Origin of the sequence: Pseudomonas sp. H26/SER47-MNA-CIBAN-0231 (assembly GCF_040310465.1) — a bacterium.
GTDB lineage: Bacteria > Pseudomonadota > Gammaproteobacteria > Pseudomonadales > Pseudomonadaceae > Aquipseudomonas > Aquipseudomonas atacamensis.
Genome location: NZ_JBEOPW010000002.1, coordinates 400,907 through 453,509, shown reverse-complemented (window position 1 = coordinate 453,509; position 52,603 = coordinate 400,907). Strand labels below are relative to the sequence as shown.

The 52,603-nt window shown below is 57.7% G+C and carries 70 protein-coding genes and 1 tRNA gene (2 of these 71 cut by a window edge); 14 read left to right on the top strand and 57 right to left on the bottom strand.

From position 1 onward, the window contains the following. Positions 1-74, top strand: partial view of a cold-shock protein gene (locus AAEZ10_RS04970; protein WP_003179963.1) — the end only. Its footprint begins 139 nt before the window's first position; only the last 74 of its 213 coding nucleotides appear in the window; its start codon lies beyond the left edge, outside the window; its stop codon occupies positions 72-74. Positions 75-138: 64 nt separating this feature from the next. On the opposite strand, the gene AAEZ10_RS04965 is transcribed toward AAEZ10_RS04970, so the two are convergent. Then, the gene (locus AAEZ10_RS04965; RefSeq protein WP_016774047.1) at positions 139-456 is read right to left on the bottom strand and encodes an I78 family peptidase inhibitor; all 318 of its coding nucleotides are present in this window, start codon (positions 454-456) and stop codon (positions 139-141) included. 166 nt (positions 457-622) lie between these two features. Beyond that, complete coding sequence (locus tag AAEZ10_RS04960; protein ID WP_350568138.1) at positions 623-925, bottom strand: hypothetical protein; 303 nt, start codon at positions 923-925, stop codon at positions 623-625. A gap of 129 nt (positions 926-1,054) precedes the next feature. Here AAEZ10_RS04960 and AAEZ10_RS04955 point away from each other — a divergent pair, with 129 nt between their 5' ends. Beyond that, a complete protein-coding gene (locus AAEZ10_RS04955; protein WP_016774045.1) occupies positions 1,055-1,255 on the top strand; it encodes a hypothetical protein in 201 nt (66 codons plus the stop codon). A 34-nt stretch (positions 1,256-1,289) separates the two neighbouring features. On the opposite strand, the gene AAEZ10_RS04950 is transcribed toward AAEZ10_RS04955, so the two are convergent. The 8 genes from AAEZ10_RS04950 to AAEZ10_RS04915 all read right to left on the bottom strand — a co-directional run bounded on the left by AAEZ10_RS04950 (position 1,290) and on the right by AAEZ10_RS04915 (position 8,903). Next, on the bottom strand, positions 1,290-2,318 hold the full coding sequence (locus tag AAEZ10_RS04950) for a nucleoside hydrolase (RefSeq protein WP_350568135.1): 1,029 nt from the start codon (positions 2,316-2,318) through the stop codon (positions 1,290-1,292). A gap of 31 nt (positions 2,319-2,349) precedes the next feature. Then, positions 2,350-2,754 (bottom strand): D-ribose pyranase, encoded by a 405-nt coding sequence (gene rbsD, locus AAEZ10_RS04945; RefSeq protein WP_122751118.1) that lies wholly within the window; start codon positions 2,752-2,754, stop codon positions 2,350-2,352. Continuing rightward, positions 2,751-3,668: a ribokinase gene (rbsK, locus tag AAEZ10_RS04940; RefSeq protein ID WP_350568131.1), complete on the bottom strand. Its 918-nt coding sequence runs from the start codon at positions 3,666-3,668 to the stop codon at positions 2,751-2,753. Before rbsK ends, rbsD begins: the two co-directional genes overlap by 4 nt. Positions 3,669-3,692: 24 nt before the next feature. After that, on the bottom strand, positions 3,693-4,712 hold the full coding sequence (locus AAEZ10_RS04935; protein ID WP_016774041.1) for a LacI family DNA-binding transcriptional regulator: 1,020 nt from the start codon (positions 4,710-4,712) through the stop codon (positions 3,693-3,695). A gap of 3 nt (positions 4,713-4,715) precedes the next feature. Continuing rightward, complete coding sequence (locus AAEZ10_RS04930; RefSeq protein ID WP_350568127.1) at positions 4,716-5,693, bottom strand: ABC transporter permease; 978 nt, start codon at positions 5,691-5,693, stop codon at positions 4,716-4,718. After that, on the bottom strand, positions 5,690-7,243 hold the full coding sequence (locus AAEZ10_RS04925; protein ID WP_041478550.1) for a sugar ABC transporter ATP-binding protein: 1,554 nt from the start codon (positions 7,241-7,243) through the stop codon (positions 5,690-5,692). The genes AAEZ10_RS04930 and AAEZ10_RS04925 overlap by 4 nt, the downstream gene beginning before the upstream one ends. A 55-nt stretch (positions 7,244-7,298) precedes the next feature. Then, positions 7,299-8,255 carry a sugar ABC transporter substrate-binding protein gene (locus tag AAEZ10_RS04920; RefSeq protein ID WP_024012403.1) on the bottom strand — a complete coding sequence of 319 codons (957 nt, stop codon included), beginning with the start codon at positions 8,253-8,255 and terminating at the stop codon, positions 7,299-7,301. 198 nt (positions 8,256-8,453) lie between these two features. Continuing rightward, positions 8,454-8,903 carry a hypothetical protein gene (locus AAEZ10_RS04915; RefSeq protein ID WP_016774037.1) on the bottom strand — a complete coding sequence of 150 codons (450 nt, stop codon included), beginning with the start codon at positions 8,901-8,903 and terminating at the stop codon, positions 8,454-8,456. A gap of 336 nt (positions 8,904-9,239) precedes the next feature. On the opposite strand from AAEZ10_RS04915, the gene AAEZ10_RS04910 reads away from it, so the two are divergent. From AAEZ10_RS04910 to AAEZ10_RS04900, 3 genes are all read left to right on the top strand, one after another. Then, positions 9,240-10,328, top strand: a complete 1,089-nt coding sequence (locus AAEZ10_RS04910) for an asparaginase (protein WP_041478548.1) — start codon at positions 9,240-9,242, stop codon at positions 10,326-10,328. 197 nt (positions 10,329-10,525) lie between these two features. Beyond that, positions 10,526-10,795 (top strand): DUF1654 domain-containing protein, encoded by a 270-nt coding sequence (locus AAEZ10_RS04905; protein ID WP_016774035.1) that lies wholly within the window; start codon positions 10,526-10,528, stop codon positions 10,793-10,795. Between the two features lie 4 nt (positions 10,796-10,799). Then, positions 10,800-11,489 carry an endonuclease gene (locus AAEZ10_RS04900; protein ID WP_024012402.1) on the top strand — a complete coding sequence of 230 codons (690 nt, stop codon included), beginning with the start codon at positions 10,800-10,802 and terminating at the stop codon, positions 11,487-11,489. Positions 11,490-11,571: 82 nt separating this feature from the next. Here AAEZ10_RS04900 and AAEZ10_RS04895 read toward each other — a convergent pair whose 3' ends face one another. Beyond that, positions 11,572-11,937, bottom strand: a complete 366-nt coding sequence (locus AAEZ10_RS04895; RefSeq protein ID WP_024012401.1) for an SPOR domain-containing protein — start codon at positions 11,935-11,937, stop codon at positions 11,572-11,574. Positions 11,938-12,187: 250 nt separating this feature from the next. Between AAEZ10_RS04895 and csrA the strand changes: the two genes are divergently transcribed. Continuing rightward, positions 12,188-12,382, top strand: a complete 195-nt coding sequence (gene csrA, locus AAEZ10_RS04890) for a carbon storage regulator CsrA (RefSeq protein ID WP_003179932.1) — start codon at positions 12,188-12,190, stop codon at positions 12,380-12,382. 219 nt (positions 12,383-12,601) lie between these two features. On the opposite strand, the gene AAEZ10_RS04885 is transcribed toward csrA, so the two are convergent. Then, positions 12,602-13,057: a DUF2214 family protein gene (locus AAEZ10_RS04885; protein ID WP_273526767.1), complete on the bottom strand. Its 456-nt coding sequence runs from the start codon at positions 13,055-13,057 to the stop codon at positions 12,602-12,604. Positions 13,058-13,521: 464 nt separating this feature from the next. Further along, positions 13,522-13,591, bottom strand: a tRNA-OTHER gene (locus AAEZ10_RS04880). A gap of 171 nt (positions 13,592-13,762) precedes the next feature. Between AAEZ10_RS04880 and AAEZ10_RS04875 the strand changes: the two genes are divergently transcribed. Next, the gene (locus AAEZ10_RS04875) at positions 13,763-13,969 is read left to right on the top strand and encodes a hypothetical protein (RefSeq protein ID WP_122707035.1); all 207 of its coding nucleotides are present in this window, start codon (positions 13,763-13,765) and stop codon (positions 13,967-13,969) included. Positions 13,970-14,117: 148 nt separating this feature from the next. Beyond that, positions 14,118-14,381, top strand: a complete 264-nt coding sequence (locus AAEZ10_RS04870; RefSeq protein WP_350568118.1) for a hypothetical protein — start codon at positions 14,118-14,120, stop codon at positions 14,379-14,381. 435 nt (positions 14,382-14,816) lie between these two features. On the opposite strand, the gene AAEZ10_RS04865 is transcribed toward AAEZ10_RS04870, so the two are convergent. Together AAEZ10_RS04865 and AAEZ10_RS04860 are read right to left on the bottom strand one after the other, a co-directional pair. Then, the gene (locus AAEZ10_RS04865; protein ID WP_350568115.1) at positions 14,817-15,341 is read right to left on the bottom strand and encodes a lysis system i-spanin subunit Rz; all 525 of its coding nucleotides are present in this window, start codon (positions 15,339-15,341) and stop codon (positions 14,817-14,819) included. Continuing rightward, entirely contained in the window at positions 15,341-15,763 is a 423-nt protein-coding gene (locus AAEZ10_RS04860) for a cell wall hydrolase (RefSeq protein WP_122707027.1), read from the bottom strand. The genes AAEZ10_RS04865 and AAEZ10_RS04860 overlap by 1 nt, the downstream gene beginning before the upstream one ends. A gap of 161 nt (positions 15,764-15,924) precedes the next feature. Between AAEZ10_RS04860 and AAEZ10_RS04855 the strand changes: the two genes are divergently transcribed. Next, positions 15,925-16,665 (top strand): FkbM family methyltransferase, encoded by a 741-nt coding sequence (locus AAEZ10_RS04855; RefSeq protein ID WP_122707025.1) that lies wholly within the window; start codon positions 15,925-15,927, stop codon positions 16,663-16,665. Positions 16,666-16,731: 66 nt separating this feature from the next. Here the strand turns inward: AAEZ10_RS04855 and AAEZ10_RS04850 are convergent, their stop codons facing one another. The 23 genes from AAEZ10_RS04850 to AAEZ10_RS04740 all read right to left on the bottom strand — a co-directional run bounded on the left by AAEZ10_RS04850 (position 16,732) and on the right by AAEZ10_RS04740 (position 35,699). After that, complete coding sequence (locus AAEZ10_RS04850; RefSeq protein ID WP_122707023.1) at positions 16,732-17,130, bottom strand: tail fiber assembly protein; 399 nt, start codon at positions 17,128-17,130, stop codon at positions 16,732-16,734. Next, positions 17,127-18,377, bottom strand: a complete 1,251-nt coding sequence (locus AAEZ10_RS04845; protein ID WP_350568110.1) for a hypothetical protein — start codon at positions 18,375-18,377, stop codon at positions 17,127-17,129. Before AAEZ10_RS04845 ends, AAEZ10_RS04850 begins: the two co-directional genes overlap by 4 nt. Positions 18,378-18,401: 24 nt before the next feature. Continuing rightward, on the bottom strand, positions 18,402-19,064 hold the full coding sequence (locus AAEZ10_RS04840) for a hypothetical protein (protein WP_122707021.1): 663 nt from the start codon (positions 19,062-19,064) through the stop codon (positions 18,402-18,404). After that, on the bottom strand, positions 19,061-19,369 hold the full coding sequence (locus AAEZ10_RS04835) for a hypothetical protein (RefSeq protein WP_350568107.1): 309 nt from the start codon (positions 19,367-19,369) through the stop codon (positions 19,061-19,063). Before AAEZ10_RS04835 ends, AAEZ10_RS04840 begins: the two co-directional genes overlap by 4 nt. A 51-nt stretch (positions 19,370-19,420) precedes the next feature. After that, positions 19,421-22,987 (bottom strand): TipJ family phage tail tip protein, encoded by a 3,567-nt coding sequence (locus AAEZ10_RS04830; protein WP_350568104.1) that lies wholly within the window; start codon positions 22,985-22,987, stop codon positions 19,421-19,423. A 57-nt stretch (positions 22,988-23,044) separates the two neighbouring features. Further along, positions 23,045-23,605: a tail assembly protein gene (locus AAEZ10_RS04825; RefSeq protein WP_350568101.1), complete on the bottom strand. Its 561-nt coding sequence runs from the start codon at positions 23,603-23,605 to the stop codon at positions 23,045-23,047. Between the two features lie 72 nt (positions 23,606-23,677). Then, positions 23,678-24,076, bottom strand: coding sequence for a YajG family lipoprotein (locus AAEZ10_RS04820; RefSeq protein ID WP_350568098.1), 399 nt, complete (start codon positions 24,074-24,076; stop codon positions 23,678-23,680). A 106-nt stretch (positions 24,077-24,182) separates the two neighbouring features. Further along, the gene (locus tag AAEZ10_RS04815) at positions 24,183-24,551 is read right to left on the bottom strand and encodes a hypothetical protein (protein ID WP_350568095.1); all 369 of its coding nucleotides are present in this window, start codon (positions 24,549-24,551) and stop codon (positions 24,183-24,185) included. Beyond that, on the bottom strand, positions 24,552-25,328 hold the full coding sequence (locus AAEZ10_RS04810) for a hypothetical protein (protein WP_350568092.1): 777 nt from the start codon (positions 25,326-25,328) through the stop codon (positions 24,552-24,554). 113 nt (positions 25,329-25,441) lie between these two features. Then, positions 25,442-26,212, bottom strand: a complete 771-nt coding sequence (locus AAEZ10_RS04805; protein ID WP_350568089.1) for a C40 family peptidase — start codon at positions 26,210-26,212, stop codon at positions 25,442-25,444. 1 nt (position 26,213) lies between these two features. Further along, positions 26,214-26,963, bottom strand: coding sequence for a phage minor tail protein L (locus AAEZ10_RS04800; RefSeq protein ID WP_350568086.1), 750 nt, complete (start codon positions 26,961-26,963; stop codon positions 26,214-26,216). A gap of 9 nt (positions 26,964-26,972) precedes the next feature. After that, the gene (locus tag AAEZ10_RS04795) at positions 26,973-27,311 is read right to left on the bottom strand and encodes a phage tail protein (RefSeq protein WP_350568083.1); all 339 of its coding nucleotides are present in this window, start codon (positions 27,309-27,311) and stop codon (positions 26,973-26,975) included. Then, a complete protein-coding gene (locus tag AAEZ10_RS04790) occupies positions 27,311-30,361 on the bottom strand; it encodes a phage tail tape measure protein (protein WP_350568080.1) in 3,051 nt (1,016 codons plus the stop codon). The genes AAEZ10_RS04795 and AAEZ10_RS04790 overlap by 1 nt, the downstream gene beginning before the upstream one ends. A gap of 27 nt (positions 30,362-30,388) precedes the next feature. Further along, positions 30,389-30,691: a DUF1799 domain-containing protein gene (locus AAEZ10_RS04785; protein ID WP_252878053.1), complete on the bottom strand. Its 303-nt coding sequence runs from the start codon at positions 30,689-30,691 to the stop codon at positions 30,389-30,391. 17 nt (positions 30,692-30,708) lie between these two features. Next, entirely contained in the window at positions 30,709-31,089 is a 381-nt protein-coding gene (locus AAEZ10_RS04780; protein ID WP_130927916.1) for a phage tail assembly chaperone, read from the bottom strand. Positions 31,090-31,091: 2 nt separating this feature from the next. Continuing rightward, positions 31,092-31,763 (bottom strand): phage tail protein, encoded by a 672-nt coding sequence (locus AAEZ10_RS04775; protein WP_056785418.1) that lies wholly within the window; start codon positions 31,761-31,763, stop codon positions 31,092-31,094. Between the two features lie 69 nt (positions 31,764-31,832). Continuing rightward, complete coding sequence (locus AAEZ10_RS04770; RefSeq protein ID WP_130927917.1) at positions 31,833-32,252, bottom strand: phage tail terminator-like protein; 420 nt, start codon at positions 32,250-32,252, stop codon at positions 31,833-31,835. Continuing rightward, entirely contained in the window at positions 32,249-32,833 is a 585-nt protein-coding gene (locus AAEZ10_RS04765; RefSeq protein WP_350568075.1) for a hypothetical protein, read from the bottom strand. The genes AAEZ10_RS04770 and AAEZ10_RS04765 overlap by 4 nt, the downstream gene beginning before the upstream one ends. A gap of 1 nt (position 32,834) precedes the next feature. Continuing rightward, positions 32,835-33,227, bottom strand: a complete 393-nt coding sequence (locus tag AAEZ10_RS04760) for a hypothetical protein (protein WP_130927919.1) — start codon at positions 33,225-33,227, stop codon at positions 32,835-32,837. 2 nt (positions 33,228-33,229) lie between these two features. Beyond that, a complete protein-coding gene (locus tag AAEZ10_RS04755; RefSeq protein WP_130927920.1) occupies positions 33,230-33,607 on the bottom strand; it encodes a hypothetical protein in 378 nt (125 codons plus the stop codon). 10 nt (positions 33,608-33,617) lie between these two features. Next, positions 33,618-33,923, bottom strand: coding sequence for a HeH/LEM domain-containing protein (locus AAEZ10_RS04750; RefSeq protein WP_130927921.1), 306 nt, complete (start codon positions 33,921-33,923; stop codon positions 33,618-33,620). 57 nt (positions 33,924-33,980) lie between these two features. Next, positions 33,981-34,958 (bottom strand): major capsid protein, encoded by a 978-nt coding sequence (locus tag AAEZ10_RS04745; protein WP_016774007.1) that lies wholly within the window; start codon positions 34,956-34,958, stop codon positions 33,981-33,983. 3 nt (positions 34,959-34,961) lie between these two features. After that, positions 34,962-35,699 (bottom strand): hypothetical protein, encoded by a 738-nt coding sequence (locus AAEZ10_RS04740; protein ID WP_130927922.1) that lies wholly within the window; start codon positions 35,697-35,699, stop codon positions 34,962-34,964. 122 nt (positions 35,700-35,821) lie between these two features. Here AAEZ10_RS04740 and AAEZ10_RS04735 point away from each other — a divergent pair, with 122 nt between their 5' ends. Continuing rightward, positions 35,822-36,313 (top strand): hypothetical protein, encoded by a 492-nt coding sequence (locus AAEZ10_RS04735; protein WP_130927923.1) that lies wholly within the window; start codon positions 35,822-35,824, stop codon positions 36,311-36,313. Here AAEZ10_RS04735 and AAEZ10_RS04730 read toward each other — a convergent pair. The 6 genes from AAEZ10_RS04730 to AAEZ10_RS04705 are packed head-to-tail and all read right to left on the bottom strand — an operon-like array spanning position 36,285 to position 41,707. Then, complete coding sequence (locus tag AAEZ10_RS04730) at positions 36,285-36,782, bottom strand: DnaT-like ssDNA-binding protein (protein WP_130927924.1); 498 nt, start codon at positions 36,780-36,782, stop codon at positions 36,285-36,287. The genes AAEZ10_RS04735 and AAEZ10_RS04730 overlap by 29 nt on opposite strands. Positions 36,783-36,790: 8 nt before the next feature. Then, positions 36,791-37,903, bottom strand: a complete 1,113-nt coding sequence (locus AAEZ10_RS04725) for a minor capsid protein (RefSeq protein ID WP_350568068.1) — start codon at positions 37,901-37,903, stop codon at positions 36,791-36,793. Next, on the bottom strand, positions 37,872-39,281 hold the full coding sequence (locus tag AAEZ10_RS04720; RefSeq protein ID WP_350568065.1) for a DUF4055 domain-containing protein: 1,410 nt from the start codon (positions 39,279-39,281) through the stop codon (positions 37,872-37,874). Before AAEZ10_RS04720 ends, AAEZ10_RS04725 begins: the two co-directional genes overlap by 32 nt. Next, positions 39,281-40,600 (bottom strand): phage terminase large subunit family protein, encoded by a 1,320-nt coding sequence (locus AAEZ10_RS04715; RefSeq protein WP_350568062.1) that lies wholly within the window; start codon positions 40,598-40,600, stop codon positions 39,281-39,283. Before AAEZ10_RS04715 ends, AAEZ10_RS04720 begins: the two co-directional genes overlap by 1 nt. After that, positions 40,575-41,051: a DUF2280 domain-containing protein gene (locus AAEZ10_RS04710; RefSeq protein WP_350568059.1), complete on the bottom strand. Its 477-nt coding sequence runs from the start codon at positions 41,049-41,051 to the stop codon at positions 40,575-40,577. Before AAEZ10_RS04710 ends, AAEZ10_RS04715 begins: the two co-directional genes overlap by 26 nt. Positions 41,052-41,083: 32 nt before the next feature. After that, positions 41,084-41,707, bottom strand: coding sequence for a putative metallopeptidase (locus AAEZ10_RS04705; protein WP_350568056.1), 624 nt, complete (start codon positions 41,705-41,707; stop codon positions 41,084-41,086). Between the two features lie 358 nt (positions 41,708-42,065). On the opposite strand from AAEZ10_RS04705, the gene AAEZ10_RS04700 reads away from it, so the two are divergent. Next, positions 42,066-42,305, top strand: a complete 240-nt coding sequence (locus AAEZ10_RS04700; protein WP_350568053.1) for a hypothetical protein — start codon at positions 42,066-42,068, stop codon at positions 42,303-42,305. 126 nt (positions 42,306-42,431) lie between these two features. After that, positions 42,432-42,770, top strand: a complete 339-nt coding sequence (locus AAEZ10_RS04695; RefSeq protein ID WP_350568050.1) for a YceK/YidQ family lipoprotein — start codon at positions 42,432-42,434, stop codon at positions 42,768-42,770. Positions 42,771-42,808: 38 nt separating this feature from the next. Here AAEZ10_RS04695 and AAEZ10_RS04690 read toward each other — a convergent pair whose 3' ends face one another. The 3 genes from AAEZ10_RS04690 to AAEZ10_RS04680 are packed head-to-tail and all read right to left on the bottom strand — an operon-like array spanning position 42,809 to position 44,015. Beyond that, positions 42,809-43,309, bottom strand: a complete 501-nt coding sequence (locus tag AAEZ10_RS04690; RefSeq protein ID WP_350568047.1) for a DUF2514 family protein — start codon at positions 43,307-43,309, stop codon at positions 42,809-42,811. Then, positions 43,306-43,644 carry a hypothetical protein gene (locus AAEZ10_RS04685; RefSeq protein WP_350568044.1) on the bottom strand — a complete coding sequence of 113 codons (339 nt, stop codon included), beginning with the start codon at positions 43,642-43,644 and terminating at the stop codon, positions 43,306-43,308. The genes AAEZ10_RS04690 and AAEZ10_RS04685 overlap by 4 nt, the downstream gene beginning before the upstream one ends. Further along, positions 43,644-44,015, bottom strand: a complete 372-nt coding sequence (locus tag AAEZ10_RS04680; RefSeq protein WP_150594750.1) for a chemotaxis protein — start codon at positions 44,013-44,015, stop codon at positions 43,644-43,646. The genes AAEZ10_RS04685 and AAEZ10_RS04680 overlap by 1 nt, the downstream gene beginning before the upstream one ends. Positions 44,016-44,228: 213 nt before the next feature. Between AAEZ10_RS04680 and AAEZ10_RS04675 the strand changes: the two genes are divergently transcribed. After that, positions 44,229-44,969, top strand: coding sequence for a hypothetical protein (locus tag AAEZ10_RS04675; protein ID WP_350568040.1), 741 nt, complete (start codon positions 44,229-44,231; stop codon positions 44,967-44,969). 404 nt (positions 44,970-45,373) lie between these two features. Here the strand turns inward: AAEZ10_RS04675 and AAEZ10_RS04670 are convergent, their stop codons facing one another. The 10 genes from AAEZ10_RS04670 to AAEZ10_RS04625 form a co-directional block, all read right to left on the bottom strand. Further along, the gene (locus tag AAEZ10_RS04670; protein WP_350568037.1) at positions 45,374-45,919 is read right to left on the bottom strand and encodes a hypothetical protein; all 546 of its coding nucleotides are present in this window, start codon (positions 45,917-45,919) and stop codon (positions 45,374-45,376) included. Between the two features lie 333 nt (positions 45,920-46,252). After that, the gene (locus AAEZ10_RS04665) at positions 46,253-46,651 is read right to left on the bottom strand and encodes a hypothetical protein (RefSeq protein ID WP_236170483.1); all 399 of its coding nucleotides are present in this window, start codon (positions 46,649-46,651) and stop codon (positions 46,253-46,255) included. 218 nt (positions 46,652-46,869) lie between these two features. Continuing rightward, complete coding sequence (locus tag AAEZ10_RS04660) at positions 46,870-47,481, bottom strand: recombination protein NinG (RefSeq protein WP_350568034.1); 612 nt, start codon at positions 47,479-47,481, stop codon at positions 46,870-46,872. Further along, complete coding sequence (locus AAEZ10_RS04655) at positions 47,478-47,948, bottom strand: hypothetical protein (RefSeq protein WP_350568031.1); 471 nt, start codon at positions 47,946-47,948, stop codon at positions 47,478-47,480. Before AAEZ10_RS04655 ends, AAEZ10_RS04660 begins: the two co-directional genes overlap by 4 nt. After that, positions 47,945-48,376, bottom strand: coding sequence for a hypothetical protein (locus AAEZ10_RS04650; protein ID WP_350568028.1), 432 nt, complete (start codon positions 48,374-48,376; stop codon positions 47,945-47,947). The genes AAEZ10_RS04655 and AAEZ10_RS04650 overlap by 4 nt, the downstream gene beginning before the upstream one ends. Beyond that, positions 48,373-49,170, bottom strand: coding sequence for a hypothetical protein (locus tag AAEZ10_RS04645; protein WP_350568025.1), 798 nt, complete (start codon positions 49,168-49,170; stop codon positions 48,373-48,375). Before AAEZ10_RS04645 ends, AAEZ10_RS04650 begins: the two co-directional genes overlap by 4 nt. Beyond that, a complete protein-coding gene (locus AAEZ10_RS04640) occupies positions 49,157-50,128 on the bottom strand; it encodes a phage replication protein (RefSeq protein ID WP_350568022.1) in 972 nt (323 codons plus the stop codon). The genes AAEZ10_RS04645 and AAEZ10_RS04640 overlap by 14 nt, the downstream gene beginning before the upstream one ends. Position 50,129: 1 nt before the next feature. Then, positions 50,130-50,942 carry a Rha family transcriptional regulator gene (locus AAEZ10_RS04635; RefSeq protein ID WP_350568019.1) on the bottom strand — a complete coding sequence of 271 codons (813 nt, stop codon included), beginning with the start codon at positions 50,940-50,942 and terminating at the stop codon, positions 50,130-50,132. Between the two features lie 65 nt (positions 50,943-51,007). Next, on the bottom strand, positions 51,008-51,625 hold the full coding sequence (locus AAEZ10_RS04630; protein ID WP_350568016.1) for a DUF8585 domain-containing protein: 618 nt from the start codon (positions 51,623-51,625) through the stop codon (positions 51,008-51,010). 54 nt (positions 51,626-51,679) lie between these two features. Next, complete coding sequence (locus AAEZ10_RS04625) at positions 51,680-51,895, bottom strand: YdaS family helix-turn-helix protein (RefSeq protein WP_098963812.1); 216 nt, start codon at positions 51,893-51,895, stop codon at positions 51,680-51,682. Between the two features lie 87 nt (positions 51,896-51,982). Here AAEZ10_RS04625 and AAEZ10_RS04620 point away from each other — a divergent pair, with 87 nt between their 5' ends. Continuing rightward, positions 51,983-52,603, top strand: the 5' portion of a protein-coding gene (locus AAEZ10_RS04620; RefSeq protein ID WP_350568252.1) for an XRE family transcriptional regulator. It continues 111 nt past the right edge of the window; the window shows 621 of its 732 coding nt (coding positions 1-621); it begins with the start codon at positions 51,983-51,985; the stop codon falls past the right edge of the window.

Sequence of the window (52,603 nt, the reverse complement as noted above, 5' to 3'; positions counted from 1 at the left end):
AAGGCCAGACCGTCTCTTTCGTGGCTGAGAAAGGCCAAAAGGGTATGCAAGCTGCACAGGTTCGCCCAGAGTAATTTCTCGGCGCACTAAAAAAACCCCGTCCAAGTGACGGGGTTTTTTATGTCTTGAACAAAGTGTTCAGCCGCAATTGACGCGGGTAACCACCAGGTTGTTGTCGGTGTTCAGATTCAGGCGATCGGAGCGGTATTCCAGGGTGATCATGTCGTTTGGCTTGAGGAAGCGCGCATTTTGCGCCCCAGCCTTGGCACGCGCCTGATCCAGCAATTCAGGGGATGCCTTCTTGCCGATGGCGAATTGCGCTGCCGATGCTTCGCAGCGGCTGTTTCCCGATTCAGCAGCCACGGGTTCCTTTGCCGACTCGCTGGAGGTTGTGCTGCAACCAGCCAACAGCGCAGCGGCCATCAGTGCACCCAGTGTCGCGAACTTCAAAGGCATGAAGCCTCCTTGTTTTCAAATGTTTAAGCAGAGATCGTGCGACCGCCAATGCGGCGTTTGGTTTCAAGGCTCAAGCCATGCCCTGCCCCACGAGCGGAAAAATGCCGAGTGTGCCTGAGCTGCGCGCGGCGACTCAGCAAACAATCGTGACTGAATATTAACGACCTCAATAAACGTCGATGTAGTCATACGGCGGATTCGGCCAGTTGTCCTTGAGCGCGTTGAAAATCTGCATCACCCAGACTTCATCGCTGGCTGCGACGTTACCCACATAGCCCGACCCCTTCGCCCAGGTTTCCAGGCGAAACAACAGACCCTCGATATCCTGCCCACCGGTCACCGTAGACAGATAGGCAATGCCATCTTTGGTCACACGCAATTGGTTGTGCACGTCGTCACTGGCCGAGGCAAGCAATTGGCGCACTGCTTCGAGTGTCAGGCCGTCAGGGGTATTCAGATCAATCTGCACAGCGGGGTCCTTTGCAAGCCGGAAAAGACCAAGTGTCGCATAGCGCTCCGCTCATGCCTAAGTCGCAGTGCCAAATGCCGCACAAAATGGTTAACTCGAAAACAGACATCCTGACCTCTCGAGCCTCCCATGACCAGTGTAAGCATCGACGCCGCCATCAACGCCAAATGGGCCGAAGGACACAGCTCTTACAGCCCCGGCACGACGGAAGAACTGGCGCTGATCGGCATCGATCTACTGGTCAAGGAGTTGGGAATAGAAGCGGCGCAGCATTTTATCAATCAGGTATTCGAACGCTATCCGATCGGCCAGGCCGAACAGCCGCAGTGAAAACCCGCAGGCAAACTGCCTGCGGGTCGACGACTTATTTCAGACGCTTCAAGCGCTCGGTCAGCAGATCAAAGAACCCCTGGGCGTCGCCATTTTCGACCCAGAACGCATTCTTCGGTGCTTTCAAACCGTCATACCAGTCAACGATGGTCTGGCCGAATGTCGGTCCTTCACGACTATCCACCACGACGTTGACCGCCCGACCGGTAAACAACTCAGGCTTGAGCAGATACGCCACAACGGTGGCGTCATGCACCGGGCCGCCGGGAATGCCGTAGTGCTCCATATCGCCCTTGATGTATTCGTTGAGAATGTCGCCGACGATCTTGCTCGCATTGTTGTTCAGCGCGGCGATCTGCTTCAGGCGTGCATCGCTGGTCAGGATCTTGTGGGTCACGTCCAGCGGCAGATAGGTGAGTTTCACTCCGCTCTTGAGCACCACCTCGGCAGCCTGCGGATCAGCGAACAGGTTGAATTCAGCCACAGGGGTGATGTTGCCACCGTTGAAATGCGCCCCGCCCATGATCACCACTTCCTTGATGCCCTGAACGATCTCCGGTTCCTGGATCAACGCCAGAGCCAGGTTGGTCTGCGGGCCGAGCATGGCGATGGTGATGCTGTGAGGTTTGGCCGATTTAAGAGTGTCGATCAGATAATTGACCGCATTGCCTTTCGCCAAGCCTTTCTTCGGTTCGTGAACCGTGACGCCTGACAAACCTTCCTTGCCATGAATGTTCTCGGCGTAGATCGGCGTGCGCATCAGCGGCTTCGGTGCGCCAGCGTAAACCGGCACGTCTTCGCGCCCTGCCCATTCGCGAGCCAGGCGTGCGTTACGCGAAGTCTTGTCCAGGCGCACGTTGCCGGCGACAGTCGTTAACGCGCGGATATTCAATTCATCCGGCGACGCCAGCGCGAAGAGCAAAGCGACAACGTCGTCAGCGCCTGGATCGGTGTCGATGATCAAATCGATTTTTTCAGCGGCCTGAACGCCGGTCGCAGTTATCACAGACAAAAGCAGCAGACCCCGAAGCAGTTGATGGATTTTTTCAGCATAGCGTTGCATAGCGCATTCCTTGTGCAGGTGATATCGGAAATCAGAATGTAACCCCGGCGACCAGAACGATGTTGCAGTACGGCTGACATTCTCCTGTACGAATGATCGCCCTGGCTTGTCGGCTCAGTACCTTGAACTGCTCGTGAGTGAGCAGATCCCTACGGCCCAGCGCGCTCTCTTCGTTCATCGCGTCCAGATCGGCCAGCGCCGAGGGCTGCTTATCGAAGATCTCTCTGGCCAGCACATGGCTTTCCACCTGCATCTCGCTGAGTACGACTTTCAGCGTGCTGACGAAATCAGGGATGCCATGGGTCAGCGCCAGATCAATCAGCTCGACACCCGGCGGCACGGGCAAACCGGCGTCGCCGATCACGACCATGTCACCGTGGCCAAGCGAAGCGATCAGTCGCGACAGCGCGACGTTGAGTAATGGAGTCTTTTTCATGCGGGTCTGAACGCCTGTACTTCGGACATGGTTGGAATCGACGGTTGTGCACCGGCGCGGGTAACCGACAGCGCAGCGGCGATCTGACCGTAGCGGATCGCCTCGGCCTCGGATTTGCCATCGGCCAGCGCTGCGGCGAAACCGCCGACAAAGGTGTCGCCTGCGGCCGTGGTATCGACCGCCTTCACGGTCGGCGCGGGGAAGTGTTCAAAGCCCTTGCCATTGGCGAACAACGACCCCTGCGCGCCCAACGTGACGATGACTTTGCCCGCGCCCATGGCAATCAACTGAGTGGCAGCCGTTTCTGCCGACTGCAGCGAGTCGACAGCGAGCCCGCTCAATGCGGCGGCTTCGCTTTCGTTGGGAATCAGATAGTCGATGGCGGCAAACCAGTCTGCCGGCAAAGGACGGCTGGCCGGCGCCGGATTGAGGATGACGGTCTTGCCCAGTTCACGTGCACGCTTGAGCGCATGCCCGACCGTCGCATCGGGAATCTCGAGCTGACAGATCACCACGTCGGCGGCCTGTAAAACCGCATCAAAGCGGTCAATTACTGCTTCCGTCATTGCGCCGTTGGCTCCGGCGACAATCACGATGGCGTTCTGGCTGTTGTCATCCACCACAATCAGCGCCACGCCACTGGAATCCTCTACGACGCTGACAGCCTCGCAGTCGATGTGCTCGGCGAGCAAGGCATCGCGCAATCGCACACCGTAGTCGTCATTTCCCACGCAACCGATCATCGCCACCTGCGCACCCAGACGAGCAGCGGCAACTGCCTGATTGGCGCCCTTGCCGCCCGACACGGTGGCAAAGGAATGACCAATCAGCGTTTCACCGCCGCGCGGCAGCCGTGGCGCCCGGGTGACCAGGTCCATGTTCAGGCTGCCTATTACCACTACATTTGCTGGCATACATCACTACTCATCAATTCGGTTTCAGCGATATTCGGTGAACACGCCGGACAGCGGCGCGGTCGATTCGCGCAGGACGATACTTGGGGTCACGATGCGTTGATCAGTGCCCGATTCCGGCGCAGCAATTCTGCGCAACAGCACTTCGGCGGCCATCTCGCCCAGTTGCAGGATCGACTGGCCGACCGTGGTCAGCGCCGGATAGACATAACGACTCATCTGAATGTCATCGAAGCCGATCACCGACAGCTCGGCCGGCACTCGCACGTTACGTTCGGCCGCCGCACGCAGCACACCGATACCAATCATGTCGTTGCCGGCAAAAATCGCGCTCGGCGGATTGCTCTCGAGCAGCCGGGCAGCGGCGTTGTAACCGCCGGTGCTGGTGAAGTCGCTTTCCAGCATGCGCTCTTCGCGCACCTCGATTCCCGCCTCTTGCAGCGCTCGGCAATAACCGGCCTGACGCATTTGCGCCACGCTGGTACTGGCCGGACCGCCGATCGTGGCGATGTCGCGATGCCCCAACTCGAGCAGGTGACGGGTTGCCAGATAAGCGCCGTATTCGTGGTCGATGCGCACCAGATCGGCATTTACACCCTCCAAGCCCCGGTCGACGATGACCATCGGCGTCTTCACGCCCGCCAGCCCTTGCGCCAGACCACTGTCACCGCCGGCGGAGGCGACGATCAAACCGTCGATGCGCTTTTCCAGCAACACACGCAAATAGCTGCGCTGCTTGTCCGGGTTGTCGTCGGAGTTACAGAGGATCACGCAATAGCCGTTGCGCTCGCAGTAATCCTCGATTCCGCGCGCCAATTCAGCGAAGTACGGGTTGAGGCTGTTAGGCACCAGCAGGCCGATGGTCGCGGTGGTCTTGGCTTTCAGCGAGCGCGCCACGGCACTTGGCACGTAGTCGAGGCTCTTGATCGCCGCCTCGACTTTGCGCCGCACTTCCTGACTGACCGGGCGGGTGTTGTTCACCACGTGCGACACGGTCGTGTAGGAAATGCCCGCGAGCGCCGCTACATCCTTGATCGTTGCCATGGTTCAGCCCCGGCGACTGGCGCGTTGACTGCGATAGGTGTCGAGCACCACAGCGATAACGATTACCGCACCGGTGATGATGCGCTTGGTCGGCTCCGTCGCACCAATCTGCGCGAGACCGGCCGCGAGTACGGAAATGATCAACACACCAAAGAAAGTGCTGATCACCGAACCGCGCCCGCCCATCAGGCTGGTACCGCCGATAACCACCGCCGCGATCACTTGCAGTTCCAGGCCCGAACCTGCGTTCGGGTCAGCCGCTTCCAGACGCGAAATCTGAAACAGCGCAGCGATGCCTGCCAGCAGCCCCATCAGGCTGAACACCAGAATCTTGTAGGGCTTGGGATTGATCCCGGCCAGCCGAACCGCCTCTTCGTTGGTACCGATGCCGATCAGGTAGCGGCCGAAAACAGTGCGGGTCAAAACTGCCTGCGCGATGAAGATCACCAGCAAAGCGATGATGAACGACGGGGAAATGCCGAACGCGATCGGATTCGACAGCCAGGCGAACGCATCGCCAATGTAGGCAGTGCGCGACCCGGTCATCTGATACGCCACACCGCGGGCCATTTCCAGCACGCCGAGGGAGACGATGAACGACGGAATCCGCCAGGCCACGGTGATCGAGCCAGTGATGGTGCCGGCCAGAGCCGCCACCGCCATGCCGAGCAGCGCCGCTGGCAAAACGCTCCAGCCCCAGCCGAGAATCGCAACGCTGACCGTCGATGCGGCCAGCGCGAGGACCGAGCCGACGGACAAATCGATGCCGCCGATGATCAGCACAAAGGTCATGCCCACCGCCAGCACCATCAGGTCGGGAATCTGGTTGGCCAGGGTGCTGAAGGTGTTGTACGAGAGGAAATGGCTGCTCAGGACCGAGAACAGCGCAATCATCGCCAGCAAGGCACCGGCCAGGCCCAGATAAGTACCCAGGCCGAAGAAATTGCCATTACGTTTACTGGCAGGAGATGCAGTTTTCATGGGAGATCCCTAGGCGCTGCTTCATTGAGCAACGCATCACGTTTCTGGTAGCCGGCGAAAGCGGCGGCAAGCAAATCATCCTGGGTCCAGCTGTCGCGCTCGAAGGTGTCGATCAGACGTCCCGCCGAAAGCACGCCGATTCGATCGCAGATCAGCATCAACTCACGCAAGTCACTGGACACCACCACCAATGCCTTGCCCTGGCGGGTCAACTCACCGAGCAAACCGTAAATATCGAACTTGGCGCCGACATCAATCCCGCGAGTCGGCTCGTCGAACAGCAGCACCGAACAGTCGCGCTCCAGCCAACGGCCGATCACGACCTTCTGCTGATTGCCGCCGGACAGTTCCGAGACCAACTGCGTCGGGCTAGAACTGCGGATACGCATGGCTTCGATCTGACGCTGCGCCAGGGAAATTTCGTCGCCGTTGTTGACGAAACCACCACTGGAGATTTCCGGCATGTTGCCCAAGGCGATGTTGGCGCTGATCGACTGACTGAGCAGCAGCCCTTCGCCCTTGCGATCCTCGGTGATCAGCGCAATGCCGTTGCGCACGGCATCGACTGGCGAGCGAACACTCACGACTTTGGCCGGCGAGCCGAGCGCGATGGTGCCGCTGTCGGCAGCATCGGCACCGAAGATCAGCCGCAGCAATTCCGTGCGCCCTGCCCCGATCAATCCGGAAATGCCGAAGATCTCTCCGGCACGCACCTCGAAAGAGACGTCGCGGACTTTGTCAGAACGGGTCAGGCCTTTGACCGTCAACGCCGGAGCGCCGATCTTGCGCGGCCCCATGTCGATGTGTTCGCCCAGTTCGCGACCGACCATCAAGGTGACCAGTTGCTCGCTGTTGTAGTTGGCCATCGGCTCGACGCAGACCAGATTGCCGTCACGCAGCACAGCAATACGCTGCGCCACCCGCGCCAGTTCTTCGAGACGATGGGAGATATAGATGATGGAAACGCCGCGAGCCTGCAATCGGCTGATCTGCTCGAAGAGCATTTCGACTTCGCGCGCCGTGAGCATCGCGGTCGGCTCATCGAGGATCAGCACGTGGCAATCGCCAATCAGGTTGCGCGCGATTTCGACCATCTGTTGATGACCGATACCCAACTCGCCAACCAGTGTGTCCGGGTCGATCGCATCAAGGCCGACTTGCGCCATGGCTTCGATCGCCGCCTTGCGCAACTGCTTGCGGCTGATCCAGCCAGCGCTACTCGGCAGATTATCCAGAAAGAGGTTTTCCGCCACCGACAGCGTCGGCAACAGATTGAGTTCTTGCATGACCATGCGCACGCCAAGCTCTTCGGCCTGGGTACGGCTGCCCGGACGATAATCCTTGCCGTGGAATTGCATCTGGCCGGTAGTGGGTGTGACCAGACCACCAATGATCTTCGATAGGGTACTTTTGCCGGCACCATTTTCGCCGGTCAGCGCCAGTACTTCACCGCGCATCAGCGTCAGATCGATGCCGGTGAGCACCGGTTGCGCATAGGTCTTGCCGATACCGCTGACCGAGAGGACAGCGTTCGGGGCGGAAACTGACATAGAAATCTCCATGCGCTCGCCCGGACGGACGAGCGCCGTTGTGTCGTCAGATGACTTACTGGGTGACCAGCTCGACCGGTGTTTCGATCACGCCGTTGGCACCGCTGTCGACTTTCTCGCCCTTGATGATCTTCAGTGCGGTTTCGATGCCGAACACGGCCTGCTTGGCTGCAAACTGGTCAGCCGTCGCCAGCACACGACCGTCCTTGAGCATTGGCTTGATCGCATTGATGTTGTCGTAACCGACGACTTTTACCTGCCCTGCCTTGCCAGCGGCACGGACTGCGGAAACGGCGCCGACCGCCATGCTGTCGTTACCGGCCAGCAGTGCTTTGACATCGGGGTATTCACTGAGGATCGAAGCGGCAACCTTGTTGCCCTTGTCGATTTCCCAGTCACCGGATTGCAGCGAGACCACTTTGATCTGCGCGGCTTCCATCGCGTCCTTGAAACCGGCCGTGCGCGCCTGCGCGTTGGTGGTGGTGGACACGCCTTCGATGATGCCGACCTCGTCGCCCGCCTTCAGTTGCTTGGCCAGATATTCGCCGACCAGACGTGCACCCTTGCGGTTGTCCGGACCTACGAAAGGCACGTTGATGTTTTTGCTTTTGACTACGGCGGGATCGAGCTGGTTGTCGATGTTGATCACCGTGATACCGGCGTCTACGGCCTTCTTGATAACCGGCACCATGGCCTTGGAGTCAGAAGGCGCGATCACCAGTGCATTCACCTTGGCCAGGATCATCTGTTCGACGATGCGAGTCTGGCCGGCGGTGTCGGTTTCGTCTTTGATACCGTTGGAGATCAGATCGAAATCGGCGGAGTGTTCTTTCTGGTAGGCCTTGGCGCCGTCTTCCATGGTCAGGAAGAATTCATTGGCCAATGATTTCATGACCAGCGCGACTTTGGGTTTTTCTGCAGATTCGGCGAACGCCGAGGAGACAGGTAGTGCGGCGGCTGTGGCAGCCAGCATAGCGACAGCAAGAAGACGTGCGGCGAATGGCAGCTTCATGGGTTCACTCCGATCTTATGATTATTGTGAGCAACGTTTGCGCTGACGTAAGCTACGTCACAGCTCCGGGAGAAAATGCCCTTCCAAGCCGCGCAAACGTTTGCGTAGACCGAACTATGAGAATCCCGCCGGCATTTGTCAACAATCAGAAATCGTCTTTTGTTGTAGGCCGAATCGCCGAATTGGCAATTTGGCGCTTCAGGCAGTCGTATTGACCAAGCCGCCGCTGGGAGCGCTTTTCGACATCTCCTTGACCAACGCACCCGCCACCTCTGCCAGTGCGGCGCTGGTTTGCGCGATCTGGCCCTGAATCGACATCACTGCCTGGGATTTCGCTTCGGGAGTCGGATAGCTTGCGGCCTGAGCCGCAGCCAGTTGCTGCTGCTGCTCCTGAAGTTGTTTTTGCAACTCCTTCATCCGCTTGAGCAGTGTCTTGACGGTAATGCTGAGATTACTGTCGGCCTCGGTTTCACTGTTTTCCTGCACAGGACCACCACCGGTTCTGACCTGATTCTTCTCAGTCTTCTCGGTACCCAGCGCCTGCGCCGATGCCTCATTGGTCGCGTCATTCAGGGTGTTGATCGTGGCTGCTGTTTTACCGCCGATGGTGACTGCAGCGGGATTGGCAAAACCGACCGTCAATGACATATGAACTCCTAAGATTTGGTTTCCTTGAGGACGCATCGGCCTGGGAGCACATTTCTTTAGCAGGGATTTGTCACCCGCCTGGCTTTTCAGAGATTGCCTATCGGCGAGCCGAACAAGAATCCCGCTGTCGTTCGGAATCCCGGATGGGTGGGTCCTCAACGATGCTCCAGCCACCGAAAAATGTTGATTTAAATCATTGGGTTAAACATTTTCCGCCAGCACATTACGCATGGTATGAATCCTGCTCCCGTCCTTGCACCTCAAGCATTCAGATCGGCTTGGGGCGCATCTAGATGAACCTGCATCAGCACCGTCTCACGACTAGAGAGAAAAATAATGAAATCTGCTTTCAATACCTTGATTCCGGGCGCATTGGCCCTCCTCCTGCTCCTGCCTACTGCCCTTCAGGCAAAAGAAGCCGAAACCCAGACGAAACTGGCCAACGTCGTCGTCCTCGCCACAGGCGGCACCATCGCTGGCGCCGGCGCCAGTGCTGCCAACAGCGCCACTTATCAGGCAGCAAAAGTCGGTATCGAACAACTGATTGCTGGCATTCCCGAGTTGAGCAAACTGGCTAACGTGCGTGGCGAACAAGTCATGCAGATCGCTTCGGAAAGCATCACCAACGACAACCTGCTGCAATTGGGTCGTCGCGTTTCCGAACTGGCTGACAGCAAGGACGTCGACGGCATCGTTATCACCCACGGCACCGACACCCTCGAAGAAACCGCTTACTTCCTGAACCTGGTGGAGAAGACCGACAAGCCGATCATCGTCGTAGGTTCGATGCGTCCGGGCACTGCCATGTCGGCAGACGGCATGCTCAACCTGTACAACGCCGTCGCCGTGGCGAGCAGCAAAGAAGCACGCGGCAAAGGCGTGCTGGTGACCATGAACGACGAGATCCAGTCCGGTCGCGACGTCAGCAAAATGATCAACATCAAGACCGAAGCATTCAAAAGTGCCTGGGGCCCGCTGGGCATGGTGGTCGAAGGCAAATCCTACTGGTTCCGCCTGCCGGCCAAGCGTCACACCATGGATTCGGAATTCGACATCAAAAACATCAAGAGCCTGCCTGACGTAGAAATTGCCTATTCCTACGGCAACGTCAGCGATACCGCCTACAAGGCATTGGCGCAAGCCGGCGCCAAAGCCATCATCCACGCCGGCACTGGCAACGGTTCGGTATCCTCTCGCGTGGTTCCATCCCTGCAAGCGCTGCGCAAGGATGGCGTGCAGATCATTCGCTCGTCCCACGTCAACGCGGGCGGCTTTGTCCTGCGTAACGCCGAACAGCCTGACGACAAATACGACTGGGTTGTCGCTCACGACCTGAACCCGCAAAAAGCCCGCATCCTGGCGATGGTCGCGCTGACCAAGACCAACGACAGCAAAGAGCTGCAACGGATGTTCTGGGAATACTGATTGAACATCGCCTGATCACTTCTCGATCGGGCAATTGCGCATCACCTGTCAGCTTGGCAGGTGGTGCCCCGCTTACACCCTTCCAATACTTTTCCCACAAAAATCTCGACAAGCCCTACACCAAAATCGGAAACCCGCTGTCAGAGGATTTTCTTGAATTTTAAGCAGTTGCGAAATCGCTTACAGTTAAATACTGTATGCACGTACAGCTTAATAAGGATAACCTCGTGGCCACCTCTCCTGCTGCTCCTGACGCTTATGAACGCATGGGTATGCGCGTTCAGAAAATCATCAATTCCCCCACCGCACAAAAAGCCAAAGCCGCACTAATTTTCCGTCTGCCGGATGAGCCGATGGACGACTGGGAGCGCTTGCTCGAGGAAATCGACGAGAACGACAACGTTACCCTCGCTTATCGCGATGACGGTGGCGTGCAGATTTTTTGGGTTGTGCCGAAGGAAGATTGATTCAATGAGTGTCCGCTGTGTTGCTTTGCTGTTGTTGTTTTTCGCCATGGGTGCCCAGGCTGGCGCCCCACGTACATTTTCCGAAGCCAAGAAAGCCGCGTGGAAACTTTATGCGCCGCAATCCACCGAGTTTTACTGCGGCTGCAAGTACACCGGCAACAAGGTCGACCTGAAGGCTTGCGGCTATGTGCCGCGCAAGAACGCCAAGCGTGCATCGAGAATCGAGTGGGAGCACATCGTGCCGGCCTGGCAGATCGGTCACCAGCGGCAGTGCTGGCAGCAAGGCGGACGCAAAAATTGCACGCGTTACGATCCGGTTTATCAAAAGGCCGAAGCAGACTTGCATAACCTGGTGCCGAGCATCGGTGAAGTCAACGGTGACCGCAGCAACTTCAGCTACGGCTGGTTGCCAGTGCAGTCCGGTCAGTACGGTTCCTGCCTGACGCAGGTCGACTTCAAGGCGAAGAAGGTCATGCCCCGCCCTTCGATTCGCGGCATGATCGCCCGCACATATTTTTATATGAGCAAACAATACGGACTGCGCCTGTCCAAACAGGATCGGCAGTTGTACGAGGCGTGGGACAAGACCTATCCGGTGCAGGACTGGGAGCGTCAGCGCAACCAAAGCGTGGCGTGCGTGATGGGGCGCGGCAACGAGTTTGTCGGCTCGGTAAATCTGAAAGCCTGCGGCTGATTGCAGCGGAAATAAAAAGGCCTCAAGCGTTATGCTCGAGGCCTTTTTAATGTCTGTTCAGCGTGTTTTGAAGGCGCTTCGCTTATGGCGTTAGCGGATGCTCGATCACCACCGATTCGATATTTTGTTTCTTGGCTTTTACCAGCGCTGCATCGACCTGCACCTTTCGCGCCTCGGCGTCAGCTTGGGAATTGAACGGACCGATCAGAATTCGTGTTTTACCGCTGCCGTCCTTGACGACCGTCGGAACGAAAGCATGCTCGATCAACCAGCCGCTCAGATCACTGACGGCCTGAGGAGTCTCGCCACGCACTTCCAGATCCCACTGAGGCGCAGCCGCCGCCGGCGCTGCCGCTACCTTCGTCTCAGGCTTCGGCGCATCTACATTCTTGCCTTCACCGCAGCCTGCCAATGCCAGTGCCGCTACCAGCCAAACCAATTTGCGCACAACGCTTCCCTCGGAATTCGTAAAGCGGCGATCTTATCATTCAAAAATACTTCGCGAGCCCCGCAAAATGGGCACAAAACAACGAGAATGATGATTGCAGCCTCTGTATAGTTACGCCCTGGGAATTAATGCCGCTTCTGCGCGTCAGAAAGAGGCACCCAAACCGTGAGACTTCGCACTAATCTATAGATACCACCGACCTCTGCACTGTCTGAATCAGGTGCCCTACAAAGCAATCAAGGAGAAGACCATGCTGATACTCACCCGCAAAGTCGGTGAAAGCATAAACATTGGTGATGACATCACGATCACCATCCTCGGAGTCAGCGGCCAACAAGTCCGCATCGGTATCAACGCTCCGAAAAACGTGGCAGTGCACCGTGAAGAAATTTACCAACGCATCCAGGCCGGCCTGACCGCTCCGGACAAGCCGCAAACGCCCTGAGCCACTTTGCATTACGTAGCCAGTCCTATTGCCGTCGCGCAAGACTGGCTAAAGATTCACGCGCCGTTTAGCCATCCGCATTTCACCCCGCTGGGCACGGCGCCTGAAGCATGCTGACGCTCTTCACTTGCCCCCTCCTTCTCTCCTGCGCCGATATTACCTTTCACTCCTGGAGCTGGCTGTCGGACGTTTCCGATAGAGCACGGAGAATTTCGCCTTCTAAGCGAATATCACGCCACGCGCCATGCCTGTCGCCGCGACCATCATCAGGATCAGCAGCAGCGCTTCAACATGACTGATTCGCGCGTACAACTTCGCACGTCCGCTATCAAGCGCCACCCCGCGCGACGATGCGATGCGCCATTTGATCAGCGTGATCATGGGTGCAAGCTCTATCAGCAGGATCAGCACTAACAACGTCATCTTCAGATGAAACAGCGGCTGATGGAGGTAATAGTCAGAGCCTTTCTCGTAACCACCAAACGCACGCATCGCTCCGGTAATAAGCAGCGTCAAAGCTGAAAGCCCCCAGAGGTTATCCGCGAGCAGCACGCGCTTGAGCTCTCCCGTGCCCGCCGAGAGCTGGCTGAACGCTGTGCCGCGCGTCAGTACCGCCCAGAAAGCCAAGGCAAACGCGAATAGATGAACAGCCGCAAGGATCCACTGACTCAGCATCGACGCACTCCCTTACAAAGAGTTGAAAATCGGCCAGTCAGTAGTAGACGAAAAAGCGGGGCCTCGCTTGGAGCTGACGGCGAGACAGATGCCAAACGCCAAAACGCAGGCAAAAAAAATCCCAAGCAGCTGATGGAAGCTTGGGATTTAAAAATGCATAAACCGTGGTGGTGAACGCGGAACGGATGTTACTTAAATTCCCAATATGCAACAAGGCTTTTTCGATAACCGGTTGGAGAAAAATAGCTGTAAGCCTTTGGATATTCAGGTGTTTTCAACAACGAAATGGTAGAAAAACGCACCAAAATGGCGCTTGATCACTTTGCCCAAATAGTAATGAATGGAGAGCTGATCAGAGCGAAGCGGAAATGACTGGGAACAAGCGTTGCGCAAATCGCAGACAACAAAAAAGGGCCCACCTTTCGGTGAGCCCTTCTAGACCGCCCAGCAGAGCGGATTTTGTTTGGTAGGCGCGATTGGACTCGAACCAACGACCCCCACCATGTCAAGGTGACCCCGAACCACACGCAACCTATTGATGCATATAGGAAATACACCGAAAATAGCAGGTTGGAAAACTGGCCTTAGCCGCTATAAGAATCAACAACTTAGCGCTGTATTTTCCTACAGTGCTCTGCCCTTTCCCGGCGTTCTGCCGATCAAATCTCCCTCTGCTATTCTGGGTTCTTCCATGGAGGACACCCAATGCCGAACTCAGATCTACTCCCTTCCCTGCTCGCCAAGATCAACGAAAACCAACTTGCCCTTGAAGCCGCCATCATGGAACTCACCCTTTGGGTCGAGCAGCGCGGCGCGGCCGACGTTGCTGAAAACGTGCGCGGCGCCCTGGAAGCGATCGACCGAAACGAGGAGTTCATCAAGATGACGCTGGCCGTCATGATGACGCCGTAGTGAGCATCTCGCCGAGTCGAGCAGCTCACCATCAAAATTGACTGCACGCCGCTCATCGATAAAGCTCAATAAATGAAAAACGTCGCCGATAGGCAGGTAGTGCCCCCAGCTGGGGATTTTTCAAATTGGTGGTAGCAGGTTCAAGCGTATGAAAGAGATCTACCTTCTAATCGAGCACGGTATGGATCAGGGCGAGGTTTATGTACTTGGCTGGTTCGATGACGAGAAAAAAGCTCAGGACGTAGCGCAGGAAAAAGAGTGGGAGGCTTACCGTGCCGGGATAAAAGCTGAAAACTTTTGGCCGAGTCAAAATCCGTTGCCTCCAGATCAGACCAAATATCGCCGCTTCTGGGTGAAAGAAATTTCCAAATTTGAGGGCGCTTCGGCCCCTCGGTCCTCTGCTGTCCATTGACTCTGTAGCCGCCCCAGCTTCATCAAGAAGAGAGGTCGACCGTGTGGCGTTAATCCTTACAGTCCGTCGCCAGACCCTCGCTCAATCTACGAGCCTCGATTACTGTATATACAAACAGTATTCAGTAAGGCGCTACCGTGGACCCCCTCTATATAGAAGACACCGACGATTGGCTCGGCAACCCGACCCCGCTCGAAACCTGCCGACACCAGCTCAGGATGTACGAGAACGAATTCGAAGCTCTCACCCTTAAGCTGGAGCGTGCACTGGAAAATATTCAGGGCTTGGTCAGAGACAATGACGCTCTCACGGAGGAGCGTAACTCTCTCAGGGCAAGGCTTCTGTACACCGAGGGGGAGTTACTGAGCGAAAAACGCAGATTCGCTGAGGTGTCGCACCAGAGGGACCATCTCTTCCAAGAGAATCAGAGCCTTCTCAGGGATGCGCGGGATCGGCAGAACTGAGTGCCCTCACATAGGCCTGACACGCCTGCAACGCGATCAGTCCACGGTCACCGGTGTCGGTAATGGCGATAATTCGTTGAGCATGCGCTGGGTCAAGTCGGGCTCGTACGGGTGCATGATCCACGCCGCCAGCGCTGGAGGTGGTTGGCACGTCGCAGCCTTTGGCAACATCGGCTGCGTCGAGGATGACTGACAGCCGCACATCAGCAGTAGCAAGGCGATCACGCAGGCGATCTTGGTCACGTTGGGCATCAGTCATTTTCCTGAAATGGGTTTGCTCGCTGGCCGACAAACGCTGCTCGAGCGCCTGCCGCTTGTCCTGCTCCGCCTGCTGCGCGGCCGCGGCGGCCTGGGTCAGTTGATTGAGGGTTTCGGCATGCAGCTTTGCCTGTTCGGCGAGCTGCTTTTCGTAACGCCAATCCTGAAACTGCCAGGCGCTGCCGAAGCCGACGAGCACAATCGCCAGCACACCGACCGCTTTCCACGGAACGACCATCACGGCACATCCTTGAAGAAGACGTGACCGCCCAGCTTGAGGGTCTGTTTCGCCTTCACCGTCCATGCAGGCGCTTTGATGCTTGCGGCGTAGTAATGCGTGGCGCCGCCGGTGGGATCCGGAACCTTGCCGTCGATCACCTGGTCAGCAGCGATCCGGCACTGCGCCAGCTCGCGGAACGGGATCTGCTTCACGCCGATCAGGAACTGATAGTTCGGGTCGGTCTTGTTCCAGCAGCTGAACTGCCATGGCTTTTGGCATACGCCAGCGTAGCCTTCACCCCACCACGACTTCTCCTTTCCATCGAACACGCGGTTGCGGATCGTCCAGGCGACGGCAATCTGCCCCGCTGTGCCTTCGCCGCGCGCCTCACCCCAAAGTGTGCGGGCGAGGATGTCGCGGTCTTTTTCGGTAACAGGCATCACTTTTCTCCAGACGAAAAAAAGCCCGCGGCTTGGCGAGCATAGAAAAAGATCTGCAGCAGCTGCTGCGTTGTGATAGACATTCTTTTCACCAGCAAGAATTAGACGTACAGTGGCACTCTGAGGTTTATTCTGTTAAATAAAATAGGATTGAGTCGCTCATGGAACTAAAGCACTTATCAGAAGCAGTGATGCATCGATGGAAAACCAAAGAAGTTCATGACACTGATTTTTATGGTTTCACAATAGGCTCAAGACGCATCAACACAATACTCGACATAGGTGCAAATCTTGGCCAAAGCATCATATCTTTCCGAATCCTTTTTCCAGACGCGACAATTCACTCGTATGAAGCAAACCCCATACTCATAGGGGAATTAAATAGCCTAGCGAGCGAAGTACCCGGAAACATACAAATAAACGCTTACGGCTTAGCCGATACAGGCGGTAGCTTTTATCTAAACATACCATATTCAAATGATGAGGCCTTCATAGAAGAGGCCTCTATCACTGACTCATATTACGAACTGCCTTGGGTCAAGCAAAAATTCTTGGAGCGAGGCGGACTTACAAGACTTGAAAAAGTCAAATGCGACTTGAGGGTTGGTGACGATTTAAAATTATCTCCTGACTTGATCAAGGTTGACGTCGAAGGCGCCGAGTCATTGGTTCTTCGCGGACTGAGAAGAACAATTGAGCGCTCTAAGCCAGTGATAATGGTAGAAAACTCAGACTGGCACAATGTATCTACAATTATGAAGTCCTTAGGATATGTTGCGCGTCGCTATGACCACGCTGAGAATAAGTTATTACCAATGAATGGACCCACCACAAACACGTTTTACATTCACGAAGGCCGCAGCCTGGGTGAATCCATAAAGAAATTATTTTTCCTTAAATAACCAAAAACTGTATTGGGCATTCCAACCAGAATCCCCAATACCCCTTTTGTGAAATTGCAGTGCCGCTCAATATGGAGCTGAGTTTGGCTTGGCTTCCGCTGGGGAGACAGGCCACGCAATCGTGAGTGGATATCCCATCTGCGCTTCGACCTTACTGAGATCGACTCGGTATTTCTTCCAGAGCTTCAGGCTAGCCAAGACTTCTGCATCAGCCTCATCAATATCGACAGCATCCTGCAAAGGCTTGATGTTGTAATCTGCGATTGCGCGCAGCCGCGAAATTTCAAGCGAAGCCTCAATAAGTTTCTGAGCTTTCAACTCTTCCTCGCTGAACCTTGGCTCCGGCGCATTACCTGCAGCCAGCCATAGCTGGTAGGCCTGCCATTCCGTATTTTCCGGGTCCGCTGGAATCCAGAACCCGGTGTCAGTGGTGACACTTTCGCCTTCTGATTGCTTGTAATTCATAGCTCGGCAGACGCCTCCCAGTGGCAAAGAAATGTTTCACCAGCATTACGAGCACAGTGCGCCCAGATGTACGCCGTGCTTGCCTGTACAGTGCGAAATGTATCTCCCGTGAATCCATTGGTCTGAACTCCGCCATCGGAATTACCTACAGTAAAAGCATTTACGATCCCCTGCTGATCCCAATATCGCAGAGTTGGGGTGGATCTCTTTTCAACCGAGAACTTCGTGCGCCCCATCGCCCGAGTCCCTGATCCTGAGCAAGAAAGGGTCATACCGTTGGAAATGTTTGGGGGGGCAAATCCAGAAATTGTTCCTGGCTTGATGTCCGTCGGATAGGACTTCTCGTAGTAGCGCTGACAGAGAATCAACTCTTCCCCATAACTCCGGTCCTCGTACCCCGTTGGCAAACTGCCCAGCTCAAGCTTCGGATAGAACAGCGTTCCGCCGATGAATCTGATCGTGCAGTTTGATCCGGCGATCAGTGTTACCTGAGCGCCGCTTGCGACCACTACGGTGTTGACTGTTGCTGTAGCAGTCCCTTCCCAGGACAAGGTGTAAATCCCCCCGCTAATGAAGCTCCCTTCTATTACCTGTTCCAGCCCACCTGATGGCGGATTTACAGTTCGACCATTCTTGTTGACTTGGGAGGAAAGGCTCTGTCCAGAGGTGACAATGCGCCAGCGGTCGAACGTGTATTGACCAGCGGCCGTGGTTGCCTCGGCGGCGTAAATACGCTGATTGACGTTGAAGAGCGGGTTCATGATCAGGTTGCGGCGTGGCCCAACCTGAAGCTTGGCCCTAGCGCCAGCGACGGTATTCGACTCAGTGCCGCCTTTGCTGATGGGTTGCACGTCATCAATCTGAAGCGACGCGCGCGCGCTTGCAAGATCAGTAGCTCCGGTACCGCCCTTGGTAAGCGGAAGAATTTCGTAATTGCCGGTAGTCCCGAGTGCCGCAAGTTTATCGCCGTAGTCATTGAGGATTGCGCGGACCTGATCGGACAGATCCTTCTGGTATCCCTGCACCGGCATGATGGCGTAAAAGCCGCCGGTCGCTGTCGGGCCTTCGTAGTTCGGAGAGATCGACAGCGCGGTATTGCTGGCAATGTTGGTCACCTCGTACCAGCGACCGTCCGGGCCTCGAAAACCATCACCGACCCGGCTGTTGGCAATGAACGCGGTGCCTGTGCCGATCACCGCATTGGAATTTTGGGTGACAGAGACCGTTCCCGTCTTGTACCAGGGCATTGTGTATCTCCAAAAATGAAAGGGTCAGGCCAGCAACTTGGCGCAGAGGAATGGGCGATGGCCCTGATCAGTCCAAGCGGTGAACGCGAGGCTGTACATCATGATGCGGTTGTTTGCGTAATCGACCCCAAGAGCGCAGCCGCCGCCGGAGCCGTCGTTGTGGCAGTTCATCGTGAACGGGTTGAGCGATACGAATTCCCCTGCACCAAGGCTCTTGCTGATCCCCCACAGGTATCTGCGCCCAACGCTCAACTGCTCGGTGCCGAGGTAGGTCCAGTTGCCCGCGGCGAACGTCACGACCACAGCCGGCGCTCCGCTGTCGTAAACAAGCGTTCCGGCGCCGTCCCACAGCCGCATCCCATACGCTGCGGTACCCATGGAAGACCAAGCCGCAACGAAATATTGACCGCTCAGCGTTTCGTTGACCCTGGACGCGTTCATAGAGAACCCGGTCCAGTTACCCGGTCCGCCGGTGAACCAAACGGAAATCGGAACCTGAATCGCTCCTCCCTGATCAGGTCGAATGAAGACCATAGGGGGGTCCACGCTGGTGACTGCCCTAGCAAATACGCCGGACGCGCTTGCCACCCCTGAATACGTGCCTCTGGTGAGGACGCACAGCCTTGGGGCCTCCGAGTCAATCTGGACAAACGAATTGTCGTTGATGCTCTGAAAGCCGTAGCTCATGTCGAATACCTGATTGCGTAGCCTTTGGCGACGACCCTTGATTGAATCGTGGCCGCGCCGGCGGAAGGGTTTTTAGGCAGAACAACGACCTGACCTGCCGACGTGGTCACATAGGGGTAGGACTTCTGATTTCCAGAGCCGTCTGCTTCTGACGATTGCACGTCCTGCGCTCTCGTCGGGATCATCATGAAAACGCAATTGGCAGGGTTGAAACCGGGAATCGCGATTGTGTAGCTGGGCACAGTCCCGCTGAAATCAATCACGCCCTGCCAGATCACCTGATAGGTGAAGCTGTTGGTGTCCATAGCGAGCTGACCGCTCTCGTTAAAGACACGCAGTCCAAATAGCGCCATTAATTACCCCAGATAGCCGAGACGAACACGCAACACGTTGTTGGCGTCGTAGACCGAGACGTTCAGTGAGTTGATCACCAGGCGCCCCTGCCCTGGAACGATGCCGTTTATTTCAAGCGTGCCGTCTTTGTTCAGGATCCAGCCTTGCTGGCCGGCGATGTAGTTGGAAGAGCTGATGTAATTGCCGATCTTCGCGTTGGTGATCGAGCCATCCATGATGAACGCCGAGTTCATGAAAACCTGCCCGCCCTGCACTGCGAACGGAACAGCGATCGCGCCACCGGCGATGGTGTTTACGATGGCGAACCGGTCAGCGCTGACCAGGAACTGGCTTTGCAATCCAGCTGGCCCGTTTTCAATACCAAGCCCGATACCGGCAGCGATGTACTGGCCCGTGCCGGAGTTGTATTGCATCTTCACCGACCAACTGGCCGATATCTTCCCGTTCACGTCGTTGACGATCGAAGTATTTTGCTCGATTGCTGTTTGCTGACTGCCGACGGTCGTGCTCAGCTGAGTGATCTGCTGCACAGAGGCCTGCTGGTTGGTGACCACCACCTCTTCCAGCTCGGTGATGTTCGCCGCGTTCTCTGCGATTTTGGCGTCGAAGGTCGTGACGCGCCTTGCCATTGCCTCGTTCTGGGAGGCGCGAACCTTCGATTCGGAAGCCATCGCCGAGGTGCTGGTATAGCTCTTGATCGCGTCCGCGAGATCGCCAGCGCCGTCATCGTCTCGGTAGGAGGCGCGAAGGGCCTCGAAGGCCGTGGCTTGAGCCGTGACCTCGCCGTCGAGTTCGATGATCTCGGCGGTGTTGGTAGCCACCTGCTGGGCAAGGCCGTTCGCAGTCTCAACGGTCTGCCCAACGTCGAGCCAGTAGAGCGGATTCGGCGGTGGGGCTTCGATAGGCACCGGGCCGGTGGCCTGATAGATCCGCTTGCCCTGCACCACCAGGTCATACTCGTCGTAGGTGGCTTCGGGGTCGTACCCCTTCAAGCTGTCAAGCGCATCGATTTGAGCTTGCAGGCCAGGGATTTTGTCGATCTCGTCTCGCAGATCCTGTCCCAGTTCCGTTTCGGTGATTTGCCCGGCGATCATCTCCAGAATGGCAGCAGCATCGGAGCTGGATTGCCCCTGCACGCCAAGACCGATCGGATACCACGGACCGATGTTGCCGATCTTGTCAACGATGCGCCCCCAGAAATAGAAGGTCACGCCGGCGCGAAGGCCGAGCATCGAGAAATCGCTCTGCGGATAGGCCAGGTCTGTCAGCTTGGTCGCGGCTTCCAGATCAGTCGTAGGTCCGTACCAGATCTCCGTGCGCTGGCTGTCCTCGGCCCCAGCAGGGAATCCCCACTTGAGGTAAATGCCGAACAGCAGCGGAGTGGCAGTCAGGAACGCCAGCGCCGGCGGCAGCCCTTGCTTACCGCTGAGGTTGGTCAGGATCGAGTTGCGCCACGGTGACGTGATGTCGAAGGCGCTCACCGCGCGCACCCTTGCCACATATGCGCCAGCGTAGATGCCGACGACGTCCACGTTGGTCATGCCGGTGCGCTGTAGCTTGATCCAGTTGCCGCTGTCCTTGCGCCACTCCACGTCATAGCCGACCGCGCCATCCACGGCTGGCCAAGTGATCGTCATGGTGGCCACGGCCAGCCCCTGCACAACCGATGAAGTCGACGACAGCGAAACACTCGCCGGCGCCGGAACAACGGTGATCGGGATCACGCTGATCGGACGTTCTTCCAGGCGTGCACCGGTGTCGATGAAAGCGAACTTGCTCGGCTCGAACTGGAGCGCGCTGATTTCGTAGTCGCCCTCGGTGGTGCGCTTGGTGCGCAGCACGCGATACAGCGGGATTGCCAGATCGTCCGCGTCGAGCGCCCATTGCAACTGCGCCACCGGAGACTCGCTGTAGGCGACCGTGACTGTCACCGCGCGCCCGTTCACGCTCTGCACGGTGCGACCTTCGGCGCGGCCGCCGGGGAGGTTGATGATCAGCCGGTCGCCGGCCTTGGCCTGGGTGTCGCGATCGAGGGTAATCACCCGCCCCGCCACCGCCGAGATCCGGCCGCCCACTTCCCGGCCAGCCAGCAGCGAATCCGCCACTGGGATGATATGCCCGGGCAGCGGGATCACGCCTTCCATGCCTGTCTTGAACGAGACGGTGCGGTCTTGGTTGTTGCTGAGGATCGCCCACTTGCCACGGCGCTGAGCCTCGGAGGCACGGGTGCAGCCAATGGCGCTCAGCTCGGTCGGCCGGTCGCCGTAGCGGCGTTGCAGATCCAGATCGGCGAAGGGAATGACGTCGGTGTCGTAGTTGTTCGCCGGGTTGTCGTAGCTGACCAGCGCCCGGGTGTAACGGGTTTTCGCCGAGGCGCTGCCGTAGGAGAACTTGCCGTCGATCACGTTGGACCGGGTGAAGACATAATCGAAGTCCTGCGCGCGCGGCATGTCCGCCTGCATCACCAGCTGGCCCTGCGCCCAGTACGTCATGCCCCGATAAATCGCCGAGATGTCGCGCAGCAGCGACCAGGCGTCCGCCTTGCCCTGCAGGTTCATGTCACAGAGGAAGCGTGGTTCCTGACCCCCAAGCCCGTTCGGCACAAGCTGGTCGCAATATTGAGCGATGCGGTACAGCTCCCACTTGTCGACCATGAACGGCTTGATGCGCTTGCCCAGGCCGAACCGGTCCTCTGTGCAGATGCCGTAGGTGATCCACGCCGGGTTATTGGTCCAGGCCGATTTCATCGAGCCGTCCCACGTCCCGGTGTAGGTACGCAGGATCGGGTCGTAGTTGCTCGGCACCATCCACCGCCGCGCCTTGCACTTCACGGTCACCGACGGGATGTTGGTGAACTGCTCGGCGTCGAATTCGATGTAGAGCAGCGCGGTGTTCGGGTAGCGCGGCTTGGCGTCGATCACCTCGGTGTAGCCGGCTACCAGCATGGTGTCGGCGATCTTGTTGGTGTTCTGGTTTGGCGTCAGGCGGCGCACGCGGATCTGCCAACCAGTGGTGGCGTCGGGCAGATCGATGCGGCGGGAGCGCTCGTAGCGCGTGGTGGTCTTGCCGTCGACAGCGTCCACCAGCACCTGCTGATAGGCGCCGCCATCAGTGGCCACGTCAATTGCGTACTCGATGCGGTAACCGCCGACGCTGCCCTGATCATCAGATCGCTGTAGCGCTGGCCAAGCCAAGCGCATGCGCACGGCGGAAAGTTGGGTATTGGTGATCGAGCGCACCCACGGCGAATCGCTGCGCAGCTCGATGTTCAGCGACGTCTCGTTCTCCACGGATGGAATGCCGGGGATGTACGTCTGATCCACCGAGCCCGGGCGCCAGTCCCACTTCACGCTCGGGAAATTGTAGTTGCCGCTGGAATCGCGGATCGGCGTGTTGTCCAAGTAGATGTCGTAATCGGTAGGGACGCTGTCGAACTCACCCTCGCCCACGGCGATCAGCAGCTTGGCCAGGTTGGTCGAGCGCAGGCTGTCACTGGCTTCGGTCGGAGACTTCGGCTTGCTGCTGCCGCCCTTCTCGCCGTGGATATCGATATGTGCTGCTGCGCCCATGCTTTCCTCCAGGCATAAAAAACCGCCTCACGGGCGGTCGGTGTGCTGCTGTCTTGATTACGCTTTGTCTTCAGCCAAGATCGAGGCCGAGATAATCATCCCGCCCCACCGGCGTTCACCGATGCAGATCGGGACCGGGTTGCCGCTGGCCGTGGTGTTCTTGGCGCTGCCGAAGGCGTAGGACGGGGAGTTCTCGGGGGATGCGCTTTGCTTCAGGCCCTTCGCTTGAGGGCTGAGCATCTGAATGACGCCACCAGCCACCAGCCCAGCACCCAATTGCACGGCCCAAGGCTGACCGAAGTACGAGCCGGCCACGACCAGAACTGCGCCAATGATCGTCTGAAGCAGGCCTGCTCGTTTGCTCCCGGAAATGACTGGGACGATGCGAATCTCTTGGGTTCCGCCGAGACCAAAATCTCTTTCAGCTACGTTTTTCCGGTTTCTGAAAATCGCAAAACGCATCCCTTTGCGTTCAAGATCTTTAATAGCGCCTTCGAATCCTTCGATCGTGCACTTCAGCGCTTTGAATGCCTCGCCCACTGACTTGCTGCCAAGCTCTCGGTGATGGACTCGACCAAACAGCTTGATAAGCGGGCCTGAAAGAAGAATGGTTGTCATGGCTGGGTTGTTACTCGCTGTCACTGCCACGGCTTTCTCCGGTCATAAAAAAACCGCCCGTAGGCGGCTTTGTCATTGCATTGTGGGTGATAAGTCCATGCTCATTGATGAGTCGATGGATATCCTGAATTTCTTGGTGGCACCAGCCTTTATGTTGGCTTCCCGCTCTTTCAGCCCACTACCGCATGATGATGCGCCGACTATGTGCTCACCGGCGGCAACGTAGAACTTTGCGGTTTCACCAGCACCAATCTCGGCAGCTTTTCGCCCGTCGATACTCACAGAAGTATTGCAGCCACCACCAACAAAGCCGGAATCACGGGTAACGATCAAGACAGCGTCATCGGAAGCCGGCTTCTGATATGCGAACAATAGCGAGCTCGGCACAGGGTCCGCCTTTCCTGAAGGCACTGGCGAAGTCGCACACCCCGCCAACAGCGCTACTGCTAACGCACCTACGATCAATTTCATGCGGTCACTCCGGTGAAATACGGGCGATTTAACGCTTCAAAAATTAAACAGAAGAAACAGATATGGCTTTAAACCTAGAAAAATAAAAATACAATTATTTAGTCTTTCAGATTCTATCCATCACCCCTACTATCCTGATAACTTCAGCGAGATGCTTCTGCGTTTCAGGCCTCCCTATTTGCATCCCCAAGTCATAATCGCAGTTGCATCTGTACCGCTTTAACTTATTCAGAGTTACCGCGACAGCTTTTGCCTTTGGACTAATAGTAGCGATTGTGTCTGTAATGCTTTTATGAGAGCCAGCATCTTGTGCCTGCACAACGGTTAGATTTTTCTCTCTGAGCAGTCTACGAGCTCGATGAAAAGCTGAGTAATAGGCACGGCTGCCGACATTTCGAAGAAGGATCTCGTCATCGACGCCCCTTTCTAGCTCTAACGTTGCGTACAACATAAAGTCCTGATCTGTAACGGCCAATTACAGCTCCTTATCTTCGGGAGTCGTCCCTATTGTCACATGCTCAGAAAGAGGATCATCAAACATAACGCACAATGCCTCGGTAATTTCCCAGTCAACATCAATAAGATATTCTATCTCCGCATCAACAATATATTCGAATGAGACGCCCCACTCGTTTGCTGTCAGTCGGAAGTTTTTGAGTCTTGTAAAATGTTTTCTGACTATTTCGGATGCGCACTTAATTCGAAGAGCGACGTCGCGCTCATCAACCCCATGAGCTTCAAAGTAATTAGCAGCTGCAATTGCGTAGGCAACGTTAGCAGATGTCAAAGGCTGCACATCAGCAATACCAATTTTATGAAATTGAGCTACTACATTTTTCGCCGTGCTGAATAGCCCAAATTGGGTGACCGGCTCCAGCACTCGTACCAAATCTGTTGGATTGTCCTTCGGATAACCAAAAGAAAGCATCTCCAGCACATATGAAAGGTTGCTAATAGAGGGTCCAATTCCTGCCCTTACGGCATACCAATTCCACGTCTTACCCAAGACACCGGCATGTAAGTTCAGCATTCGTTCAACGCTATCAATATCTTGCTTAAAACTATAAACAACTGCCCTTAAGAGATAGGAGTCAGACCTTAGCTCCGGGTTTTTTTCAGATTTTTCAAGTTCACGACGCAGAGAGTGCCAATCGAAATCATCTAATACGCCAGTTTCGACTAGCTTCGACCACATAGCGTTCACCCGCTCTGCGAGCTCAGCTGCCTTCGTCTTCGGCTGCGCAACAACCATGAACTTCCCTCCATTTTGCGACGTAATCTACCATCACTAAACGCGATGCGACACTGGACGCTTCGCCACAAAATCCAAGCGAGTGACTGATCTCAAAATCATCGCTCTCACTGTCACATTTTATAACTGTTAACCAAGCCTTTATTTCTTAGGATTATGCGGGTTCGATCAAGCCACGGCCCACCGAAAACAATGACTTCTGACGGTCTGCCGTACAGATGGTGCAGCAGGAACGGCCCGGGGCCGAAGGTCGCCGCATCCTCACCGGGCAGCGCCGGATCGGTGCCGAGAAAGATCCCTGCGTGGTTAGGGTAAACCGTGCGCCCCACCTCCATCACGATCATGTCGCCGCGCTGCGGCTGGTCGACACGATAGAACCCGGCGGCCTCGTAGTTCGCTTCGTAGAGGCTGGTGTTGTCCTTGCTTTCCCACCAGCCATCGGCGCGTTTGAACGCTTCGAACTCCAGCCCCCACTCGCGTTTGTACCAGTCTGCGCAGACCTGCCAGCAGTCCCAGGCTCCGTGTACGAATGGCCGCTTGAGCAGCGGTATTTCGCCGGTTGGTACGATGGTGCGCAGGTCTCCTTCCGGCCAACTCAGGATGTGCCAAGGCATCGCCGTTGCTTCGCACATGGCGAGGTCGCGCGGTGACGGCCTGCTAGTGGCATCTGGATGCGAATGCACCACGCCGATCACTTCACCTACATCTTCGGCCGCCGCGTATTCCTCGGGATCAATCCTGAATTCTTCGTTCGGCTCGGTCGAGACATTGATGCAGGGGAAGTATTGCTGCTTGCGACCGATCGCCAGCAAAAGCCCGCAGCACTCTTTCGGGTGTTCGGCGGCAGCGTGTTCCTGGATCGCGCTCAAAATGTGTTTGCGCATGTCAGCTCCGTGCGATCAGGGAAACAGCCGGGAAGCCACCAAACGGCAGTGGGTTGCCTTCGCCGAAGCGCGGGATGCAGCCCTTGCCCAGCGTAGCGTCACATTGGTCCAGTTCGGGGTTGTCGGTGATGACACCGTCCTTCGTGACGTAAGGGCCGGTGTAGCCACAGTTCGGCCCGCGATAGCCACCGGTGAGGCACCAGTGGCACAGCGTTGTGGCTTGCCGTCCGATTGACTCGTTGCCGACGTCGCCCGGGCTGGCCAACTCCCAGCTGACCGTCTCCCCGTCCTCGTTCGTCTTCTGGTCGATGTACCAGACCTCAATCGTCTCTTGGGTAGGATCGGCAGTTGGGTTGCCGGCCGGGAAGTTCGCCGCGTCGAGGTAGGAGCCGAGCGTGTGCCGCATCGTCAGCTTGAACTCGAGCAAGTCCTCGAATGCCAGACAGAGCGCAGTGATGCGCCCGTTTACGTTGCCCACCGACAATGTTGGCCGGACCGCCGTGCCGTCGCCGTTCGCCTCGATGCCGTCGATCTGCATCGGCCAGGCGCTGTACTCGTTGCCCTGCCAGTAAATCGCTTTGGCCGGCAGCTGGTCAGCATCGGCGCCGGCGGCAATCAACTCGGCCGGCGTGTGCGGTATCGCGTGCCCGTGGAAGCGCAGGATGTCCGCGCCGTACTCCGTGCCGTCCAATTCAAAGAGCAGCACTTCGCTGCCAGGCTCAAGCACCTGGATGTCACTGATCAGCGGCATGGTTGCCCCTTATGGTTGGAATGCCCGCTCGAACGTGGCGGTGAGTTTGAAGACCCCGCCGCCCATTGGTGTAGGAGCGGGATTTTTGCAGGTGAACAGCCCAAGTTCGCCGAGCGGCGTTGTCCACAGAAACGCCTTTGCGCCACCGTGCCGGTCAAGGAACCCCATGATCTCCAGCACCTTGGCCTTTCGACCGGAGCAGGTGATCGGATACGAGTCCTCCTTGTTGTTCGGGCCGTCGCCAACGCTCTGCGTGTATCCGCCACCGAATTTAGAGGTGCGCACCCGATAGGTGATTTCGGGTGTCTCACCGCGCTCGGTTGGCCAGGTGAATTTTTCGATGGCCATCAGGCCCTCCCATTGGCATTACGAAAGCTGGTGCCGCCCGCTCGCCAAGAGTCAGCGACGGCTTTCTCGGCCACGGCCTGCATTTGCGATTGAAGATTTTTCGATAGCGCTTGCTGGTCAATCTGCATGCCTTCAGATCCACGGTCCTCAGTTACCACCGTGACCGGCGCACTGATGCTGATCGTAGTCCCGGAACCGCCACCAGCAGCGAGAACGCCCAGCTTGCCGCTGGAAGTCCGGGTAAGTGGCATGATCGCCTCCGGTCCCGCCTCCCCCATCACGCCCGCCCTGCCGCCGGCCATGTCGAAAGCTGTCGGCGTGCTGACGATGCTGTTGGTGAAAGCGCCGCCGTTGGCAAACATCTGCACACCCGATGACCAGGCACCGCCGAGCGCCTGCGGAAAGTAGCTGCTGGAATAGCCCGCCGAGGAGGCGCCGAGATTGGAGGACGTAGCGCCCGCAGACCCAGCCGCCAGCCCATTGCCGCCACTACCGCCGGTGAAGTAACTGGTGGCAGCACCGACGAGGCTGCTCAGCAATGCCGAACTGGCCTGACGCGTCGCGATGCGCGCCATATCCGCCAGAATCGACTTGGTGAAGTCAGCAAACGACAGCTTCCCGGTCATGGCAAAGTTGACGACTGCGTCTTCCATGGAGCTGAAGGCGTTGCCGAGCAGGGTTTTCGTCTGGCCGGCGATGTTGCTCGCCGAGTCCAGGTAATTGGCCCAGGCCGACGTTGCGCCCTTGGTCCAGTCCCCTTGAGCTTTCTCAACATCTGCGTAGTTTTGCCGGATCTGATCGGTTGCGGCCTTGTTCGCATCCGCGAGCGCCTGCGACTTCCGAGAGAACTCCTCTTCCGACATGTTGCGGGATGGGTCAGATCGCTGATTTTCCAGCTCGAGCGATTGCTGAGCGAACCGATCTTGCTGGCTGTTCAGTTCGCCGTTCAGTGCGTTCTGCCGATCACCCTGGCCAACGCCGACTACCGCCCGCTGTCCTGCCAGTTCCAATGCCCGTTGCTGCTGTCCCAAGGCCTGAACGTAGGAGGATATCGCTCGCTCCTGCTTCGCCAGCCTTCCGACTTCGCTGGTAGCGAGCACTTCGAGCTGGCTGTCAGCTTCCTTTTGAGCCTTGACCATGCCGGCGCGAGCATCGGCAATCTTCTGATCCAGCTGGATGCTTTGCGCGGCAGATGTGGTCTTTTTCGCCTTAGCGGCTTCCAGCGCAGCGATCTCAGCCTCGTAGGCTGCGGTCACTTCGTCGCGCTCGTTGCCGATCAGCGCTTCACGCTTCAGGGCGTAGTCGGCTTGGGAAACGAGTCCAGCCTTCTGCGCTGCGTCCAATTCCTTTTGAGCGTTTTTGTATTCAGCGCTGATGGCTACCAGGTTGTTTTTGGCGTTGTTGAAGCTGGTCAGATCGACCTGTGAACTGGCCGTTTTTGAATCCTTGAACTGGTCGTTGATGTTTGCCAGGTTCTTGTCGATCGCCGCCTGATTCAGGCGAGGATCGTTCGGCGCTAACTCGCGGATGTCTTCGAGTTGCCGCTTGTACTCCTTGATCGCGTCGTTACGTTTCTGCTCATTCGTCCACGCCGACTTGGTGAGAGCGTCGACCTTCGCCATGGATGAGACGGCATCACCTTGGGCCTTTGCCTGCTCACCTTGCCACTTGGCGATATCGGCTTCTGCAGCCTGTTGATCCTCCAGCATGTTGAGGCGATTTTGATAGAGATCGATCATCTCTTGCTTGTTCTGGAACAGGCCTACGTCGCCCGCTTGAGCGCCCGCCAAGTCACGGCGGGCTTGCTCGATATCAGCACCGATATCGCTGCGCCCGATATTCTTCAATCCATCAGCAGCGCGAGCAACTGCGTTGTATCCCCTCTCCCAAAAGCTCAGATTCTCGAGGATCCGCGGCGTGCGCTCGTTGATCGCATCGGCGAACGACTCAGTAGCCAGCTTCACGGCGCCGGCATGGTCGCCCTGCTTCTCCAGTGCGGTGATCTGCGAGTAAACCGACGCGGTGAGATAGTGGTATCGCTCATTCAGCGCAGCAGATGCCTTGACCGGGTCGTCGGCGAGCTTGGCGAACTCCGCGACAGTCTCGCTAACGGCCTTGCCGGTCGCTTCCTGCATCGACACCGCGGCTTGAGTGATGCCGGTAAAGCTCTCGCCGGCGATCTTGCCATTGTCGGCAAGCAAAGCCAGCACGGCTGCTGCTTGGCCAGTGGTGCCAACGGTTGCGCTGACCTGACGGGCCATGTCGCCCAATTGCCCGGCGCTCACACCGGCGTAATTGCCGGTGAGGATTAACGATTTGTTGTAGCTGTCCTGCTCTTCGCTGCCCTTGTAAAAGGCGTATGCCAGCCCACCCACCGCAGCGGTGGCGAGCGCAAGCGGACCAAGAATTGCGAGCAGCCCCGCCGCACCCTCGCCCGCACCGGCACCCAATTGCGCGACTGCGCGAACACCGCTACCCCAGTCTCCCGAAGACAGCGCATTCCCCAGCTGCACGACGTTTTCCTGCGCCTGGCGCGAGCCGAGCCGCAACTTTTCGAAGCCGGAGGTAGTTTTGTTGAGCTTGTCGTAGTCCTTGTCGATCTTGCCCAGGGCGGTGTTGTACTCGTCCTGGCTGATCCGGCCGGCATCCAAGTGTTTGCCCAGTTGCTCGACCTGAGTATCCAGCTTCGCCAGTGCAGCGCGGGCCGGGTCAATGGCCCCCAGCAGGCTATTCAGTGCCTTCTGTTCATCCATGGCCGACTTGGCCAGCGCCACCTGCTGCTTGTCGAGCTGCGCAGAAATCTTGGCGGCCTCAGCCTCGCCATAGGCGCCGGTCTTGGTCAGCTTCGCCAATGCTTCCCGCTGTTTTGCGAGATCCTGCGTGGTCTTGGCGTTGGTAGAGAGCGATTTCTCCAGCGCCTGCATTTCGTTCATCAACGAAACGGCGGACTGCTCGGCGCGGCCGCCGGCCTTCGCCATTTCATCCAGGCTGGTTTTGGCCTGAATAGCGTCGGCCGAGTCGATCTTGACGCCGAGTTCTGCAATGTTCATCGACTCACCTTGTATTGACGCCCGCGTTTACGGGCTGTTTTCCCTTTCCTCCGCCATGACGCGCAGGGCTTCGCCTTCCAACACCTGCAGGTCAGGAAAGATCGCGGCGAGTTTCTTTTTCTTGATGCCGAGGAATCCGGCCACATCGCGGATGCTGCTGTAGTCGAGACCGATAGCGCCGCCGGTGCCTGCACGCCACTGAGTGGACATCCTGTTGAACAGGAGGAAGGCTGGCCAAAGGCACGGCCAAACTTCGAATTCCTCTTCGATGTCCTCTGCATCCAACCCGAATGCGGCAAGTTGCTCCGCATTCGGAGGGGGCTCATACATGGCGCGGGCGGCGCGAATCAGTTTCCCGTGCGGGCCTTGGCGTAGGCCGCTTGGTAGGCATTTACCACGGCCTCGGTTGCACCGTGGCAAGACGTCACCAGCGCCTTGATGCCCTCGTCGTCGAACTTGTCATCGAACTCCCAGCCAACAACCAGATCCTTGATCTGCTGCACTTGGTTTTCGGTGTCGACCGCAACGATTTGAGACATCGTAGGCTTGTCGCCGAACTGCTCAAGAGCTTCCTTGTGCCGTAGGTTCCACCCATCAAACAGCGCCGCCAGCTCAATCCGGTCCCGATACTTGAAAATGAATTCCACCTTCACCGGATCCTGGCCAACTACCGGGACCATCACCGCACCGGTGAATGTTGGCGCTTGCGCAATCTTGAACTTCGCCATGATCAGGCCCCGCCGCCAGCAGCAACCGGCGCACGATAGGCGGTGATCTCAGCGTTGATGGTGAAGCCAAAGGAAACGGCCGCACCTTCGTTGCGCACCAGCGTCGGAGTTTTGTTGAAGGATGCATAACCGGCGTAATAGATCGTTTTGCCGTTGGGCAGCGACATACGCAAGATGCGCACTTCCTTCTCTCGATCGGCCTTATCCAGTTCTTCATACCAGGCCAGGCTGTCATCGTCAGCCAGCTGGAAAGCGAACGCCTGCGCATTTTTGGTGGTCGGGATCTGCTTGTCACGCCGCGCTTCGAGCGGCGCGTAAGTCCAGTATTGCTGCTCGCCGCCGGACATGGAGTTGCCGATCACCTGGTTGACGGCTACCCAGCCGGTCACTTTCTTGGCGGTACCGCCGCTGATGCCATCGGGAAAGAAAGCCACGTTGGACGTGTCGATGCCTTCAAGGGTGAATGCGCCTGCCGCCGCGTTGGATACACGCACCGCGCGCTCGTTGATGTCCTCCCAACCGGAGGTGATCAGAAGGATGTCGCCATTGGCAAAGCCATTTGCGGCACTGGTAGCGACGCCTGGGTTGGCGTTGCTGATTGCCGAAATCAGCTTGGCAGCGGCGAATCCGCTGGAAATCGAAAGCGTCGCCCCGTTGGGGAAGTAAACAGACATGGGTTTTCCTCTTTGCAGAAATGACATAACCCGCTCGGAGGCGGGTTCAGGATTTGCCCAACGGGCGGGTTATGGCGTGGTGTCGGACCGGTATGAGAACGACAGCGGGACGGTGTAGGTTGAATCGCCTGTGATGCCTGGGCCGACGTCTACAGGTGTCATGGGCGTAACTACGAAACCATTTTTTTCGTCACGCACATAAAGTGGAAATAACGCGATGATCTCGGCGGCAATAGGGTTGGTTTTTGCCTTACCGGTGCCGGCCGGGCAAATAATGCTGACCTGGAACACGCCGGTATACAGCCGGTGGTCTCCGCCGAGCGTGTTGCTGGCCGTGTCGCCCGGGATGGTGAACGCCCGCAGGTAAGTCTCGCCCGCTGTGGGTGTGTAGGGCATGTTCTCAAAAACGATTTTTTGCTTCTCCGGCCTGGCATTGTTCCAAGCGATCAGCTTTGCCTCGTAGATTGAGGCGATGATGGCGTGACTCATACCTGGTTGTTCCTGATGGCCTCCAACACGATTTGCTGGAAGCGAGCCACGGTTACCCGAACCATGCCTCCGGGCGCCTGGGTCGAATGGCCGAACTCCAGCGGGATCGCATAGGGCAAGTTGTTGATGATGTAGGCCATTTGGCCAGCAGTGAAGTCGCTCATTGCAGCGACCAGCGCGGCCGTGGTTTCGGCGCCGCTCGGGTCTACCTCGTCAAAGGTGACGTTTTCCACTACGCCAAGCGAGATGTGCCAGTTCGCACGGAACCGGCCGCCGACGTAGCCTTCTGGCGCCTTGATGTCCATGCCGTCGTTGAGCTTGCGGCCTTTCTTGAGCCTGCCCCCTTTGGTCAGGTTGGCCGGATCGCTGCGCAGCGCGGCGTTGTGTTCGTCGACAGCCTTGTTGTACTCGGAGGCAACTGCGTTCTGTGCCCAGATCTCCGGGTTGCCCACGGGAGACATGCGGATCAGGCTGCTGCCGACCTCGATGATGATCTCGCGCACACTGGCATCGATCGCTTCGCTGGTTTGCGCGGCGAACTCGGCCAAGCTCAGGGCGAAGCTGCCGGATTGAGCGGCCATGTCATTTCCTCAGTTGCGCCGTCCACGTTGCATCAGCAGGGTCCGCAGACACGTTCATCACCCGCAACCCATTGACGATATCGCCGATGGCCGGGGTAGCTGGCACCGTTGTCGGCACACCGGCCTCTGACACGAACAGCTCGTTTTGCAGCAACAGAAGCTTTTTGTCGGTGGTTTGGATCAGTGAGCCGTCGATTTCCTTGGACAGGTAGCTGCCCAAGACGCCGCGCCCCATGTAAGTGATGGTGGTTTCCGGCGTCGCGCCCCCCAGGTCGGGGTCATACTCGCCCGCGACCTTACGCACACCGGTCACCGGCTGGACCGCGTCAGCGAGGCCGTCAGGATCGTCGAACGCCTCAGCCATTTCGGCCTGAATCTCTTCGCGCATACTCATGATCAGATCCTTTTCAGCATCATCACGCCGGAGCGCTTGATCCAAGGCTCCAGCAGCGCCAGGGCGAAGTTCACACCCGCCGACTGATCAGTAGATCCGGCCACGTAGGTCTTGCTCACAGACGTGCCGGACTGAGCCGAAACCGTCTTGCTCTGCACTTCCTTCTGAGTGGCCGTGTACAACTTGCCCGCTGCCGCTTCTTTGGCGACCTGGGCGCCGGCTGTCTTGATCTCGTTAGGAACCGGATCTGGAACAACCCGCTTGATCTTGCCCGTGAGCCAGGCGTTAGCCATGGTCACAGCAAGGACCGGATCACCGGTGCCGGCCCAGCCAGGACCCAGCGAAGCGTCAACATCGGCAACGGTGATGAAGTCGGTCATGTGCTTGTCCTTATTCCGCTGGCACCAGGGCCTGCAGGTCTTCTTTCTTGGCGGCTGGGTCGAAGGCGATGCCCTTCGCCGTCAGCCACTCTTTCAGCTCCGGCACCTTCATTTTCAGAGGGTCGGTTTCGGCATTTTCAGGCTCCTTGCCATCCGAAACTTTGATGCCCGCCGCTTCGTATGCATCGTAAATTTCAGGCGCATCACCCTCGATAACCACCTCAGTGGCAGTGCCAATGACGCCAAAGAATTCGCTCAGCAGGCGGTAGCAAGCGCCGCGCTCTTTGCCCGGTTTGTCCGTGTAGATAACTTTCATGAGTCACCTCAATGCAGTCCGGCGCCCTTGCGGACGCCAGGGTAAGTGAAAGCCGGATTACGGCGTGGTGGTACCGCTGATGACGGCGGCAAATGGGACCTGCTTGCGGCTGAACACGCGTTCCCAGTTCGCAGCAGCGGCATACTGGGTCGCGGTCGGGCTGAGGTTCTGAGCTTCGGAGCCTTTCCAGCTGAAGCCGGCAGGCTGAAGAATGTAGGTCTTCCGCTCCCACAGCACCTCAGCACCACCGCCATTACCGCCGCCCGGTTTGCGCTCGATCTCCACCGGCACCTTCGGCGAGCCTTCGCCGTAGCCGAACGCGCCTTGGCCGAAGAACACCGACAGGTACTTGCCAGCGCCGTACACCAGGCCATCGTCCATGAACACCGGCTTACCCAGATACGTGGCCAGGATGATCTTGCCGTCGGAATCGCGCAGATACTCGATGAGGTCCTGCTTGACCATCTGGTTCATCACCACCGAGTGCACGCCGATCGCGCCGAACTGGTCGGCCGCATCGCCGGCAGTGAAAGCGGCATCCTGAAACGCGTTCGCGCTGATGGCCGCGCCGGCGTCAATCACCATGTCACCGCCGTTGTTGGCAATGTTCGAAGCGATGATGCCGCGCGCTGCGCCAAGAGCGTAACGCTGCCACTGGCGAGTCCAGTAGGTGCCGAAGCGGTTGCGGATCTGCTGCTGAGGCTCGCTGTTCGCCAGTTCGGCGGTCAGGTCGGCTACGCCATAACCTTTGTTGAGGTACAGGACGCGAGCACGCATGCTGTCCTGAGTAACCTTGCCGACTTCGCCCTGGTCGTTCGGGTCATCGTTGCTGATGTTCGGGGCTTCATCAGCGTTGAGATCCTGCCAGTAGCTGATCTCGGCGGTGCCTTGGCTGCCGGAAGCGATAGCGTCCAGAACGGGCGAGCGGGTCACAATGCCAGACTCGTAGACAGCGGTTTTTTCCGGGCTATTTACCGGCTCCAGCGAGGCGTAGTAGTCACCGACAAAAATGTCGGTCAGTTGGGTAGTTGCCATGAATTAGGTTCCTTTGGTGGCCTGGATTTTCTTGAACAGCTCGGGGTTGTCACGGGCGATCGCAGCGCGCTCGGTTTCCGTGTACTCGCCCCATTTTTTCGTGGCCTTGCCACCTTGATCGCCGGTCGGACCGGCACCCTGAGCCCTTGGCCACAGGTGTGTTGCTGTTTCACGCAGCGACTCCGCCCATTCGAGCGGCGACAGCGGGGTTTTCCCGTCCTTCCCGTAAACGACCTCGCCGTCACGGTCGGTGGCAATCGCCTCGCCGTCTTCACTGAGTTTGAAAGTGCCCCGGGCGCGCAAGATGATGTCTTCGGCAGCCTCGGGTAGCGCGCCGGCCTTGATGGCAGCAGCGCGGATGGAGTCAGCCAAGACTTTGTCGCTGTACTTGGCAGCGAATTGCTCGGCCTTGTCGGCGCGCGCTTTCTCGGCGGCCAGCTTGGTGTCGTAATCGGTGCGCAGGCGCTCAGTACGACGGGTGATGACCTCGTCCAGCTTGCCTTCGGCAATCAGCTTGGTTTCTTCGTCCTGGCCGACTTTGGTCAGCAGCCCTTTCACGGCGGCGATATCCAAACCTTCGAACTGGGACTTGAATCCGTCCAGTTCAGTTTTGGTAGTCCGGAGCGAGCCAAGCAGCTCGGTGTTTTTGTTCTTGAGGCCCACGGTCGCAGCCTCAACAGCTGCAGCAATGGCGGTCTGAACTGCCGGGTCTTCAAGATCAATCTGGTTTTCGTCTGCCACTTGGTGCACCCCTTGGGTTTGGTCGGCCCGCTTTGCAGGCATAAAAAAACCCCGGCATGGCCGAGGCTTGGAATTTTGCTAATGTTCGTGACGTGCTGATCATTCAGCGATAGGAAGCGGTCATGAGCGAAGAACGATATTCAATGTCGCAAGACGAATTTGTCAGAAGCTTCATCAATGGATGGATAGTTGATGGTCGAGACGGCGGACTAATAGTCGGGCGTACTCACCAAGAAGGTCACATCCTCATGTTCCAAGCAACCGATGTTCTCGGAGAATTTGAGCATATGGGCTTTGTAGAGGGCGGCGAGTACATCATGAGCACTGACGCGACGGCGCATCATTACAGCCGACTCGAAGAAATCAACAGCGACAAGTCGCCGTGCGACGCGGATATTTTCGTGACCGCCGACAGCCAACTGATAAACACCATGGCAGAGCCGCACGACAAGTTTCTGATCATCCATAAACAGTTCATCATTAACAGAAATGCCACAAAAAGACATTTTGATGAACTGGAAAGACTAAACAGGCCTCATCGATATCATCGCGGCAGAATCCTTGATGACGATGTAATTGCCGCCATTACTGAGCCTGGGTTCGTACGATACTGAGGCCGCGCATCACCAAGTAATCGGCGAACTGCGTCCTGCTCGGCGCGTATGGCGGAGGACGTATGCGCAGCCCAGGCGTATCGCGGTTGAGGCGCGTGCGCCGTCCATTCGGCTCAGTGCAGTGGGTCGGCTCTTCGATCTGGAAGCCCTGGTCGGCGGCGTATAGCTCGACCGCCAGCCGTACCTGTCCCCACTCAAGCTCAAAGGGCACGAACGTCTCGGATAGCGTCTGGTATTCGATCTTGCAGTCACGCCGCGGCCAGGCCATTGCCTGTTCGGTCCTAGCCTTGCGCCCTTTCCACTGACGACCGTTGATTTCGGCGGCAGCGCGCAGCAGCAGTTCGGTTTGCTCAGCCTCAGTTTCAGGTATCCGGAACCCGTAGTAGTCGCGGTAGAAGGTCAGCTTCTCCAGCGGCACGAAGCTGTTGGAGTCCGGCCTGCCCTTTCCGTCTTCAACGATGATCTGCATCGGCTTTCTCAACCCGGTGGAGCGCCGAGTGTAACGCCTGCGCGGATGAACATGTCAGGCTCAGCCGCCTTCAGTTGCGCCAGCGTCAGCGGCTTGAACGACTTGTCGAGCTGCAGCTTGGCGAACTTCTCCGGAGTCAGTCCTCCATCACGGAACAACTTGGCCCGCACCGGGCCGAGCGCATGATCTTGGAAACTCGCCGGCTGCGTTGCCAGCCACTCGTAATAGTTCAGGCTGGCATCGACCTGCGCCCCGCCATTGTCGCCCACCGAAGCACGCGTGGCGTCCTTGGCGAACATCTCGGAAAGCCGGGTTGTCGGCACGGTAGTTGACCGGCAGTTAATGTGCGCCGGCGGCAGCGGCCCTTTGCCCAGGTCGAAGCGCATGCCATCCAAGCCCTTGCACTGCTGCGAGGTCTTGCGGTCGAGCGTCGATACCCAGCGATAGCCCAGCACCACGTCGCTGTTGGCTTTCAGCGTCTCCATTCGCGACGTCGTGGCCACGTGCTGGATTGCCGTCTGCACCACAGAGGCGGCGTTGCGATTGCTCACCGCGAGGATGCCGTCCGTGAAGTTTTGCGCCGCGGTGCCGCGAATCGCCTGAATAATCTGGGCATTGGTCTGGCCTTGGCCGAAGCCGAGCCTGATGGTATTCGTCACGCGCATCGTCTCCGTGCGCGTCCAGCCACTGACGAAACTCTTCAGCAGCTTGCCGCCGTCGATGCCTTTCACCTGCAGCGGATAGGAAAACACCGCCGCTCGGATCACGGTATTGCTCGGCACCACTGCGTCGATGGACAGCGCATTGCTCAGGCTGCTGGCCTCGAAGGTCGACTCGTACAGCGCGATATCGACCAGATCGGCCTGCACCAGGTCACCGTAGGCCTTGTAGATCTCGAGCAGCTTACCGTCCACACGAGCTAGGAACTGCTCAAGGCGGTCCCGGCTGTAAGTGGTTAACTCCTTGCGGGTCAACTGCACCCGCACAAGCGTGTCGATCTGCCGAAGGTACTTCTCGAACTTCTTGACCTCACCGGCCTTAAGCCGCTCCAGCATTACCGAGTGGCGCGTCGTCTGTTCCAGCAGTTGGCTATCCGCCTGCGCCAGGTTTTTCGATGGCATCGTCTTTATCCAGGTTGAGGCCGGCCGACTCGCGCTCATCGCTGATCAGGTCGGCTTCGTCTTCGTATGGGCGATCTGGCAGATTGGCGGTGGTGAGGTACTGCCAGTAGGTGTCGGCGCTGATCGTGCCAGCCATCACGCCCTTGAGCAGTTCCGCAAGAACCTGGGCGTTTACCTCAGGCGTCACGAACTCAGGGGTCACCTTGAACTTGACTTGCTTGGGGTCGTAGCCCTTCCACTCAGCTGCGTACCGCAGGCCCTGCTCTACTGCTTCTGCCACCGTGATGACGATGCTGTGTAGCGTGGCGTGCTGGTCATTCTGGCGTGTTCTACGCGCCTCGCCCGACTCGGTGCCGCCCACGTCCATGACCTTGGCGCCGGCTTCAAGCGCGGCGTTTTTCTGGTCGTCCATGGCCTTGCGGACTGCTTCAATGCCGGCACCTTGGAACTCCAGGTAACCGCACTCGCCATTCGGGCCCAGATCCCAAGCAGCAGATGGCCCGGTCACGCTCAGCTCCACCGAGTCATCAAGGCCAGATACCCAAGGTTGCGGGTGGCTGGTCTGTTGTAGCGCAGTAAAATAGTCAGCGCTCAGTTGGTAGGACTTCAAAGCGGCGCGCGCCATTGTAAGCAGCGGAACCTCATCCACTTCCGGCGAGTTGTCGGTCGAGCCGCAGTAGATCACCGGTAGGTAGGACAGGCCTTTGACCAGTCGGTTGTCGGTGCCAGTGGTGCCTAGGGGTTTCTCCTCCTCGACGATCTGGCCACCTTCGTTCCGCACAGCGGTGTAACAGGTCTCGCCTTGCATGAAGAACTCACGGAACACCGTGTCGCAGTCGTGGCTGTAGCGATCGCCGCCCTTCTTGCGGAATTCCCGGAACACCGAAAGGACCAGGTCTTGACGACCTCCTTGATCAGCGGTGTCCCAGTTGATGGCGTTTCGAGTGGCGTATGTCGAGAAGTACGGTTCGCCGCGCTCATCGATGTTCACCACCAGGGGGACGCGGCCGTGTGAGATAGCCTGTCGCACCATGCGGAAGAACAACTGCTTCAGGCCGAAGCCGTCAGAGGTGGCATTGTCCTCGATCCCCTTCAGGCCGGCGGGCAGCTCAATCTCCGGAACCAGCCGGGAAACCAGCCCCATCATCGATCGCAGCGAGTCGCGCACCCAATGCTCGTACTGAGCCCGGTTCGTGTAGTTCTCGTAGAGGTACTTGTTGCCCGCACTGTCGAGCTTCTCAGCTTCGACCATGCCACTCGGCTTGGGCAGGTTGCGCTCGTTACGCTTCACGGCGCACTCACCCTCGAGCGCGTCGTCCATCATTTCCCATTCGGCGATGTGCGCGTCGTAGTCGGGGTTTGTCGATTGCACTGGCATCAGGCCAAGCCTCCAATTCGGCGTGTTCCGCCTGTGCGTGTTTTGATCGGGTACCGCTTGGCAATGAAGTAGCCAGGGGCATCCACCAGGTGGTCGTAGCCGGCCTTCTTATCGGGCTCGCCCTTGTCCGTGTAAATCTGGCGCTCCAGGCACTGCGTGTATTTCGGACACTGGTCGACGTTGACCAGATATCGATGCTCGCCGTAGGTATTGGCGAACATCGCGCACATGGCGTTGACCCGGTCCTTCACAGCGGGGTTGGTCGAATCCACCACTACGGTAAATCCAGCCTTTTTCAGCAATGACAGGTCAGATTCGCTTGCGCTCTTGCTGCTTGTGTTCTGGCCGCTGGCGTCCGGGTAGATCGCAATGCTGTGGTCAGGAAAGCGGAGCTTGATCTTCTCGATCATCTCAGGCGTGTCCCGCACATCTGAAAACTCGCTGAGCGCCAGTGGTAGGTCATCGCGAATAACGTGCACGACTGCCGCCATCTTCATGACGTTGAAGTCCATGCCGATGTGCAAGGCCTCTCCGCGCTTGATCGTTTCGCTGGTTCGATTTGCCTCACGATTGAACGTGTAATAGACAACACCCGCGTAATTCTCAAAGCTGGCCTCGTATTCCTGTCGAAAGGTTCGAGGGTCCATCTTGCGACGGGCCGCTTCCAACTCTTCAGCCGGCACGTTGCCGCCATCAAGCGAGGTGTAGAGCCAGCTCTTGTGGTCGGGCTCATGCCCAGGCCGGCCGTCTTGAAACGTGTCGTAGCAGTGATTGAATCCCTTGGGCGTACCGATGCGCAGCGCGTGACCTCCCTTACGCATTCCAATGCCCGGTATCGAGTATTGGCAGGTCGAGAGCATCGGCCGCAAAACTTCTTCCCACGCCTCCCATGGACAGTCAGCCCATTCATCCACCAGGACGAAGAACAGACCGGAGCCGCGCAAGTTGTCGTAGTTATCGAGCCCTACCACGCGCATGACGTGGCCAGACTTGAGTGTGATCGAGCATTCCGTTTCGTTCGGGCGGTGCGCACGCCATGCTTCCGGGATGGCCTGCTTCAGCCGGCGCCAGAACACGCGTTTGGCCTGCTTGAACGTCGGCGCGCCGTACCAGATCTCGTCCTCGACGCTCACGCCCCACTCAGCAGCCAGTCGAGCAGCTCGGCGCATCTCAGCTTTGCCCAAGAACGTCTTGCCGAACCGCCGGCCGCACACCGCATCACGGAAGCGGGCCTCTGGCTGGAACCCCCAGCAGTAAATGTTCGCCTGCTTGGGCGTCAGCTTTACCGGCGGGTCAAAGGTACGGGGTAGCGGGGACATTCTCATCAGGCTCCAGGGTGTACTCAGCAACGGCGTGCTGCTGGTCCGCTTGGGAGCCCAGAGGTTTTTCAAGTTCGAGGCGACGATTCACGTAGACGTCGCCCACTTCTTTGGCTGCCTGCTCCAGCAACTGGGCAGTCAGCGCCATGTTCTTCATGTTCTCGGCCTTCTCGGCCATGCGTCCCAAGGTGCGAAGTCGATACGCTCGGTTCGCGATCGGAATGTCTGTGGTCTCTTCGCGGAATCTCTTGCGGGCTGCGTGGAACAACTCGACCCACTTCGCCCCAAGCCCTCGGCCAGCGAACTTTGTTGGGTCGTGTGATTCACACTGCTGCCGACTGAGCTCGATGCCGAACTCTTTCTTGACCGACTCGACTACCTGGGATGGCGTATCAAAGCAGGCTAGAGCCTGAACGATGAAGGCTTTGACCTCGCTTCGTAGTGCTGCCATATGGTTGTCATCCGTCAAAACCTGTCAGAAGTTCAGGCCGACTTGAGCAGACAGGTTCCGCAGGCCCTCGATATGTTCATTTTCCCTACCTCGGCAGGACTGTTTGCAGCGTCCACCAGCTCTTGCACTTGAGCGCTTGCCCCGTACCGACGCACCACACCGACGAACTCTTCAACGTCGTGTCCGCGCATCTCAAGCTTGGGCAATCCTTCTTGGGTGAACTTGGGTGCGCCGTACTGATCGGTCGCTTGAGCGATGTGGTACAGCTCATGCTCGACCAGTGCGCAGAAGTCAGCGTCGGAGCATTGGGCGCAGTAGTCGGCAGCCAGCGTGATGATGTAGGCCGGCACGTCGCCGAACCAATCCAGCATCTGCTGTTCCATCCGAGCCTTCTGCCAACCACCCGCGCGGAACGCGACTTGCTCCGCCTGGCCAACGACCGTGCGACCTTTCTTCGTGAAAGCGGCAGACGCCCACATCACACGAATGTCCGCATCGATTAGATGGGCATGCTCTTCGTTGTGGATGCTGCCTGTGTCGGCGAGGATCTCGGCTTGGAGCCACTCCCATACCTCGGGCGCCGGGGTCAGGCGGATACCAACGTCGGATAGCTCTGACAGCTCGAGCAGTGACGCGGGAGGAAGCGGCCGACTCATACCAGAAGAACCTTCTCAATTCAGAGTTCGCCCCCAAAAGGGGGGCAGATTGCCCGCCTATGTGCGAGCCGGCCGGGCCTAATGAGCACTCTTAAACCAACGAGGCTCGAAGGATGAAAAACACGATTTACTTAATGCTTGCAGTAGCAGTCATCATTTTCATGATCGCTCCGGAATGCGTAGAGCCCGGTATTGTTGCTTGCCTGCTCAGTAAACCCTGATGCTTGCAAACTCGGCTGGGCAGGCTCGTTCGATCACCTCCCAGTCGGGTTGCTTGGTTGTCATGAAAATTCTCTGGGGTTGATATCGCGGGTAGTCGACGGTTATGAATGGCGCTCAACTAACGCAAGGAGCTGACATGAAACACACAATCACTATCGACATAGGTGTCGACGTCGTGGACATCCCGACCATGCAGTCAATGGACGCTCGGGAATACACGGGCTACGTCTCGAATTCGCTGTTATGGGTTGATCATCACGACGTACTGCGCGCGACTCACGGCGATTACTCGTTCGCAACTACATCGGAACAGGTAGAGCTACTGATCAGTCATCTGAAAGATGTGGCCGAAGGGATGCGTCGGGCCGGGGTCTGACACCGCCAACCGATAGTGTCGCGACACAATTTGCACTCTCGCGAAACATGTCGCGACTTTTCGAATATGACTCCGTGACTTCACCAACTCGACTACAATCCAAATCCTTACAAAGGAGTCGACTCAGTGAAATTCAGATGGATTCTGTTGCTACTTTCAGCTGCTTCCGCATCGGGATGTGGAACGATCAATACGACATTCCGGGACGATGCAGTGGCTAGTAATAAGCTGGCCCGCTGGCATTCCCGTTGTGACTCGGTTCCGCGAATCTACAGCGGTACAGTGTTTGATTACTGCACCCTAGACGCGGAACAACGGCGAAGCACTGGCTTCGATGGATACCCTGCTCCCGCACTGATTGTTCTCGACATGGGATTCTCAGCTGTCACAGACACAGTCTTATTGCCTTATTCCATCTATCTTCAGAACAAGCATGGCGATATCAAGAAGGCTCGGTTCGAGTAGCACTCTAACTGACTACTTTCATGAGAAGGGGGCGGGACCTACTTGCTCTTCTGTGCAGCAGCGTATGCAGCTTCACACGCAAAGCCGGCTATTCGGCTTCGATCAAGCGCTTCTGCCAGCCTTCCCGCTTCCTCGTCAGCGCTTCTACGCAGGTCGGCGAGCAGAACGGTAAGGTCGGCTCTTGCCTGGCTTCCGCTGGCAACCTCTGCAGCACAAGACTTTCGCTTGGCGAGGAGGTCGGTGATTTGCTGCTGCAGGCTGCGAGCCCGGTTATCAGCAACAACAACGGCAGCCGATACATGCTCAGTCTTGGCTTTCGCATCGTCGGAGACTCGGTTGATGTCATTGGTGATCTCGCGCTGAATGCGGAGCGTGTTGGTGAGCGAATCCACCCGGGCGTTGGCAGTGTCGCGCTCGGCGGTGATGGCTGATCGATCGTCCTTCACGCTATCCAGTCGCTGCGCCAGATAACCAACGGCTGCCAGCGCTGCCAGCACCACCCACACCCACGCCGGGACAATCTTCAGCAGGGCGCTCATGGGGCCTGCCGCTCTACAGCTTCGTTGACCTTCTTCGCTGCCTTGCTTGCGGTGTCAGCGGCTTGGACGACTGAATGCGAGGCCTCTTGCACCTTCACTGCGGCGTCTTGTGTCTTCTCGGCGAGGCTATTCAGCCGGACGTCGCGCTTACCCAGTGCAGCGTCATAAGCGCGGCGCACTTCGGTGAGCTGCTTTGTGTGCTCACTGCTGGCGGACCAGACGCCGGCCTGGTAGCCAAGGATCGATCCACCGGCGACTAGTAACAGCGCGATCACCCACACCTCGGCGCGTCTCCACCAGTGGCGGGCGATAAAGTTGATTGCGCATCTGTCCATCAGTTGATACCTCCGAGCTGTGCCCGCAGACGCGCAATCTCTGCGCTCTGCGTGGTCACCCTTTCAGTGAGGGTCGCAATCTGGCCGGCCAAAAGCTCTACCCTGCCCTCCATGCGGCCGACGGTAGCGGCAAGCTCGTTGCGCTCCTTGGCGAACTGGTCGGCGCGGGCTTCGGCGGCGTTGGCGCGGGCACGCTCGGTATCGAGCAGCTCATTCAGCCGGCGGACGGTGCCGATATCGGCGTTATCCATCGCCCGGTCAGTCGCATCCTTGGAGAGGAACTTCCTCAGCCATAACAGGCCGCCGAGCAAAACAGTGCCGGTACCGCCGAGCCACGCGAACGTGCCAGGCCCCAGGTCGTTAGGATCCATCGCCACTCCATAGAGAAAGGTGGCCGACGTACGACCTGTACAAATAAGTCAGCTCCAACTGCACTCCCAGCTCGGAGCAATGGGTGTGGGGAGCCGGAAACGAAAAAACCCCTGCGAATGCAGAGGCTTTGAATATGGAAAAGGTAGCGCGTCAGCGGGCATACTGGGCGTTGAATAATCTCTATCACAGCAAATCATTACGAGGATGGCGGAGTGGCCAAAAGCAATCTCGGACATCTTTCGCTAGCCTTATTGGCTTGCCTCACCGGTCCAGCAAACGCGGTGCCACTTGGCGTTTCACCCGGAGCTGAAGCGCTTTACTTCAAGGCATTGCCTTACCTGGATGAGATTGACGACTTAAACAACGAGCTATTCAGTCTTCAGCATCAGCTACTCAAGAACGAAAAAATCCCAGATGGGAAAAAAGAAGCACTAAAAAACAAAATAAGCTCACTGCTGGTCGAGGCAACCCCGTTACTCAGACGCTCATCTGATGAAGGTAATCCCGCCGCACAATACCGACTTGCTTGGCTTGCAATAGAATTCGATCCCAGAGAGCATGTGGTAGATCAGGTTTGCTCTTTGTTGAAATCAAGCCTGACAAAGGGATTCGCTCCGGCTGGTCTACAGATGATCAGCTACTGCTTCGACGATGTAAAAACCGTCGAGTTTCGATCGCTGGTTGATGCCTTGCCTGAACCTACAAGCCCGTACAGTAAGTACTATCCGCAGCCAGTGCTTTTGCCGAAATGCGACAGTAAGCACGCCTCCAACCGTGAAAATGCAATCGATTCACTCGATGAAAAAGCAGTTCGCGCGGATCTCTACATGAGCCTCTCAACTCAAATGTGGAAGCAGAATCTTAAGCAAGAACAAATGAGATATCTCAAAAAGTCTTCAGAATACGGATGCACTCGCGCTATAGAGCGACTAAAGCTAGAAGGGGGTATTTAGGCCTTCCCGAAGGCTGTCTTGGCTACAGGTGAATTCGAGGCATAAAAAAACCCCGCTCGGTAGCGGGGTTTTTGGTGAGCGAAAAGCTCAAATGAAACCGGCGGCAAGACCGCTTGCCAAGCAACTGCACCCTACGGCGTGAACGGTATCTACAACTGCTATCCCGAACGATTTAACCATAGAGCTAACCCCCTTCAAGGACAAAACCGCCTTGGTCGGCATTACATTATTAATGGCTTCTGATTTGATCGCGGCCAAACTTAACAACGCCAGGGTGCTAGTTACCAATACTTCCGGAGTTGAACCGGCGCCTCCGTTTAACTTATGCATCAATCCGTTACGCGCAAGATCGACAGGATGGATAAATACTCTCTCACTTTCTCACTCATTGCAATGGCTTTTTGCTACGCCGCGCAACTTTCGATCAAACCCTCCGCATCGAGCAGCTCCTGCGCTGCTGTCAGTGCTTCGTTGACCTGATCATCGAGCGATTTTCGAATCGATGATCGCCACCGATACCGAGTCGACTCAGGCTTGCCGTCGTTGTCCCAGTTGGTTATGTCGTACCAGGCCGCAGGCAACACCGCGGAGGAGCGTTTTCCCTCTGTGCCACCAACCTGCGGAATTGCCCAGGTCAGCACTGCGCACTCACGGAACCGTTGCGGCGCCGGTGACTTCACGGAACCCAGCAGCTCGAGTATCGCGTTGTGCTTTCGCTCTTCGTGCGTTGAATACTTCGCTACCAGTGCGCGCCAGTGCACCGGCGTGAGCGCCTTGTGCAGGCGTCCGAACACCCAACAATCTTGGAGCAGAGCCGCCTCTTTGCCTACGATCTCCCCCTTCTGCTTGGCGCACTGCACCTTGGGCTCAAAGTCGCAGCCCCCAGCAGAGCTGATTGTCTCAGCGGCCAGCGCCCGGACCACGGCGGAAATCACGTTGCGATAGGTCATGCTGCGGCCCTCCGAGCCAGTTTATGTCCGCACTTTTTGCAGCGATCCCAGTTACCTGGTTCGAACATTGGCATCTTGTCCGTGCTCACAGTGTCGATCCCGCAGAGCGACCGCCAGAAATAAGCGCGACCATGAGCGGTGACGGCTGCGTACGCCCTCTCTTGGTTGAAGTAATGTGCTTTGCCGGTTATGGGAAACATCGGCTTGAGCCAGCCCTTCGAGGGTCTGCTGGCGCCGCCGGTAATTTGCGCAACTTGCGTCATGCTGCTGCCCTCTTCAGTTCGCGGGTCTTGGCCCGGTATTCGGCCTTGATGGTTTTGATTTCTTCCATTGCTATGCCCTCAAGTGCGGCAGGTCGTGCGCCGCCAAGTAATCGTTGCGCGCCTTCACTGCGTCGTTGAGGTCCTTGAACCGGCCGAGGTGTATCTGCTTCTTCTGCCACTGAACCTTCGCGCACCATCTGCCACGGTCCCAAGAAACCCCGACGTGACCGCTCGTGTTCTTGTCCGTCTTTTTGCGGTTGGCCGCCTGCACGTTGTAATCGGCGTAACGGCAATTACCTGGCTCATAGCCTTTCGAGGATTCAATCCGGTCAAGCGTCAGCTGATCGGTGTACCCGTTGGCGAGAGACCACTCCATGAAGGGCTTGAAGCTCTTCCATTCTTCGCAAAGTGTTACGCCTTGGTATTTCTGAATTTCGGCACCGCGCGGATTCAGGCAGCGGCGCTTCATGTTCGCCCACGTTACGTGGAGCCGGCTGTTTCTGTTGTTGAGCCCGTGCGTAGAGCGCTTCTGGGCGCCACGCTTGTTGGCGCAGGGGACGCAAAGCCCCGTCATTACCTTTGCCCGCTCCGTACGCGACTCAAACTCACCAAGGCAGTCGCGGCACTGAAAGACCCCGATAGATCGACGGCTCCCAGAACGGACTTCGATGAATTTGCGCAGAAGAATCACATCGCTACACATGACAAGACCTCCTCGTAACGCTTTTCAAGGCGTTTCACTTTCTTTGTGAAGACAGCCTTCAGGCGCTTCAAATACGGTATTTCATGCCGAACCAGATCCTGATTGCGCTCCAGCCATTCCACCTTTTCCGCGCCGATCTTCTCGACCAAGCGAGGGCGGTAAACCATGATGTTTCCGCTCAGATGCGCATTGCACTGGGAGCAGGACTTGTTCATGTTCCAGAGGTTGAATCGCAGGTGCGCAGCGGCGCCCACGCTGCGGAAGTGCGAGCAGTGCCATTGGCCGCCCCAGCTCGCCGGCTTGTCGCAGCTGATGCAGCCCAGATGAGCATCACGCAGCCGCACGTAACGGTTGATGACTGCCTGAGCCTCCTTGGCGTGATCCGCCCTGCTCTTCAGCTTTTCCTTGCGCACCTGGATCTCACGGCGGTCGCGCTGGGCGATGGCCTTCCGTGCTTTCTCCATGTGGCGCGGTGCATCAATGGCCGCGCAGGCCGGACTGCAAACCGCCTGCCCCATCCGCGACGGGACGAATGAGGCCCTGCAAGTAGCGACTCGGCACTTCTTCGGTTTGGGCAGCTTCCGTTCAATCGTCATGCGGCCTCCTGGCTCAGCAAATCATCGAAGTACACGCCCTGCGGTGCGAAGCGCGCGACAATGCGATCGGTGTAGGCAATGCCCTGGGAGCGATTGAACAGACTGGTCACCGGGAAACCGTCCGGACCGAACAAATGGCACTCGCCCATGATGTCGAGCTTGGTTTCGTACGGGAGGTGCCGCATCACCCGGTACCACTCAGCCTGAAACCCGGCATCCTCGTTCAGCAGGATCTGCACGCCGATGTGCAGCTTGCAATAGCGCCGGGCTTCAGCCTCATCGCCGATATGGGTCATCTCAGCGATGCGCTTGTACATTGCGAACCACAGTCGGTTCTGGTCTAGCGTGCGGTCCTTGCCCGGGCGCAGGGATACCACGACGAACTTCTTGTCGCGGAACATGGCGCTGAGCCGTGTGATGGCTTCGGAGAGCTTGGCCTGGCAGTTAACGCTGATCTTGTCAGTCATGCCTGAGCCGCCTTGCCAATGGCGGCGTCAAGGATGGAGCGGGTCTCTTCAAGCCCGGCGTACTCGCTCCAGTATTCACGCTCCAGCGCGCCGTCGACGTCGGCGATCGCTTTGCGCAGTGCCTCGTTCTCGGCCTTGAACTGGTCGATCCGTGTGCGCAGCACATCCGCGCGATGGCGGCCAAGTTCGGACGCTTGCACGGTGGACTGCACCCAATCGGTTTTCTCGATCCACTCCGAAAATGCGTACTCGATTTGCCCAAGCCGGTTGTTCTCGGCCAGCAGCTCCAGCGCCACCTCCTCCACGGTCTTCTCCCCGAGGAATTCCTGCAGCGCCTCGGTGTTGCGCTTCCAGTCTGCGCAGTCGGCACGGAATGACGCCGCCTCGGCCCACAGCAGCTGCTGGAGCTTTTGTTTATCGATGCTCATTGAGCCGCACTCCTTGCTTCCAATTGTTCGGCCTGCTGAATGAGCAGCGCCCGGCGATCCGCCAGCTCATTGGCTGCCTGAATTCGCATTTCTGTTTTTTCTTCGGCTGATGCTTGGCGCATGGCGAGCATCGAATCCTTCACTGCGGCGAGCCTCTCGCGCAGCTTTGGCGAAGGCCGCGCAACCTCACCGGTGAGCAGCGCTACGACGGCCCGACCGTCTTCAGTGACCGGCACGACACTCAAGTCGGCCAGGTACTGCTGAGCGCGCTCCTGAGGGATTCGCTGCATCTGCACGGCCTTGGTGATCGCCTGTGTGCGGCGGTTGGCGTCGAAGCCGACCGACACATGCCAGTTCACTTCCTTGCTGTCCTCCCGGGCCTGCCCCACCAGCCGCTCGTAAGCACTGTTGAACGCCATGCGCGCGCCGACCTTGTCGCCGGCGTCGAGGACAGGTTTCGCCGCTGCAAGTGCGAGCTGGATCTCGTCGGTCAGCACCACGGTTTCGAATTCATCGTTGGTGGTCATCGCGATCGCCCAGGCCTCGTCCTTGCCCGGGCGCCCGTCGGCGATCTGAACTCGCTGGAGAATGTCAGCCATTGCCAACTTGCCTCTCACTTCAAAGCGGCAGGCCTTCAACGCGGCTTTCACGACCGGTACCGGGTAAGCACAGAGGTCTTCGGCCATGATCGCCGCTGTGCCTGGGTTCATTTCCTGACCCATGGCCTCGGCGGTGGCGCAGATCGCAGCAGCGAGCCCCGCAACCTGCTGGTCGTTCATTTCAAAGGTATTCATTGCGCTCCCCTGCTTGGCGCTTGGCCAAGACCATTTGCGCGGCCTGCTCGGCGGCGGAGACGTTCGCCTCGGTGCGTTCCATCTGGCGCGCGGTTGTTCCGTTGATGCGCTGCCCGGTCACCCACTGGGTGTGGTAGCTCTCGGCATTGGCCAGCAGCTCGTTGAGGCTGTGGCATTTGCGCAGAACGGCGGCATCGCTGGTTTTCAGGAAGTGAGCTGCGACGTGATGGGCGACATCGGCGCCGAGGCGGTCGACCAATTGACCGAGCTGGCCACCGACCTTGGCGTTCCATACCGGCCAGGTGCTGTAGCGCTTGCGGTAGGCCATGGCGTAGTTCGCCCAGACCTTGAAGGTTTTGCAGGACTGGTCTTTGGGGCCTGGCATGTCGGCGGGAATCTCAACCCGTGGTGTATCGATGCGATCAACCACAAGAACCAGATTGCGGGCCGGCTTGTCCGGGCTGCCTTGCAAGTCCTGACTGGTATCCTGATTGGTACCCTGATGATTGGTATCCTGATTTGTCGGAGATTTTTCCGACCCTTGCTCGGATTTTTCTCCGACCATGATCGGATTTTTTTCCGAGGTAGATCGGATTTTTTTCCGACCTTCGTTCTTCGGTGGGGTCGGATATTTTTCCGACCCATCCAGTTTCTGGTTCCACTCGATCGCCTTCTCGGTCAGGCGGAACAGCGTGATGTTCGACGTGCTGGACAGCTCAATCAAACCCGCCTCTTCCAGGGCCTTCAGCATGCGGTAAGCAGTGTCTGGCTTGTCAGTGAGCAGCGGCAGCTCCTCGGTGATTTTTGCCTTGCTCAGCGCGAAGAAGATCCCGTCGTCAGTCTTGATTGGCTTAGTCCAGCTCGGGCAGCCGTAGACGAAGGCGAACAGAAGGGCCTGCTGAGAATTCAGCCCCCACTCCAATGCCTTCACCTGATTGATCGTGACGGTGAATTGCATATCAGGCCTTCCCGACCAATTTGCCCAACTCAGGGAAACGATCCACGTACCAGTGAGGCTGTGTTTCGCGGGGGCATTGAGGACTGGTGAGGTTCTTGCCGTAGGCCAACCCCTTCTCAGTCACCGACCAGAAGTCGACCATTTCCTGCTTTGAGTTCTTGCGCTGAAGCTGCTTTAGGAAGCCATGGGCTGCTAGCAGTTTGTTAAAGGCTGGTGCGGACGTGCGCAGGTCGAAGTCTTTGATGAGAGCAGTAACGGCCTTGGTCGGCATGGATGTGCCGCCAGTTGCATCGGGCGCAGCATCGACGGCGTAGCCAGGCAGGAACTTGGCATCTAGTCCATTGTTGGCAGCGATCTTTGCCAGCATCATCATCTTGCTTGACGGTGCCGGTTTCAGGAGACGGTCGAAGCACTCCAGAATGGCGAGCTCACCGACAATCTTTGAGTTGTTGGCGGGAAGAACGGCTTGTGCTGAGACAACACGCTCGAGCTCTTGCCAGCGATCCACAAGCTTCGATGTGAACTCCGGCGAGAGCTGAGCGACGATTACGTAGCTGTCACGCTCGCAGATGTTGTAGATACGGGTGGCGCGCGCGCGACCAAGTTTATCCCTGGACCATTCATCCTCAGATTGAGGATGGACCAACCCGCTAGCGGCCAAGTCCTCAATGGTGCGCTTTACGTTGTCGTGGCGCTTGCCGGTGACATTCGCGATTTCGCGGGAAGACATCGTGCTGCGCGACACGTTTTCAGAGTTCGAAAAACGTGTCGCGACACTGTTTGGGGTATTGCTTGAGATGGGTTGGCTATGCATAATCGGCCTCATCAAGTGTTAATGAATTAGCCGGGGCGCAATCCCGGCTTTTTTGTGCCTGCGATTCAGGCAAGCTTCAAATTCGGTCGGTGTTTTGCGATCAGTGCTTCGGCCTTCCGGCCAAGCTCCCCTGCCCGCGCTTCAACCTGACGGCACTGCTCGGCGAACGCTGGAAGATGCGGCAGGTCCTCTTCGCACATCACCTGGTCGTCAAATACTTCGCTGCCGGTGTCGATCACATCGCCCAGAGCGCGGATCAGCGCACCGAAGCTTTTGTTGGCGCACTGGTCGCTCTGCACCTGGCGTGCGCCGGTCAAGCCGTGGCGGCCTGCCAACTCATTGATACAGTTGTCGCGAAACTCAGGCTCCAGTGCATTCACCCAGGCCTCTTCCAGCCAAGACGGCACTTCCTGATCGCCCGAGAGCCAACGCTGCACGCGCTTTAACCAGCGGCCTGTCGCCTTCACGAATTCGCCCACATCGTTCAGGCGCGCCAACTCATTGAAGTCTGGGACCTTTGCCTGAACGATCTTGGCGGCGGGAACTCGCAGACAGATCTCCCGGCTCAAGGCTTGGGCGAAATCGTCCTGGCTCAAGCTGGTGCGTGCGATCTGGTTTTGAGAGTGGGCGACCAGCACTTGGTCGCGGGTTTGGGCGCTATGTCTTGGACTGGACGTTTCCATGGGGACTGCTCTCTTCTAATCTGGCTTCAACGGATTGGCGGACAGGGATGTCGCTTAGGCGGCCATCTCGGCCCAAGGAAACGACGGACACAGCTTTTCTTTTTTGAAAGCACCTTCGGTCAGCGCCTCCGCACGCTTGGCAATAACCGGAGACATGCCGTGCTTCCCCCGAACCCAGCCGGAAACGGTGCTTTGATCAACCTTGAGCTTTTCGGCGGTGGCCTCCTGGGTGCCGAAGTAGTCAACGAGGCCCTTGTAAATTGCGTTCATGATGCCCCTCCATACGGGAATACCCATATGGTAGGTTATGGGAATACCGATTTGCAAGGGTATGGGAGCACCCGTAATACTTCGCTGATGGAATTTAAAGACCGACTTAAAGCAGCCCGTCGCCACGCCAAGCTCAATCAGACTGAACTTGCAGAGCGCGCCGGCCTCACGCAGACCTCAATCTCCGATCTGGAGAGGGGGAAATCGAAGGCAACGGCCTTCGCTGCTCAGATCGCCTCTGTATGTGGCGTGTCCCCAATGTGGCTGGCTGAAGGTGTCGGCGAAATGTTCAAGGGCGTGCACGATCATCATGCTGAGCGAATTCAGCCCGGCGTAAAACTTGGCACCATCGAGATCTGGGATGACGAAACCCCGCTCGATGACGATGAGGTTTATGTCCCCTTCCTTCATGAAGTTGAACTGGCGGCCGGATCTGGGAAGTTTGCGATCGAGGAAAGCGCCAACTCGCGCCTGCGCTTCAACAAGAAGGACCTGCGCCACAACGGCGTTCAGTTCAGCAACGCGAAGTGCGTAAAAGTTGGCGGCAACAGTATGGTGCCCGTGCTGCGCGATGGCGCCACGGTGGGCGTGAACGTCGGCAAGAACTCTCTGAGCGATATCGTCGACGGCGAGATGTACGCCATCAACCATAACGGCCAGCTCCGTGTGAAGCAGGTCTACCGCATACCGACCGGGATTCGCCTGCGC

Coding starts and splice junctions, on each gene's coding strand:
- AAEZ10_RS04965 (WP_016774047.1), bottom strand. CDS start 456: ATGCCTTTGAAGTTCGCGACACTGGGTGCACTGATGGCCGCTGCGCTG.
- AAEZ10_RS04955 (WP_016774045.1), top strand. CDS start 1,055: ATGACCAGTGTAAGCATCGACGCCGCCATCAACGCCAAATGGGCCGAA.
- AAEZ10_RS04950 (WP_350568135.1), bottom strand. CDS start 2,318: ATGCAACGCTATGCTGAAAAAATCCATCAACTGCTTCGGGGTCTGCTG.
- rbsD (WP_122751118.1), bottom strand. CDS start 2,754: ATGAAAAAGACTCCATTACTCAACGTCGCGCTGTCGCGACTGATCGCT.
- rbsK (WP_350568131.1), bottom strand. CDS start 3,668: ATGCCAGCAAATGTAGTGGTAATAGGCAGCCTGAACATGGACCTGGTC.
- AAEZ10_RS04935 (WP_016774041.1), bottom strand. CDS start 4,712: ATGGCAACGATCAAGGATGTAGCGGCGCTCGCGGGCATTTCCTACACG.
- AAEZ10_RS04930 (WP_350568127.1), bottom strand. CDS start 5,693: ATGAAAACTGCATCTCCTGCCAGTAAACGTAATGGCAATTTCTTCGGC.
- AAEZ10_RS04925 (WP_041478550.1), bottom strand. CDS start 7,243: ATGTCAGTTTCCGCCCCGAACGCTGTCCTCTCGGTCAGCGGTATCGGC.
- AAEZ10_RS04920 (WP_024012403.1), bottom strand. CDS start 8,255: ATGAAGCTGCCATTCGCCGCACGTCTTCTTGCTGTCGCTATGCTGGCT.
- AAEZ10_RS04915 (WP_016774037.1), bottom strand. CDS start 8,903: ATGTCATTGACGGTCGGTTTTGCCAATCCCGCTGCAGTCACCATCGGC.
- AAEZ10_RS04910 (WP_041478548.1), top strand. CDS start 9,240: ATGAAATCTGCTTTCAATACCTTGATTCCGGGCGCATTGGCCCTCCTC.
- AAEZ10_RS04905 (WP_016774035.1), top strand. CDS start 10,526: ATGCACGTACAGCTTAATAAGGATAACCTCGTGGCCACCTCTCCTGCT.
- AAEZ10_RS04900 (WP_024012402.1), top strand. CDS start 10,800: ATGAGTGTCCGCTGTGTTGCTTTGCTGTTGTTGTTTTTCGCCATGGGT.
- csrA (WP_003179932.1), top strand. CDS start 12,188: ATGCTGATACTCACCCGCAAAGTCGGTGAAAGCATAAACATTGGTGAT.
- AAEZ10_RS04885 (WP_273526767.1), bottom strand. CDS start 13,057: ATGCTGAGTCAGTGGATCCTTGCGGCTGTTCATCTATTCGCGTTTGCC.
- AAEZ10_RS04875 (WP_122707035.1), top strand. CDS start 13,763: ATGCCGAACTCAGATCTACTCCCTTCCCTGCTCGCCAAGATCAACGAA.
- AAEZ10_RS04870 (WP_350568118.1), top strand. CDS start 14,118: ATGAAAGAGATCTACCTTCTAATCGAGCACGGTATGGATCAGGGCGAG.
- AAEZ10_RS04865 (WP_350568115.1), bottom strand. CDS start 15,341: ATGGTCGTTCCGTGGAAAGCGGTCGGTGTGCTGGCGATTGTGCTCGTC.
- AAEZ10_RS04860 (WP_122707027.1), bottom strand. CDS start 15,763: ATGCCTGTTACCGAAAAAGACCGCGACATCCTCGCCCGCACACTTTGG.
- AAEZ10_RS04855 (WP_122707025.1), top strand. CDS start 15,925: ATGGAACTAAAGCACTTATCAGAAGCAGTGATGCATCGATGGAAAACC.
- AAEZ10_RS04850 (WP_122707023.1), bottom strand. CDS start 17,130: ATGAATTACAAGCAATCAGAAGGCGAAAGTGTCACCACTGACACCGGG.
- AAEZ10_RS04845 (WP_350568110.1), bottom strand. CDS start 18,377: ATGCCCTGGTACAAGACGGGAACGGTCTCTGTCACCCAAAATTCCAAT.
- AAEZ10_RS04840 (WP_122707021.1), bottom strand. CDS start 19,064: ATGAGCTACGGCTTTCAGAGCATCAACGACAATTCGTTTGTCCAGATT.
- AAEZ10_RS04835 (WP_350568107.1), bottom strand. CDS start 19,369: ATGGACACCAACAGCTTCACCTATCAGGTGATCTGGCAGGGCGTGATT.
- AAEZ10_RS04830 (WP_350568104.1), bottom strand. CDS start 22,987: ATGGGCGCAGCAGCACATATCGATATCCACGGCGAGAAGGGCGGCAGC.
- AAEZ10_RS04825 (WP_350568101.1), bottom strand. CDS start 23,605: ATGACAACCATTCTTCTTTCAGGCCCGCTTATCAAGCTGTTTGGTCGA.
- AAEZ10_RS04820 (WP_350568098.1), bottom strand. CDS start 24,076: ATGAAATTGATCGTAGGTGCGTTAGCAGTAGCGCTGTTGGCGGGGTGT.
- AAEZ10_RS04810 (WP_350568092.1), bottom strand. CDS start 25,328: ATGGTTGTTGCGCAGCCGAAGACGAAGGCAGCTGAGCTCGCAGAGCGG.
- AAEZ10_RS04805 (WP_350568089.1), bottom strand. CDS start 26,212: ATGCGCAAACACATTTTGAGCGCGATCCAGGAACACGCTGCCGCCGAA.
- AAEZ10_RS04800 (WP_350568086.1), bottom strand. CDS start 26,963: ATGCCGCTGATCAGTGACATCCAGGTGCTTGAGCCTGGCAGCGAAGTG.
- AAEZ10_RS04795 (WP_350568083.1), bottom strand. CDS start 27,311: ATGGCCATCGAAAAATTCACCTGGCCAACCGAGCGCGGTGAGACACCC.
- AAEZ10_RS04790 (WP_350568080.1), bottom strand. CDS start 30,361: ATGAACATTGCAGAACTCGGCGTCAAGATCGACTCGGCCGACGCTATT.
- AAEZ10_RS04785 (WP_252878053.1), bottom strand. CDS start 30,691: ATGTATGAGCCCCCTCCGAATGCGGAGCAACTTGCCGCATTCGGGTTG.
- AAEZ10_RS04780 (WP_130927916.1), bottom strand. CDS start 31,089: ATGGCGAAGTTCAAGATTGCGCAAGCGCCAACATTCACCGGTGCGGTG.
- AAEZ10_RS04775 (WP_056785418.1), bottom strand. CDS start 31,763: ATGTCTGTTTACTTCCCCAACGGGGCGACGCTTTCGATTTCCAGCGGA.
- AAEZ10_RS04770 (WP_130927917.1), bottom strand. CDS start 32,252: ATGAGTCACGCCATCATCGCCTCAATCTACGAGGCAAAGCTGATCGCT.
- AAEZ10_RS04765 (WP_350568075.1), bottom strand. CDS start 32,833: ATGGCCGCTCAATCCGGCAGCTTCGCCCTGAGCTTGGCCGAGTTCGCC.
- AAEZ10_RS04760 (WP_130927919.1), bottom strand. CDS start 33,227: ATGAGTATGCGCGAAGAGATTCAGGCCGAAATGGCTGAGGCGTTCGAC.
- AAEZ10_RS04755 (WP_130927920.1), bottom strand. CDS start 33,607: ATGACCGACTTCATCACCGTTGCCGATGTTGACGCTTCGCTGGGTCCT.
- AAEZ10_RS04750 (WP_130927921.1), bottom strand. CDS start 33,923: ATGAAAGTTATCTACACGGACAAACCGGGCAAAGAGCGCGGCGCTTGC.
- AAEZ10_RS04745 (WP_016774007.1), bottom strand. CDS start 34,958: ATGGCAACTACCCAACTGACCGACATTTTTGTCGGTGACTACTACGCC.
- AAEZ10_RS04735 (WP_130927923.1), top strand. CDS start 35,822: ATGAGCGAAGAACGATATTCAATGTCGCAAGACGAATTTGTCAGAAGC.
- AAEZ10_RS04730 (WP_130927924.1), bottom strand. CDS start 36,782: ATGCAGATCATCGTTGAAGACGGAAAGGGCAGGCCGGACTCCAACAGC.
- AAEZ10_RS04725 (WP_350568068.1), bottom strand. CDS start 37,903: ATGCCATCGAAAAACCTGGCGCAGGCGGATAGCCAACTGCTGGAACAG.
- AAEZ10_RS04720 (WP_350568065.1), bottom strand. CDS start 39,281: ATGCCAGTGCAATCGACAAACCCCGACTACGACGCGCACATCGCCGAA.
- AAEZ10_RS04715 (WP_350568062.1), bottom strand. CDS start 40,600: ATGTCCCCGCTACCCCGTACCTTTGACCCGCCGGTAAAGCTGACGCCC.
- AAEZ10_RS04710 (WP_350568059.1), bottom strand. CDS start 41,051: ATGGCAGCACTACGAAGCGAGGTCAAAGCCTTCATCGTTCAGGCTCTA.
- AAEZ10_RS04705 (WP_350568056.1), bottom strand. CDS start 41,707: ATGAGTCGGCCGCTTCCTCCCGCGTCACTGCTCGAGCTGTCAGAGCTA.
- AAEZ10_RS04700 (WP_350568053.1), top strand. CDS start 42,066: ATGAAACACACAATCACTATCGACATAGGTGTCGACGTCGTGGACATC.
- AAEZ10_RS04690 (WP_350568047.1), bottom strand. CDS start 43,309: ATGAGCGCCCTGCTGAAGATTGTCCCGGCGTGGGTGTGGGTGGTGCTG.
- AAEZ10_RS04685 (WP_350568044.1), bottom strand. CDS start 43,644: ATGGACAGATGCGCAATCAACTTTATCGCCCGCCACTGGTGGAGACGC.
- AAEZ10_RS04680 (WP_150594750.1), bottom strand. CDS start 44,015: ATGGATCCTAACGACCTGGGGCCTGGCACGTTCGCGTGGCTCGGCGGT.
- AAEZ10_RS04670 (WP_350568037.1), bottom strand. CDS start 45,919: ATGACCTATCGCAACGTGATTTCCGCCGTGGTCCGGGCGCTGGCCGCT.
- AAEZ10_RS04665 (WP_236170483.1), bottom strand. CDS start 46,651: ATGAAGCGCCGCTGCCTGAATCCGCGCGGTGCCGAAATTCAGAAATAC.
- AAEZ10_RS04660 (WP_350568034.1), bottom strand. CDS start 47,481: ATGACGATTGAACGGAAGCTGCCCAAACCGAAGAAGTGCCGAGTCGCT.
- AAEZ10_RS04655 (WP_350568031.1), bottom strand. CDS start 47,948: ATGACTGACAAGATCAGCGTTAACTGCCAGGCCAAGCTCTCCGAAGCC.
- AAEZ10_RS04650 (WP_350568028.1), bottom strand. CDS start 48,376: ATGAGCATCGATAAACAAAAGCTCCAGCAGCTGCTGTGGGCCGAGGCG.
- AAEZ10_RS04645 (WP_350568025.1), bottom strand. CDS start 49,170: ATGAATACCTTTGAAATGAACGACCAGCAGGTTGCGGGGCTCGCTGCT.
- AAEZ10_RS04640 (WP_350568022.1), bottom strand. CDS start 50,128: ATGCAATTCACCGTCACGATCAATCAGGTGAAGGCATTGGAGTGGGGG.
- AAEZ10_RS04635 (WP_350568019.1), bottom strand. CDS start 50,942: ATGCATAGCCAACCCATCTCAAGCAATACCCCAAACAGTGTCGCGACA.
- AAEZ10_RS04630 (WP_350568016.1), bottom strand. CDS start 51,625: ATGGAAACGTCCAGTCCAAGACATAGCGCCCAAACCCGCGACCAAGTG.
- AAEZ10_RS04625 (WP_098963812.1), bottom strand. CDS start 51,895: ATGAACGCAATTTACAAGGGCCTCGTTGACTACTTCGGCACCCAGGAG.